Raw genomic sequence first — 47,220 nt, forward strand, 5'->3', positions numbered from 1 at the left:
CGCTGCTCGCGGAGAAGTGACCCCGTGGTCGACTACGTCCTCGCCGCCGAGGTCACCGGCGTGAACGAGACCGTCCTGAACGGGGCCCTGCTGCTGGCCCTGCCGATCTCGCTGCTCGCGGGGCTGGTCTCCTTCTTCTCGCCCTGCGTGCTCCCGCTGGTCCCCGGCTACCTCTCCTACGTGACCGGCGTCAGCGGAGCCGACCTCGCCGAGGCGCGGCGCGGACGGATGCTGGCGGGCGCGAGCCTGTTCATCGCCGGCTTCACCGCCGTCTTCGTGTCCACGGGCGCGCTCTTCGGCTACTTCGGCGCCACCCTCCAGGAGAACAAGGAGATCATCTCCCGGGTCCTGGGCGGTCTGGTGATCGTCCTGGGCCTCTTCTTCATGGGGGCGATCCCGGGGCTGACGATGCGGGAGTTCCGCTTCCACAAGAAGCCGACGGCGGGCCTCGTCGGTGCCCCCCTGCTCGGCGTGCTCTTCGGTGTGGGCTGGACCCCCTGCATGGGCCCGACCCTCGCCGCCGTCAACACGCTCTCCATCGACCAGGCGAGCGCCGGCCGCGGGGCGCTGCTGACCGTCGTCTACTGCCTGGGCCTCGGCCTGCCCTTCATCCTGGCCGCGATCGCCTTCCGCAAGGCGCTCGGCGCGTTCGGCTGGGTGAAGAAGCACTACGCATGGGTGATGCGGATCGGTGGAGGCATGCTGATCCTCACCGGTCTGCTGCTCGTCACAGGAATGTGGGACAGCATCATCAGCGACATGCAGAGCTGGACCCAAGGCTTCACGGTGGGGATCTGAGGACGTAACGCACATGAGTACGACAGACAACGCGTCGACCGAGGCGCCGCAGGAGTCCGCCGAGCCCGTGCTCGGCGCCGCCGGAGCCCAGCTGTCCACCGCGCCCGTCGAGGACGCCGGTCCCGTCGGCATCGGCCTGATCGGCTGGGCCCGCTGGTTCTGGCGGCAGCTCACCTCCATGCGGGTGGCGCTGATCCTGCTCTTCCTGCTGTCCCTGGGCGCCATCCCCGGCTCCCTCATCCCGCAGACCTCGGTCGACGCGATGAAGGTCGCCGTCTGGAAGCGGGACAACCCCTCCTGGGTGGGCATCGCCGAGAAGCTCCAGCTCTTCGACGTCTACTCGTCGTTCTGGTTCTCCGCGATCTACCTGCTGCTCTTCATCTCCCTGATCGGCTGCATCCTGCCGCGCTCCTGGCAGTTCGTCGGCCAGCTGCGCGGCCGCCCGCCGGCCGCCCCCAAGCGGCTCGACCGGCTGCCCGCGCACACCACGTGGCGCACGGACAGGACCCCGGACGAGGTCCTCTCGTACGCCAGGACCCTGCTCGGCGGGCGCCGCTTCCGCGCCGACACGGGCGAGGACCACGTGGCCGCGGAGAAGGGCTACCTCCGCGAGGCCGGGAACCTGATGTTCCACGTCGCGCTGATCGTGATGCTGGTCGCCTTCGCCTGGGGCCAGTACTACAAGTCGGAGGGCGGCAAGCTCGTCCTGCGCGGCAAGGGCTTCTCCAACACGCTCACCCAGTACGACGACTTCAAGTACGGCACCCTCTTCGACCCGCAGGACCTGCCGCCCTTCTCGTTCACCCTGGACAGGTTCGACGCCACGTACGAGATGACCGGCCCGCAGCGGGGCACCCCGCGCGACTTCAAGGCGCACGTCACCTTCAGCGAGGGCGCGGACGGCACGCCGCAGAAGCGCGAGATCCAGGTCAACAAGCCCCTGGAGGTCGACGGCTCCAAGGTCTACCTGCTCGGCCACGGCTACGCGCCCGTCATCTCGGTGACCGACCCCACCGGCAAGGTGATCTTCAAGGACGCCGTGCCGATGCTCCCGCAGGACGCCAACCTCACGTCCACCGGAGCCGTGAAGGTCACCGACGGCTACAAGGGCAAGGACGGCAAGAAGGAGCAGCTCGGCTTCAACGCCGTCTTCGTGCCGACCTTCGCCGGTGCGGGCCAGCAGATGATGTTCTCGCAGTTCCCCGACGTGCTGAATCCGGCGCTCATGCTGAGCGCCTGGCACGGCAGCCTCGGCGTCGACTCGGGCCTGCCGCAGAACGTGTACCAGCTGGACACGTCCAAGATGGAGCAGTTCAAGGACGAGTCGGGCCAGCTCTTCAAGCAGCGGCTGGCGCCCGGCGATTCGATGACGCTGCCGGGCGGCGCGGGCACCGTGAAGTTCGAGGGCATCGAGCGCTGGGCCACCTTCTCCGTCACCCACCAGCCCGGCAGCGGCCTCGCCCTGGCCGGCGCGATCGCCGCCATCGCCGGCCTGGCCGGCTCCCTGTTCATCCAGCGCCGCCGGATCTGGGTCCGCGCGGTGCCCGGCGAGGACGGCGTCACCGTCGTCGAGATGGCGGGCCTGGGCCGCAGCGAGTCCGCCAAGCTCCCGGAGGAGCTGGCGGAGCTCGCCGCCGCCCTGCACGAGAAGGCGCCGAGCGCGCCCGCCGCGACCCCCGCAGACCCTGTCGAAGAAACCCCTGAAGGAGAGCGCGGATGACGCCGCTCGCAGCCGCGACCAACGAGAACCTGGCGCAGATCAGCAACTACCTGGTCTATTCGTCGATGGCGGTCTACATGCTCGCCTTCTTCGCGCACATCGCCGAGTGGACCTTCGGCAGCCGCAGCAAGGTGGCCCGTACGGCCGCCGCGCTGACCCGCGGCGCCAAGGGCGCCGCCGCCGCGCCCGCCGTGCAGGTGCGCGGCAAGGGCGGGGCCACCGCGGTCCTCGACAAGCCGAAGGTCACCACCCGCTCCGCCGCCGGCACCCGCGACGTGCCGGACGGCCCGGGCGCCGCGGGCGGCACCGAGCAGGGCGACCTGTACGGGCGCATCGCGGTCTCGCTGACCGCGCTCGCCTTCGTCCTGGAGGCGGCCGGCGTCGTCGCCCGCGCGATGTCGGTGCAGCGGGCCCCCTGGGGCAACATGTACGAGTTCTCGATCACCTTCTCCACGGTGGCCGTCGGCGCGTACCTGGTGCTGCTGGCGCTGAAGAAGAACATCCGCTGGCTCGGCCTGATCCTGGTCACCACCGTCCTGCTGGACCTCGGCATCGCCGTGACCTGGCTCTACACCGACAGCGACCAGCTGGTCCCGGCGCTGCACTCGTACTGGCTGTGGATCCACGTCTCCACCGCGATCTTCTGCGGCGCCGTCTTCTACATCGGCGCGGCCGGCGCGGTCCTCTACCTCTTCCGCGACTCCTACGAGGCCAAGCTCGCGGGCGGCGGCAAGCCGGGCCGGTTCGCCACCTCCGTCCTGGAGCGGCTGCCCTCGGCGGCCTCCCTGGACAAGTTCTCGTACCGCATCAACGCGGCCGTCTTCCCGCTGTGGACCTTCACGATCATCGCGGGCGCGATCTGGGCGGGCGACGCCTGGGGCCGCTACTGGGGCTGGGACCCCAAGGAGGTCTGGTCCTTCGTGACCTGGGTGGCGTACGCCTGCTACCTGCACGCCCGCGCCACCGCCGGCTGGAAGGGCCGCAAGGCCGCGTACCTCGCGCTCTTCGCCTTCGCCTGCTGGATCTGGAACTACTACGGCGTGAACATCCTGCTCAGCGGCAAGCACTCGTACGCGGGCGTCTGACCGGCGGGAGTGGGACGCTGGTGTCATGCCTCCTGTGATCCATGGCACCAGCGAGAGCCGCGGCGAGGACCGCTGGCGGCTGCGGTTCGAGCTGCACCTGCCGTACGCGTACGAGGAGCTGTGGCCCGTCCTGACCACGCCGGGCGGGTTGCGCGGCTGGCTGGCGGAGGCCGAGGTGCTGGAGCGCCGGCTGGGCGGGGCGGTGGCGCTGCGCTGGCCCAACACCGGGACGACCGTCACCGGCCGGGTCACGGCCTGGGACGTCGAGCGGGTCGCGGAGTACACGGTGAGCGTGCACGGGCGGATCCGCTTCCACCTGGAGCCGGTGGGGACCGACTCGACGGTCATCCGGTTCGTGAACGAGCGGAGCGGGCCGGAGTCCGAGCGCCTGGACTGCCTCGCGGGCTGGCACGAGCACTTCGAGCTGCTGGAATCCGCGCTGGCCGGGCACCCGGCGGGTCCGGCGGACTGGGCCGCCTGGACGGACGCCCACTGGGCCGAACTGCGGGCGGACTACGCGTCCCTCTCCATGACGTAGTCGCCGCCCTCACCACACGGGGCGCAGCGGCGGAAGCCCTTCCTCCCCGTGGAGGGTGCGTACGAGGTGCCCGAGCTCGCGGCGCAGGGCGCCGATATCCGTGCTGTCGCCGAGCTCGGCCTCCAGCTCGTGCAGGATCCGGCCCGCGACGGCCAGGTGGCCGGTGGCCGCCGGGGTCAGGACCACCAGCTTGCGACGGCCGCCCTCGGGGTGCGGCTCGCGGCGGACGTAGCCGCGCTTCTCCAGGTCGTCCACGATCTGCCCGGCGGCCTGCTTGGTCACGCCGAGCCGCTCGGCGAGTTCGGACGCGGTGGCCCCCGGGCCCTTGAGGGCCTGGAAGGCCATGCCGTGGAGGGGGCGCAGGTCCGTGTATCCGGCCTCGGCCACCCGGCGGGTGAACTCGCCCAGCAGGAGCTGGAAGCCCAGGCCGAGCAGGAAGGTCAGCTCGACGCCCTCGTAGGCGTCTTCGTCTCTGGTCACGGAAAGATGGTGACACAGCTGAGTCAAGCTGCTTTACTCGATGCGAGTAAAGCAGCTTGACTTACTGGTCGAGAGAAGATGTGAGGAACCGCCTTGCACGTCATCACCACGTCCCCCGAGCACGTCACCACCACCCCGAACGGGGCCATGACCGGGCTCGCCGCCCCCAGCCGGGGCAGCGCCGAATTCAGCACGTGGCGCGCGGCCATGCCCGCCGGCGCCACCGGCCCGGAGCACTCGATCAGCCGCGAGCAGGTCTGGACGGTCACCGCCGGGTCCCTGGAGATCACCTGGGACGGCGGCCGCACCGAAAAGGTCACCGCGGGCCAGACCATGGTCCTGCCCCCGGACGTCCTGCGCCGGATCCACGCCCCCGAGGCCTTCGAGGCCCACGTCGCCATGCGCGCGGACGGGGTCGCCACGGTCCCGGGTACCGAGGGCACCCGCGACCTGCCCTGGGCGCAGTAGCCGACGGCCAGGGCTACTGGTCGCCCTTGTCCTTGTCCTTCCCCTTGTCTTTCCCCTTGTCCTTGTCCTGCTCGTCGCGCAGGGACTTCAGGAACTCCGGGTTGTCGTCGGGCGCGACCCACTGGGCGCGCCCGCGGGGGCCGCGTCCGCCGCCGGAGGCCACCCGCTTCTTGCCCGCGAACAGCCACACCACCGGCCCGACGATGGAGAACAGCAGGATGATGATCACCCACACCACCTTCGGCAGGTGCTTGACCTCTTCCTCGGGCGTGTTCAGGCAGTCGATGAAGGCGTAGATGGTCAGCGCGATGATCAGCAGGAACGGCAGATAGCGCAGCACGGTGTGGGACCGACTCCCGGGCAGTGGCGGCGGGGCCGCACAGGGCCCCGGTGACCCTTCCAGGGTAGTAGGTGACGGATACTGGCCCCTATGGCTTACGACGATCTCCGCTCGCTGCTCCGGGCTCTGGAGCGAGAGGGCGACCTCAAGCGCATCAAGGCCGAAGTCGACCCGTACCTGGAGGTCGGGGAGATCGTCGACAGAGTGAACAAGGCGGGGGGCCCGGCCCTCCTCTTCGAGAACGTCAAGGGCTCGGCGATGCCGCTGGCCATGAACGTCTTCGGGACCGACCGGCGCCTGCTCAAGGCGCTGGGCCTGAAGTCCTACGGCGAGATCAGCGAGAAGATCGGCGGCCTGCTCAAGCCGGAGCTGCCGCAGGGCTTCATCGGGGTCCGCGAGGCCTTCGGGAAGCTCGGCTCGATGGTGCACGTGCCGCCGAAGAAGGTGAAGGGCGACGCCGCGCCCGTCCAGGAGGTCGTCCTCACCGGCGACGACGTGGACCTGGACCAGCTGCCGGCCCTCTTCACCTGGCCCAAGGACGGCGGCTCCTTCTTCAACCTCGGCCTCACCCACACCAAGCACCCCGAGACCGGGGTCCGCAACCTCGGCCTCTACCGCCTCCAGCGCCACGACAAGCGCACCATCGGCATGCACTGGCAGATCCACAAGGACAGCCGCAACCACTACGCCGTCGCCGCCAAGCGCGGCGAGCGGCTGCCGGTCGCGATCGCCTTCGGCTGCCCGCCCGCGGTGACGTACGCGTCGACGGCCCCGCTCCCCGGCGACATCGACGAGTACCTCTTCGCCGGCTTCGTCGCGGGCAAGCGGATCGAGATGGTCGACTGCAAGACGGTCCCGCTCCAGGTACCGGCCAACGCGGAGGTCGTGATCGAGGGCTGGCTGGAGCCGGGGGAGATGCTCCCGGAGGGCCCGTTCGGCGACCACACCGGCTTCTACACGCCGCAGGAGCCCTTCCCCGCCCTGAAGATCGACTGCGTGACGATGCGGAAGCGTCCGCTGCTCCAGTCGATCGTGGTCGGCCGGCCGCCGACCGAGGACGGCCCGCTGGGCCGCGCGACGGAGCGTTTCTTCCTCCCGCTGCTGAAGATCATCGTCCCGGACATCGTGGACTACCACCTCCCCGAGTCGGGCGGCTTCCACAACTGCGCGATCGTCTCGATCGACAAGAAGTACCCGAAGCACGCACAGAAGGTCATGCACGCCATCTGGGGCGCGCACATGATGTCGCTGACCAAGCTGATCATCGTGGTGGACGCGGACTGCGACGTGCACGACCTGCACGAGGTGTCGTGGCGGGCGCTCGGCAATACCGACTACTCCCGTGACCTGACGGTGGTGGAGGGCCCGGTGGACCACTTGGACCACGCCTCGTACCAGCAGTTCTGGGGCGGCAAGGCGGGCATCGACGCCACGAAGAAGCTCCCCGAGGAGGGCTACACCCGCGACGGCGGCTGGCCCGACATGGTGGAGTCCGACCCGGCGACGGCGGCCCTGGTGGACCGCCGCTGGAAGGAATACGGCCTGTGAGCCCGATCGCGGTGGGCGGCCCGGCCCTGTTCATCGGCAGCCACACCACGTACGTGTCCGTCGAACGCCCCTTGATCGACCCGGCCGACCCCGGGGTCCGGCTGGCCGCCGAGCAGGCGGGCGTCTCGCCCGAGGAGTTCGCGGGCGCCGGGGACGTCTGGGCGCTGGTGTGGGACCAGGAGGACGGCGAGGGCAACGGCTTCGAGCTGCCCGGCCTGCGCGACTCCGAGGCGGAGGACTTCGCCGAGCGGCTGCGCCTCGCGCTGGGCAGTGGCGAGGCGTTCACGATCGAGGCCGGCCCCGTGCTCCGCCTCGACGCCCGCCTGGCCGACGCCGACGGGTACGCGTTCACGGCCCACGTCACCCCGCCCGAGGGTGAGGACATGGAACCCGTGACCCTGGAGCTGGGCGTTCTTCCCAACGCCACCCTGCTCGCCGACCTCGAAGAGTTCCTCCGGAGCCTGGCGTGACGGCCCTCCCGGCCGCGGACGGATTCCCGCAGATCGGCGCCGTCCCGCCGGACGACCAGCCGGCCCACATCGAAACCTCCCGGAGGGAACTCGCATGATGACGACCGCCGACGGTGTGGTCGGACCCGGGCCTTCGCCCGAGGCCACCAACAAGGTCAAGGCGTTCCTGCGGCTCGTGATGATCGAGCACTCGGTCTTCGCGCTGCCCTTCGCCTACATCGCCGCGCTCACGGCCATGTTCCAGCTCGACCGGAACGTGCACTGGGGCAAGCTGCTGCTCGTCACCGTCTGCATGGTGGGGCTGCGGACCTTCGCGATGGCCGCCAACCGGATCATCGACCGCGAGATCGACGCCCGCAACCCGCGCACCGCCGGCCGCGAGCTGGTCACCGGTGCGGTGTCGGTACGGTCCGCCTGGACCGGGGCCGGGATCGCGCTCGTCGTCTTCCTCGGGGCGGCGGCGCTGCTGAACCCGCTGTGCCTGGCGCTGGCGCCCGTCGCGGTGATCCCGATGGTGGTGTACCCGTACGGCAAGCGGTTCACGAACTTCCCGCACGCCATCCTGGGCCTGGCCCAGGCGATGGGCCCGGTCGGTGCCTGGCTGGCCGTCACCGGCGAGTGGTCCTGGGACGCGGTGATCCTGGGCCTGGCGGTGGGCGTGTGGATCGGCGGCTTCGACCTGATCTTCGGCAGCCAGGACGTGGCCGCCGACCGCGCGGAGGGCGTCAAGTCGGTCCCGGCCCGCTTCGGCGTCGCCGCCGCCCTCTGGGGCGCCCGCGGCGCGCACGTGGTGACCACGGCCCTGCTGGTCTGGTACGCCCTCGCCACGGACGCCGGGATGCTCTTCTGGGCGGGCCTGCTGATCGTCGTCTGCGCGTTCTTCTACGAGCACACGATCGTGACCCCGCACGACCTGTCCCGCCTGAACCGCGCCTTCTTCACGGTCAACGGGTTCATCGGGATTGCCCTGTTCGTGTGCGCTCTGCTCGATCTGGCGGTTCGGGGTCTGACCTTGTAGCTACCGTGCGGGCTGTGACCAGCTCGGAGAGCGACCGCCTGCGCTCGGCGCGGCATCCCGAGATCCCGTACGGCGAGACGGTCGTCGTGGACACCGGGATCGGCAAGCTCACCGTGGACACCAGCGCCCTGCCGGTAGACCCGGGCACCAAGGCCTGAGTCACGGGCGGCGGAAGAACAAGGCCGTCGCCACGCCCGCCACCAGGCCGATGAGGTGGGCGTACCAGCCGACTCCGGAGTCCGTGGGGAGGATGCCGAGGAAGGCCGTGCTGCCCCAGAGCGCGCCGATGACCAGGCCCACCGCCGCGTTCAGCGGCTTGCGTTCGACGAAGCCGCGGACCACTACGTAGCCGAAGAGCCCGAAGACCAGCCCCGAGGCGCCGGCTCCGACGGTGTGCGGCGGGGCGATCAGCCAGGAACCGATCCCGACCGCGGCGATGTTCAGCGCGCTGACGGCCAGGAGGCGGCGTATGCCGCCGAGGGCGGCGATGAAGCCGAGGACCAGCAGCGGGAGGCTGTTGGACGCCACATGGCCGAAGCCGAAGTGAAGGAACGGGTGAGCGGCGATGCCGATCAGGTGGTCCGTGTCGCGCGGGTGGATTCCGTACGGGTCCAGCGCGTGCCCGGTGGCGAGATCGATCGCCTCGATCACCCACAGCAGGGCCACCCAGCCCAGCATCAGCTTGGCCGCGGCCTTCGCGCGGTCCGTCTGACTCCAGGTGTCCTGAGCCGTACCCACGGTCGTCCCCCTCCTCGTGCGTCCCACCCCCTGGAACGTCCGGCCACCTTAGCGAGTGCCCGGCCGGGGTGGCCGGATAGTCTCGGAGGTATGACTGAGCGCAAGCGCACCCCGTGGGTCGTCGGGGTTTCCGGGGCGTCCGGGACCCCGTACGCGGCGGCGGTGCTCCGAGGGCTGCTCGCGGCGGGGGAGAGCGTCGACCTGGTGGTCAGCCGGGCCTCGCGGCTCACCCTGCTGGACGAGACCGGCATCGCCTTCCGTGACGCGCACTGGCGGGAGGACCTGGGGGAGTGGCTGGAGCGCGGGGCCGACGGGAAGCCCGCGACCTTCGCCCGGCCGGAGCTGGACGACGTCCGGTACTGGGGCGCCGGGGACCTGGCCGCCGGCCCGAGCTCGGGCTCGTACCCCGTGAAGGGGATGCTCATCGTCCCCGCGTCCACGGCCTGCGTGGCGGGGGTGGCGCTCGGACTGTCGAAGGACCTGCTCCAGCGGGTGGCGAGCGTGACGCTCAAGGAGCGGCGGCGGCTGGTGGTCGCGGTGCGGGAGACCCCGCTGAACGGGCAGACGCTGAGGCATCTGGTGGCGCTGGACGAGGCGGGCGCGATCGTGCTGCCCGCCTCTCCGGCGTTCTACGCGGGCGCGACGCACATCCAGGATCTGGTGGACTTCGTCGCGGGGCGGGTGCTGGACGCGGCAGGGGTGCCGCACCGGCTGTACCGCCGTTGGGAGGGGGAGATCGGTGGAGCCCGACCTCCGGGGTAGCGCTACTTCGTGGTGCGCGGCTTGCGGGTCTTGTCGACGCGCTTGGCGGCGGCGGGCTGGTGGGCACGGGATCGGTTGGCCAGCTCCTGGAGCTGTCGCATGTGTGCGTAGGCCATCTCGATCGTGTACACGGTGAACCACTCCTGAAGATCGTCATTGATCTGTTGAAAGATTCACAGGGCGTTGACCCTGTGTGCCTTAGATTCTATACCTAGACTTGCAGGATCGCCGAATAATGGAAGGCTCCACGTAATGGACACGGTGGACAGGCAGCTCATCCAGGCACTTCGCGAGAACGGTCGTGCCTCGTACGCGGAGCTGGGCCGTCTCGTGGGCCTCTCCGGCCCCAGCGTCACCGACCGCATCAACCGGCTGGAGACGGCCGGCGTCATCACCGGCTACCGCGCGACCGTGGACGCGGCCTCGCTCGGCATGGGCGTCACCGCGCTGATCGGCATCTCCCTCTCCGACGCCGCGGACCACGAGGACGTGGCCCGGCGGCTGCGCGACCTCGCGGAGATCGAGGACTGCTGGTTCATCGCGGGCGACGACTCGTACATGCTCAAGGTGCGGGCCGGCGACGTGGACGGCCTGGAGAAGATCATCCGCAAGCTCTCCAGCACCAAGGGCGTCTCGCGCACCCGCACCACCATCGTGCTGTCGACGAAGTGGGAGAACCGGGTCGGGGATCTGCCCGAGGAGGGCTGAGAGTACGGTGGGTGGCGGTTACAGGACAGGTAGCAGGCATCTAGAGGAGGCGACCGGCTGATGGACGCTGGGCTCAAGCGCGAGCTGGAGGAGAAGGTTCGCTCCGGCGAGCGGCTGACCCGGGAGGACGGCATCGCCCTCTACGAGTCCGACGACCTGGCCTGGCTGGGCGGCCTCGCCCACGAGGTGCGCACGCGCAAGAACGGCGACGTCGTGCACTTCAACGTCAACCGCCACCTCAACATGACGAACGTGTGCACCGCGTCGTGCGCGTACTGCTCGTTCCAGCGCAAGCCGGGCGAGAAGGACGCGTACACGATGCGCATCGAGGAGGCCGTGCGCCTGGCCAAGGCCATGGAGAACGAGAACCTCACCGAGCTGCACATCGTCAACGGCCTGCACCCGAACCTGCCGTGGCGCTACTACCCGCGCTCGCTCTCCGAGCTGAAGAAGGCGCTGCCGAACGTCTCGCTGAAGGCGTTCACGGCGACGGAGATCCACCACTTCGAGACGATCTCGGGGATGTCGGCCTCCGACATCCTCGACGAGCTGATCGAGGCCGGTCTGGAGTCCCTCACGGGCGGCGGCGCGGAGATCTTCGACTGGGAGGTCCGGCAGCACATCGTCGACCACCGCACCCACTGGGAAGACTGGTCGCGCATCCACCGCCTGGCGCACGAGAAGGGCCTCAAGACCCCGAGCACGATGCTCTACGGGCACATCGAGGAGCCGCGCCACCGCGTGGACCACGTGCTGCGGCTGCGCGAGCTGCAGGACGAGACCGGCGGCTTCCAGGTCTTCATCCCGCTGCGCTACCAGCACGACTTCGTGGACATGAAGGACGGCAAGGTCCGCAACAAGCTGCAGGCGCGGACGACGATGGCGACGGGCGCGGAGGCCCTGAAGACCTTCGCAGTCTCGCGCCTCCTCTTCGACAACGTGCCGCACGTCAAGGTCTTCTGGGTGATGCACGGCGTGCAGACCGCCCAGCTGGCGCTCCAGCACGGCGCGGACGACATGGACGGCTCGGTCGTCGAGTACAAGATCACGCACGACGCGGACAACTACGGCACCCCGAACAAGCTGGGCCGCGAGGACCTCCTGGACCTGATCCGCGAGGCGGGCTTCCGCCCGGTCGAGCGCAACACGCGCTACGAGATCATCCGCGAGTACCCGGGCCCGGACGCGGGGCTGCGCGAGACGCCGCAGGCGATGCGGGTCTGACCCGGCCCGGCGGTCTGCCGCTGACACGCTGAACGAACTGAGCCCCGATCCGGCCGGATCGGGGCTCAGTCGTGCTGGACGCCGCCTCGCCGTAATAGGTAATATCGCTCTGTGCCTGTTACCTTCACCCTGGATCCGGTCGTCGACCCCGCCCTGCACGCGGGAATCCTCAGCCTGTGGACGGACGTCACCAACGCGGGCGGCGCGGTCGGCTTCGTGCCCCCGGTCGCCGCCGACGACATCCGCCCGGCCCTCATCAAGCAGCTGGCGGCGGTCGCGGACGGCGGCATGCGGCTCCTCGTCGGCCACGACGAGCGGGGCGAGGTGGCCGCTACGGCCTTCCTCTCCCACAACACGCACCGGCTCCAGCTCCACTGGGTGTGGGCGTACACGGTGATGGTCCACCCGCGCCACCAGGGCAAGGGCTACGGCCGCGACCTGATGGCGGCGACGGAGGCGGCGGCCCGCTCCATCGAGGGCATCGACGCGATCCGCCTCGGCTGCCGCGGCGGCCACGGCCTGGAGCACTTCTACGCGGCCTGCGGCTACAAGGAGGTCGGCCGCGTCCCCGACGCCATCCGCGCGGCCCCGGGCGACGACCGCGACGACATCACGATGCTGCTGCCGCTGCGCTGACCCCGGGGCGGCGGCCGGGGCCGGGGCCCGGCGTGCTTCACTGGATGGGCACCACGAGCCCACGTAGAACGACGAGAGAGAAGGGGTCACCGTGTCCCTCAAGCCGAGCGCGACGATCCGCTACACCGCGATGCGTCTGGGGATCTTCGTCGGGTGCCTCGTCCTCGTCGCGGCACTGGTCCGTATCGGGTGGGTCCCCGCCGGACTCGGCGACGCGAACTTCGCCTGGGTCGTGCTGCTCGCCCTCGTCATCTCCGCGCCGCTCTCCTTCGTGCTGCTGCGCAAGCAGCGTGACGAGATGTCCGAGCAGATCGCCGGCCGCGTCGCGGGTGCGAAGCAGAAGCTCGCCGCGAACCGCAGCCAGGAGGACCTGGCGGACGACGCGGCCCGCGTGAACCCGTAGGGGTCCCGTTAGCTTCATCACACACCGAACCGCCTCAGCGCCGGGGATACCGCCCGTAACGCTGGGGTGTTCGCGTTTTCCGGGGAGGCGCAAGAGGGCCTCGTGCGCCCCTGTCTCAAAGAACGCCTTTGAGATTCTCAAAGCGTAAGTGTTAGCGTGTTCAACATGTTGACCACAGTTGCGCACCCGATGACCACGAGCGTCCCGCTCGTGGCGCGCCTGCACGTCGACCTCTGCCGCCGCGTGTCCGCGGCCTGTTGCCGTTGTCGTTGAGCTTGTGAGCTTGTCCAGCTGAATCGATACGGCAGTGGTCCCGGCCGCCGGCACTTCCCGGCTGTCGCACCGCCAGACCAGCGCCCAGCGTCCAGCGCCATCCCCCGCAGAACCATCCGCCAGTAGTTCTCTGTGCGTCACCCCCGGAGAGTGTCCGTGTCCGCGTCCGCGAACCAGCAGGCCCCCGCCAAGGCCTCGTTCAAATTCCCCTTCTGGGCCCAGATCATCGTCGGTCTGGTGCTCGGTGTCCTGTTCGGCTGGCTCGCCCGCAGCCAGGACATCAGCTGGCTCGGCACCACCCTGGAGAAGGTCGGCGACATCTTCATCCAGCTGCTGAAGCTGGCCATCGCCCCACTCGTCTTCTTCGCGATCCTGGTGTCGATCACCAACCTGCGGAAGGTGAACAACGCGGCGCGCCTCGCCTCCCGGACCCTCCTCTGGTTCATGATCACCTCGCTGATCGCGGTCGGCATCGGCATCGCCATCGGCCTGCTGACCGACCCGGGCTCCGGCACCGGCCTCACCGCCGCCGACGGCAAGGACCCGAAGAAGACCGGCTCCTGGATCGACTTCCTCACCGGCATCGTCCCGACGGACATCGTCACGCCGTTCACGGAGCTGAAGGTCCTTCAGATCGTCTTCCTCGCCGTCGTCGCCGGCATCGCCGCCCTCCAGCTGGGCGCGAAGGCCAAGCCGGTCCTGGACCTCGCCGAGTCCGCCCTGGAGCTCCTCCAGAAGGCCCTGTGGTGGGTCATCCGCCTCGCCCCGATCGGCACCATCGGCCTGATCGGCACCGCGATCGCCACCTACGGCTGGGACCTCATCGGCAAGTACGCCACCTTCACCGCCGACATCTACATCGGCTGCGCGCTGGTCCTGTTCGGCGTCTACCCCCTCCTCCTCGCCACGGTCGCCAAGGTCAGCCCGCTGCAGTTCTTCAAGGGCGCCTGGCCGGCCATCCAGCTGGCCTTCGTCTCCCGCTCCTCGGTCGGCACGATGCCGGTCACCCAGAAGGTCACCGAGCGCCTCGGCGTCCCGAAGGAGTACGCCTCCTTCGCCGTCCCGTTCGGCGCCACCACCAAGATGGACGGCTGCGCCGCGATCTACCCGGCCCTCGCCGCCATCTTCATCGCGCAGATCTTCGACGTGCAGCTGGGCATCAAGGAGTACCTGCTCATCGTCTTCGTCTCGGTCATCGGCTCCGCGGCGACGGCCGGCCTGACGGGCGCCACGGTCATGCTGACGCTGACCCTCTCCACGCTGGGCCTGCCGCTGGCGGGCGTCGGCCTGCTGATGGCGATCGACCCGATCCTGGACATGATGCGCACCGCCACGAACGTGGCCGGGCAGGCTCTGATCCCGGTCATCGTGTCGGCCCGGGAGGGCATCCTCGACAAGGAGGCCTACGCCAACGCCTCCTCCTCCCCGCTGGACGACCCGGCCACCACCCCGGCCCCGGTCGCCGTCGCGGCCTGACCCCACCCGCGCGTCCCGCACTCGCCGCAGCCCCCGCCCCCGTCCGGGCGGGGGCTGTGGCGTGTTGCGGCTGCTAGCTGTCGGTTGAGGTGTCGTCCGGGACCAACGACACGATCGCCACGGTCTGTGGCGGCGGCTGAGGGGTGTAGACGTACGCCACGGCCAAGCCGGGCATGTCACCTCGTCCCTCGATGCGGGTCTTGTAGATCTCCGTGTGCTGCTGCGCTCTGACCAGCACACCCAGGCGGGGGGACCGCTCCAGTTCGAGCCGGAGATTCTCGACAGCGGTCTCGGCGGTAGGACCGAGTGATTTCGCGGTCAGCCGAGCCCGTTCGGTGACAGCGGCGATCACACCCGCATCGCTCAACGGGACCCCTCCGCCTTCATCTGCTGAGTCAGGTCGATGCCCTCGGCCAGAGCGGCCTCGAAGGCCGGGTCGGAGTGCAGCAGGATGCGTCCCCGATAGTCCCGGATGACGTCCGCGACGGCACCGAGATCGAGATCCGAGGATGCCTCAAGGGCACGCGTCAGATCCGCCTCGAAGTCCGCTCTGTCGTTGGGAAACCCCTGGCCCTGCCGCAGCGCTGCTCGGATGTCCCCGATGGTGCGCAGCGGGTACGTGGTGTTCGGGCGGGCGGGCTGGTCGGCGTGCTGAGCGGTCATTGCTGCCTCCTGATGGCCCGGTCGCCTGTGGGGCCAATATAGCGAGGGCAGGTGGGGCTGCGGCATGTCTACTCCAGCGTTGCCATGCGGATCCACGCGACCGCCCCGAGGACGAGGGGCGGGGCGAACCACCACGGGCCCATGGTCCGGCGGACGCTCGGTATGAGGGTGATCAGCAGGCCGAGCACGCTCAGGCAGAGCGCCATGAAACACCCCGCGGCGATCCTGGTGTAGCCGCGGTCGTCCCATTCGCCCTGTGGTCCGTAGGCCGTCACGCCATAAACGACGAATGCGTTCAGCAGGTGGATGAGCCCGAGCGGAACGCCCAGGACCCACTGGAGGCAGCCCCGGTCCTCGGGCAGGTCGATGTTCTCGCGAGGGAGCCTCATCCGAGCGTTGCGATACGCACCCACGCGATCACCCCCAGGACGACCGGCGGGACGAACCACCACAGGCCCAGGGTCCGGCGGAACGTCGGGATGAGGGTGATCAGCAGACTGATCAGGCTCAGGCCGAGGGCAACGAGACAGACCGCGGTGGTCCCGGCGTACCCCTGGTCGTCCCATTCGGCCTGTGGACCGTAGCGAAGGGCGCTGTACACGAAGAAGGCATTGACCGCGTGGACGATCCCGAGCGGGAGCCCAAGCACCCATCGGAGGCAGCCCTGGTCCTCGGGCAGGTCGATGCTCTCCCGGCGGAACGTCATCGCATCGCGTCCTTCACCTTGCCGAGACCGTCCCTGAAATCATCGCCGTAGTTCTGGGCCTTCTCCGACTGCCAGTACGGGCCGCCGTTGTAGCGGGCGGCGATCTCCCGCATCTGGGCGTCGGTCAGCTGGTGGGCCGGGACGTCCGCGAACCCGGTCTCCGCCTTGATCTGGGCCAGGAAGCCGGCGGCGATGAAGGCGTTCTGCTTCGGGTCCTGGAGCGACTCCTCCACGAGAGCCCGCTGGGCCTCGGTGAGGTGGGCCGGGTCGTAGCCGAGTACTTCCGCACCGCGCCGCAGCTGGATGGCGATCGGGCCGAAGGACGTCTGGTCCGGCACTCCGCCCAGCCGCGAGGGAAGGCTCTCGGGAGCGATGGGACTCAGCGGGAACTCGGCCGTCCAGCGCAGGTCATCGGTGATGTCGTCGATATACCCGGCCTGTCCGGAGACCTCGTTCCAGGCGATGCCCGCGACCAGTTCCTCGGGCAGCCCAGCGTGCCGCGCGGCCGCCCTGAGGATCTCCTTGTTGTGGGAGATCCACTCGGCCTTCTCCTTGTCGCCGTCCGGCGGGTTCCAGTACATGTCCTCCGCTTCCGGCAGTCCGGCGACCTTCATCCGGATGTCCTTCAGCTCCGGTGACATGTAGGTGTCCCCGACGGCCCCGTGTATCTCCCGCTTCGGGCCGCTGCCCGGCAGGTGGGTCAGCGGGTTGCCGCGCGCCTCCTCCCCCTCCCGGCGGAGGTCGGCCATGGCGGCGTACAGGTCGGGCCGCTTGTCGACGCCCATGACCCTGAGAGCGGGCATCAGCTCGTAGGCCTGCTTCAGCGCGTGCACGCAGGTGTCCCGCGCCTCCTGCTCGACTGTCTTCGCCAGGTGGAAGCTGCCGCCCGCGTCGTTGTGGAGGCGGTTGGCCTCGTCCCGGATGTCGTCAACGTCCATCGTCAGCTCGGCGAAGAAGTCCATGACCCCGGTCGTTGCCCGCATGTCCTCCCACTGGCGCATGGGTTCCGCCTGCTGCGCCGTCTTGGTGATCGCCGTGCCCTTGGTGCCGATGAGTGCGGCGAGTGCCCGTTCCGAGCGCTTGCCGTTGGAGAGGTGGGACTTGGCGGTGGTCAGGGCCGCGGCGTAGGCGTGCAGTGCGCTTGCGGCCTTGTCGTAGCCCTCGGCCATGTGGGTGACCAACTGCCGTGCGTCGGCGAGGCGTGACACGTACGTCTTGCTGCCGTCGCTCTCCCATTTGGTACGGGTTTCCGCGCGTCGGGCGGGTTCCTCGACCTGGACGAGGAGGTCGCGCAGCCTGCGGAACTCGGCGGCATTGCGCTCGACGAGAGCAGGGTTGCACTCCTCCAGGAACCGGACGTCGCTGTGGTGGCTGAGGCCGCCGCTCATCTGTCCTTGTCCTCCGGCTTCAGGTACACACCCGTCTCCACGATGGTTCTGAGGAAGGACGCGGCGGTGCCGTCGTCCACGTGGGCGAAGTCGGTTCCGGTCGTCTTCAGACGGGTGGCCAGGCCGGCGAACAGGGCGATCGTGTCCTTGAACTGGTCGTCGGCGAACCGTGCGAAGTGGAGGGCCTGGGCCGCGACGTCCGCGTGCGCCCGGGGTGCGCGGGCCATCGTGCTCGCGTCGCCGTCCGGGCGGCCCTCGTGCAGGAGCGCGGCGATCTCGATGAGGAGGTTCGCGTTGCCGTTGATGGACCCGACCCCGGCCAGCAGGCTGCCCGCCGCGCCGCTGCCGCTTGCTTCGGGAGCCACGTGGTTGAGTCGCATGCCGGTTTGGGCGTCGGCCTTGTGCTGCGCCCACTCCGCGTCGAACGACATCTGCTCCCCCCGGAGTTGAACGATCCGCTTGTGCGTGATGATGTTAATACGGATCAGACGGTGGCCAACCGGATGAAGGCCACCGCCGTCAGGAGCAGCGGTACGGCGTACCACCACCGGCCGAGCGTGCGGCGGAGCGCTGGGGCGAGCGTGATCAGCAGCGCGATGGCGCTGAGGAGCGTGACGGCGTGGGTGCTCGTCGCGATGTCCTCGCGGGGCCCGTCCAGGGTGAGCGTGTTGAGGAAGAAGAGCGCCGCGAGGACGTAGACGAGGGCGAGCGGCACCCCCAACACCCATTGGGGCCAGCCGCGGTTGTGGCGGGAGGTCATCCGCCGGCGTGCGCGATGAATCCGGCCCAGGTGTGGGGGGTGAAGGCGAGGTGGGGCTGTGTGGTGTCCTTGGAGTCGCGGACGTGGATCGTGGCCGAGGTGTTCGCCACCTCGACGCAGGAGTCCCCCTCGCTGCCGCTGCTATAGCTGCTCTTGAACCAGTCCAGCTCGGGGATGGCGGTCATGAGGCACACCTCACAAACTCCGACCAGGCGGTCGGCGTGAACGTCAGGTGAGGCAGTCCGGTGTTCTTGGAGTCGCGGACATGGGTCGTGGTGGGAGTGTTGGCCACCTCGACGCAGTCGTTGACGTCACCGGTGTCGCTGTAGCTGCTCTTGCGCCACTCCAGCTCCGCTTTGTGGATCATGTCTCTCCCAGTACTTGCTCGATAAATGCAACGGACTCCCGAAGCGGAAGAGCCTGGGACCGGATCATGGCATGGCACTGCTCAAGAATCCGGAGTCGCCTCGGATCGGAGACGGGGCGGCCATTGAACGCACCCTCTGAGCGCCCTACTGCCGATCCGTCCGCGAACTTCAGGATCTGGATCAAACCACCCATCCCGGCGTGCTCTTCGAGATCGGTGGGCATTACCTGGATCGTGACGTGACGCAACTCGGCGATCTCCAGAAGGTGTTCGAGTTGCGCCCGCAGCACCATTGTCCCTCCGATCCGGCGTCGTAGGGTCACCTCTTCTTGGACGAAGCAGAGCGCGGGCGCCGGAGCGCGTTCGAAGATCGACCGGCGGGCTGTCCGGGCGGCCATTCCACGTTCCACCACTTCCTTGGTCTGCGGCGGCTGCCACATCTCGAACATGGCCCGCGCGTGGTCGTCCGTCTGCAACAGGCCATGGATGGTGTGGCTTCGGTAAGCGGAAAGCTCGACCGCCTGGCGTTCCATCTTGACCAGGTCCCTGACCTTCGCCGGGTAGCGGATCTGTTCCGTGTCTGCCTTCATCGCGGCGACCTTGCCGCCCGCGTTCAGTACTTCGTCCGCCTTGTCCAGGTACTCGGGCCGGGGGATCCGCTTCCCGCCCTCGACCTTGCGGACCAGGTCCTCCCCGTACCCAATGGCTGTGCCGAAGTCGGCGGCGCGCATGCCCGCTTCTTCCCGCCATGCCTTGAGCTGGCGGCCGAGTGCGGTCAGGACCGCGATCCCCTGCTCGTCCTGGGGGTCCACGTCCCAGCTCGCGTCTTCCGTACCGTCGCTGTCCACCGTCATGCCTGCCCACCTCCGACGCATCGATTTCCTCAACGCCCTCTGCCCAGAGGCCCCGTGGGACAGCCGGGACAGGACCGGACAGCGTCCGGACAAAGGCGGGACGCAAGAGCGGTATCGCTTCCCACGGTACGCAGGAATCGCCACGCTCAGTCACGTGAACGCTCAAATCTGTGACTTCGAGGGCTGGTTCGCCGCCCAGCTCGCCGCCACGCCCCGCGGGGCCCGTCAGGCCCGGCGGCTCGCCGTCGAGAAGTCGGTCGAGTGGGGGGTGCCCTCGGAGGGGCCCGCGCTCATCGTGGCCGAGCTCGCCGCCAATGCCGTGACCCATGGGCGCGCGCCCGGGCGGGACTTCCGGATGCTGCTCACGGTGGGGGGTGGCGTGCTGCTGATCGAGGTCGTCGACACCCGTGGTGACCGGGTCCCGGTTCCTCGCGACTCGGGCGGGGGTGTGGAGGGCGGCGGCCGGGGGCTGGTGCTGGTGGAGGCGGTCGCCGATCGGTGGGGGGTGGATCGGGGGCTGCCGCCGTGCAAGTCGGTGTGGGCGGAGGTGGATGTGGCGGCCGGGTGGCAAGACCGTGACGCGGGGAACCGGGACCCGGTGCGCTCGGATGCAACCCCTAAATCACCGAGGTAAATCCACCCAACCCACCCCTCCGGCTCCCCGTAACTCACACGGGTGAACTGTGCCAACTGGGCTGGATTTCGGCGTGGTTGCCGGGCATATGCTCGGCCCACAACATCAGACATGAGACGGCCCCCGGCGGGACTGGCATCCCGGTCGAGGGCCTGACCAAGTAGGAAGTAAGCGGCTTCCCTTATGGCTCTGCAGAAGCTTAGCGGTGCTTTGCGCGCCTCGTCCCGTGTTCGTGCCGGGACCGCCCAATCCGGTGTCGTCCACGTCAACGTGCGGCACGCCGATCACTACGTTGTGATCGGTAACCACCTCGCCCAGCACCGCTCGCTGTCGCTCGTCGCGATCGGCCTCGCCACCCACATCCAGTCACTGCCGACCGGCGCCCGCGTCAGCATCAAGCGGCTGACCGAGCGCTTCCGGGAGGGGGAGGTACGGATCGCCGCCGCGCTGCGGGAGTTGGAGGCGTACGGGTACCTGGAGCGGACGCGGGTGCGGCTGGCCGGCGGGCAGGTGGTGACGCGGACCGTGTCCTACAACCGGCCGACCGCGCGTAGGGTTCCCGAGGTGCCCCATGGGTCGGAGCCCGTGGCCGCCCCCGAGCCGGTTGGGGAGCCGGAGCGGTTGCCGTGCCCTGTGCCGCGCCGGAGGTGGAGGCCTCGCCGGAGCCGGGCCCCGATCCGGGGTGGACCGTACCGCCACCGCCGCCCCCGGTGAACCGGCCGGAGGCCGAAGCGCTGCTCGCGCGGTTGCGGAGCGAGGATCCCCGGCTGCTGCTGCCGGAGCGGGACGTGAAGCGGCTCGCGCCCGGCGTGGCCGACTGGCTGGACCGCGGGGCGGATCCCGAGGCCGTGCGGCACGTCCTGGCCTCACGGATTCCCGACGACCTCCGCCACCCGGCGGCCCTCATCGGCTACCGCCTGAAGGCCTGGGTGCCGCCGCCCGCCCCGGCGGCCCCGGCCGTACGGGCAGTGAGGCGGCCCGACCCCTTGCAGACTTGCGACGGCTGCGAGCGCGCTTTCCGGGCTCCGGAACCGGGCTCCCGGTGTGGGGACTGCCGTCGGGCTGATCCGGCGCGCATCGCGTAGGGCAGCCTCTGGCTGTCAAACCCCAAAATGCAGCGGCATGACGGGGTTCGCGCGGACGGGGCCCAATGGGATCACGGCTCCGCAGGCCAGCTGGGCCGCCGATCCGCACCCCTTCGCCAGGCGTTCCCATGGCCCGCACCTGGACGCGACGTCGCGTGCTCCTCCGCCGCCCCCGCTATGCCGCACCCCGGGGACCTTTGCCGACCGGCATCGCGCCTTGGGGGGAATGGTGCTAGCGTAATTGGCACCATGTTGCTGAGGTTGAACACCGCGGACACCCGGCCCCTGCACGAGCAGGTCGCGGGGGCCATCCGGCGGGCCATCGCCGACGGGGAGTGTGCGCCGGGGGACCGACTGCCGCCCGCGCGGGACCTCGCGCAGGCGCTCGGGGTCAACGCCAACACCGTCCTGCGGGGGCTTCGCGCCCTGCGGGACGAGGGGGTGCTGGAGTTCCGGCGCGGGCGCGGGGTGACCGTGGCCGGTGGGGCGGACGGGCGGTCGGTGCTGCTGGAGCGGGTACGGGAGCTGGTGGCCGACGCGGCCCGCCTCGGCTACGGCAAGGACGATCTTGTTGAGCTGATCAGGGAGGCGTCGGCATGAGGGGCGGGAAAGCGTGGGCGGTCGGCGGCTGGGCGGGCGGGGTGCCGGCGCTCATCGTCGCGCTGCCGCTCGCGGCGGGCGGGCGGTTGCCGGACCCGGTGGCCACCCACTGGGGCGGCTCCGGGCAGCCGGACGGGTCCATGCCGCTCTGGGGGGCGATCGTGTTCCCGGCGGCGGTGTGGGCCGTGCTCGTGCTGGGGGTCGTCCTCGCCCGGCGGTGGGCCGCGAGCGTGCTGCTTCCCGGCGGGGTGCTGCTGGCGGGCGCGCAGGCGGTGATCGTACGGGCCAACCTGGACCTGGATCGCGGGGACTGGCGGCAGGCCGGGGCGCTGAACGGCTGGTTGGTGGCGGCTGTGGTCGGGGCGGCGGCCCTGGCGGGCACGGCCGGGGTGCTGGTGGACCACCGGCGGCGCGCGGACGCGCCTGGGGCGCCGACGGGCGCGGGTGCCGCGGGCGTGGGTGCCGCGGGGACGAGTGCCGGAGCGATGGGTGCCGCGGGGGCGGGTGCCGCGGGCATGGGGGCCGCTGGCACAGAGACCCCCGGCGCGAAGCCCCCGGGCCGGGAGGCCCCGGGCGGGGAGGCCTCCGGCGTGGAGATCCCGGGCGGGGCGGCCCCGGGCGTGGAGGCCCCCGGCGTGGAGGCCCCGGGCCGGGAGGCCCCCGGCGCCGGGACCCCCGGCCGGGAGGCCGCCGGCATGGACATCCCCGCCGGCGAGCGGTTCGTGTGGCTCGCGCGGACCTCGAACCCGTGGCTCCGGCTGATCGCGGCCGTCACCGGGCTCGCGGCGGCCGGTGCCGCGCTGGCCGGGGTGGGCGGGCTGGTCGGGTCGGCGGCCTGGGGGCTGGTCGCGCCGCTCGGCCTCGCGTCCCTGCTCGTCCTCGCGTGCTCCTCCGTGCAGGCGCGGGTCACGGGGAAGGGCCTGGAGGTGGCCTTCGGGCCGCTCGGGTGGCCCGTGCGGCGCTGGGCCGCGCCGGACGTGGAGTCGGCTCGGGTGGAGGACCGCAGACCGGTCCAGGTGGGCGGCTGGGGGTACCGGCTGAGCGGGCTCGGTACGACCGTGATGTTGCGGGGCGGCCCCTGCCTGGTCGTCCGCTCCAAGGGCAAGGACTTCGCGGTGAGTGTGGACGACGCCGATCGCGGGGCCGCGCTGCTGAACTCCGTTTCGGCGGAGGTTCGTTCAGTCTGAGGTGTTCTGAGTACGCGTACTCAGGCCCAGGGCCCGCCGGTCTGCGAGCCTCGGGCGCATGAACAAGATCTACGGGGTGGTGGGGAGCGCGGTCGCCGGTGCGGGTACGGGCTGGCTGGCGATGGTGCTCTGGCAGTGGGGCTTCGACGAGGACGCGCGGAGCTGCGCGGACAGCGTGTCGTTCTGCGTCACCCCCTACCCGCTCGTCGCCATCGGGCTGTGGGTGGTGCTGGCCGTACCGGTCCTGTGGCTGGCCCTGCGCGTGCTGAACGTACGGCCGTTGAAGGCGACGGTCCCGGCCGCCTTCGTCCTCCAGGCCTGGACCCTCCAGGTCCTTCCGCTCCTCGGCGGGCGCGACGTCCCCCAGCCCTCGGTCCTGACCATCGGGTGCACGGCGCTGAGCCCGGCCCTGGTCGCGTTCTGTGCCCATCCGGCGCGGCGGCGGGCCGGGCTGATCGGCGGTGGTGTGCTGCTGGCCGCGAGTGTGGCGTTCGTCTACCAGTCGGGGGCGTTCTAGGGCCGCGGCGGGGGCGGCAGGTTCGCCGATGCCGCCTGGGCCGCGGCCGCCACGCGCTTCGCGTCGTCGACGTCGCGGCCGAAAGCGGTTCACGCGCTTCCGCCCCGCCGGGGTGGGGGGCCGCGTGGAGCGTCCGTGAAGAAGGGTTCCAGGGGGTGTTCAGGAGCGGTCGCCGGTCCGTAGATTACCGGCGGTAACACTGCGTCCAAGCGAGGAGAGCGCGCCGTGGCAGCCGAATCGAGCCTGGTCAAGGCCACACAGCCCCCGAAGCCCGTCGCTGTCGAGCCCGTGAAGACCGTGATCGACGGGCGCGTGCGCGAGGTACGGGTGCCCGCGCTGGCGGCGGTGCCCGGGCGGGGCTCCCTCGGGGACATCCCCTTCGACAACGCCCGCGAGGCCCCCGGCGAGCCCGTACTCGCCCGCAAGGAGCGCGACGGGGCCTGGCGGGACGTCACGGCCGCCGAGTTCGCGGCCGAGGTGCTCGCCGTCGCCAAGGGGCTCATCGCCGAGGGGCTGCGCGAGGGGGACCGGCTGGCGATCATGGCGCGGACCACCTACGAGTGGACCCTGCTGGACTTCGCCGGATGGGCCGCGGGCCTGGTCACCGTGCCCATCTACCCGACCTCCTCGGCGCTCCAGGCGCGCTGGATCATCCACGACTCCGGCGCCGTCGCCTGCGCCGTCGAGGACACCGCGCAGGCCCGCCTCGTCAGCGCCGAGCGGATCAACCTGCCCTGGCTGGCGCACCTGTGGGAATTCGACACGGGCGCGGTGGCCCGGCTGGTCAAGGCCGGGGAGCACCTGCCCGACGCGGTGGTCCACCAGCGGCTGGCCGCCCGTACGCCGGAATCCGTCGCGACCCTGATCTACACGTCCGGCACCACCGGGCAGCCCAAGGGGTGCGTCATCACCCACGGCAACTTCTTCGCCGAGGTCGACAACGCGGTGGAGCTGCTGCACCCGGTCTTCAAATCGGTGAGCAAGGACCCGGCCTCCACGCTGCTGTTCCTGCCGCTGTCGCACGTCTTCGGGCGGATGGTGGCCGTCGGCTGCCTGCGGGCCCGCGTCAAGCTCGGGCACGCGCCCAGCATCCGTACCGAGGAGCTCCTCGCCGACCTCGCCGGCTTCCGGCCGACCTTCCTCCTCGCCATCCCGTACGTCCTGGAGAAGGTCTACAACACCGGGCGCGCCACCGCCGAGACGATGGGCCGGGCCTCCTCCTTCGACCGGGCCGCCCGCATCGCCCGGCGCATCGGGGAGCGCGTCGAGGGCAAGCGGCCGGGGCTCGGGCTGCGTGCCGCGCGGGCGCTGTACGAACCGCTCGTCTACCGCCGCATCCGGGCCGCGCTCGGCGGCCGCGTCCGGTACATCCTGAGCGGCGGATCCCCGCTGGGGCGCAGGCTCGCCGCGTTCTACACCGGCGCCGGAATCGAGGTCTTCGAGGGCTACGGGCTCACGGAGACGACCGGCGCGAGCACCGTGACCCCGCCGCAGCGGCCCCGCCTCGGGACGGTGGGCTGGCCGCTCCCGGGCACGGCGGTGCGGATCGCCGACGACGGGGAGGTGCTGCTGGGCGGGCGGCACGTCTTCGCGGGCTACTGGAACACGGCCCAGGCCGTCCCGCCGGGCGGCTGGCTGGCCACCGGCGACATCGGGGAACTCGACGCCGACGGGTACCTCACGATCACCGGCCGCAAGAAGGACCTGATCATCACCTCCGGCGGCAAGAACGTGGCCCCGGCCCCGCTGGAGGACTGGCTGCGGGCCCACCCGCTGGTCGGACAGTGCATGGTGATCGGCGACAACCGGCCGTACATCGCGGCGCTGATCACCCTGGAGCCGGACGGGCTGGCGCACTGGCGGGCCATGCACAAGAAGACCGGGGTGCCGATGAGGGAGCTGGTGCGGGACGAGGCCCTGCGGGCCGAGCTGCAGCGGGCGGTGGACGAGGCGAACCGGCTGGTGTCCCGGGCGGAGTCGATCCGCCGCTTCGAGGTCCTGCCGGCCGACTTCACGGAGGCGCGGGGCCACCTCACCCCGTCCCTGAAGCTGAAGCGGGGCGCGATCCTGCGCGACTACGCCGAACAGATCGACGCGCTCTACCGGGGGCCGCGCGAGCCGTGACCCTCCGGGTCGGGGCTGGACGTGCCGGTGCGGCGCCTTTGCCGGGGGCCAGCCCCCGGACCCTCCCCCAGACTTCGTCCGGGGGGACCCCCAGCTCCTCAAACGCCGGAGGGGCTGGATTTGGCCCCCGCCGTCCTGTAGCTGCGGAGCCCCAGGTGGTCGGCGGGCGCTGGTGGTGGGGCGCGTCTATCGTGGGGGGACGGTTCGGGGGGTCGCCCGAGGAGGGTGTCGTGCACCGTTCCCGTCGTCGGATTCGCGTTGTCGGGGTCGCCTGTGCGCTGGTACTCGCGGGGCTCGGGGCCGCACCGGACCCCGCCGCCGCGCCCCGCCCCGCCGGGATCCGGTGGGGGCCCTGTCCCGAGGCGCCCGTGCCCGCCGGGATGCGGTGCGGGACCGTGCAGGTGCCGCTCGACCACGCCGCCCCCGCCAAGGGCAGCGTCACCCTCTCCCTCGCCCGGATACCGGCCACCGACGGCAAGCGCCGCCTCGGCTCGCTCGTCCTGAACTTCGGCGGCCCCGGCGCCCCCGGCATGGCGGGCCTCGCCGCCGACCCCGCCCTCTTCGCCGACCTCGGCGAGCGCTACGACCTCGTCGCCTTCGACCCCCGCGGCGTCGGCCACAGCGAGCCGATCTCCTGCGGCGGCTCCCAGGAGACCGGTGACGACGTGGGCGACGACGCCGCCTCGCAGCTCGCCGCCCTGCGCGCGGTGGCCCGGCGCTGCGAGCTGGCCTCCGGGCCCGTGCTCCCGTACGTCGGGACCGTGAACGTCTCGCGCGACATGGACCTGATCCGCCAGGCCCTGGGCGATCGCAAGCTCAACTTCCTCGGCTTCTCCTACGGCACCCGGCTCGGCGCCGTGTACGCCGCCCAGTTCCCCGGGAAGACCGGCCGCATGGTCCTCGACGGCGTCGACACCCTCACCGAACCGCTGGCCGAGCAGGCACTCGTATCGGCGCGCGGGCAGCAGCGGGCGCTGGACCGTTTCCTGGCCTGGTGCGCCCACCGGCCGGGCTGCGTGTACGGGACCAACACCCGCACCGCCAAGGAGAAGGTCGACGCCCTCGTGGCGCGGCTCGACAGGAACCCGCTGATCGGCGACGACGGCTCTTACGTGACCGGGCAGGACGCCGTCGGGGCCATCGGCAGCGCCCTGTACGCGAAGAGCATGTGGCCCGACCTCGCGGAGGCGCTGGCGCTGGCCGAGCGGAACCACGACCCGGTGGGGCTGCTCCAGCTCGGCGGCCCGACGGGCCCCGACAGCGACCAGGGCTTCGACGGTCCCAGCAGCGTGCCCGCCGACAACGGGGACGCCGCCCTCGCCGCCGTGAACTGCGCGGACGACCCGGACCGGTCCAACGAGAAGGCCTCCCCGGCCGCCATCGCGAAGGAACTGAGCGGTCTGGAAGGCGAGTTCCTCGCGGCATCGAAGATCTTCGGGCCGCGTCAGCTGATGACGGTGCTCGCCTGCTACGGGCGCCCCGCCGGCAGCGACTTCATCCGGAAGATCGACCGCCCGGGCGCCCCGCGCATGATGCTGGTCGGCACCCGGGGCGATCCGGCGACCCCGTACGAGTGGACGGAGGAGACGGCGAAGCGGCTCGGCTCGGCGGTCGTCGTGGACTACAAGGGCGACGGGCACACCGGCTACACCGTCTCGCCCTGCGTGCGCGAGTACGTGGACCGCTTCCTCGTCGACGGGCGGCTGCCCGGCGGGACGCGGTCCTGTCCCGCCGGGGAGTGAGCGGCCCGCTAGCAGTTGGCGTGGGTGGGGCGGCCGGCGAAGCGGTCCGCGAGCCAGTTCCCGACCGCCAGGGAGTGGGTGATCACACCGCTGACGTGCTCGCCGACCCAGATGGTGTCGAATTCGAGGTTCGCGCCCTTCGCGCACCAGTCGGAGCGCAGCTGGCGGCCCACCCCGTACGGGATCAACTCGTCGCCGAGCGCGTGGTACTGGTACACCGGCGCGGCCGGGGCGGTCCGCCCGAGGCGGCTCTGGTTCAGCCGGGCCTGCCAGTCGGGCTGGGCGAGCGGGTCGCGGGTGGTGAGGTCGGAGATCCGCTTGAAGGAGCCGGCGATGGCGTCGATGGCGACGCAGTTCTCCTTCATGCCGGCGACCAGGGCCTTGCCGGCCGGATTGAGGTAGGAGTCCAGCTTGAGCTCGGGGAAGGCCGCGTCCTGGCCGGCGGCCGCCATGAAGATGAGGCCGGAACCGTAGGAGCCGTTGTTGAACTCGGCCACCTTCATCAGGTCGGCGGGGACCCCGCCGGTCGCCGTGCCCTTGACCTTCAGCTCGGGGGCGTACGAGCCCTGCAGCTCGGCGGCCCAGCTGGAGGCCTGGCCGCCCTGGGAGTAGCCCATGATCCCGACGGGCGTGTCCGCCGTGAGCCCGGCCTCGGGCAGGCGGGTGGCGGCGCGAGCGGCGTCGAGCATGGCGTGCCCGGCGGAGGGGCCCACGGTGTAGGTGTGGACGCCGGGGGTGCCGAGGCCCTCGTAGTCGGTGACGACCACGGCCCAGCCGCGCAGGGTGAGCTGCTGGATGAGGTTGGCCTCCATGGCGGTGCCGTACGGGAGGTTGTTGCTCGGGGCGCAGGAGTCGCCCATGCCGACGGTGCCGACGGCGTACGTGATGAGTGGGCGCGGGCCGGTGCGGCCGTCCTGCGGGACGATCACGGTGCCGGAGACGACGTTGGGGGCGCCGTCGGCGGTGGTGGAGCGGTAGTGGATCTTCCAGGCCTTGGTGTTGGTGGGCTGGCCGGGGAGGGGGTGGAAGGCGGAGGGGGCGCTGCTGACGATGTCGCCGGGGGCCACGTCCGCTTGCGCGGCGGAGGCGGGGATCGAGGCGGCGAGGGCCAGCGCCGTGGCGGCGGTGGCGAGGGCGGTGCTGCGGATTCGCATGGGCGGCTCTCCCAAGGACGGTCCGTGTGGGGGTAGGTGAGGCGAAGGTAGTGACCGACCGGTCAGAAGGTCGCTGACCGCACAGCTCACCTTTCCTGGCCGGGGGCGGCAGCCGTGCCCGGTGCCCGGGGCCGCCGGCGGGGCTGGATGTGGTGCGGCCGAGCGGGCCCGCGAGGGTCAGCCGCGGGCCGGCAGCCGCACCTGCGTGTTCGGGGGGTGCTACCCGCCGGAGGCGACCCGGTAGGCGCCCGGGGTCGTGCCCGTCCAGCGGCGGAAGGCGCGGTGGAAGGCCGTGTCCTCCGAGAAGCCCAGGCGGGCCGCGAGTTCCGCGATCGGTTCGCCGCTTTCGGCGAGGCCCGCGATGGCCGCGTCCCGGCGGACGTGGTCCTTCAGCTGCTGGAAGGAGGTGCCCTCCTGCTGGAGCCGGCGCCGCAGCGTCGCCGGGGACACCGCGAGCAGCGCCGCCACCTCCCCGAGTGCGGGCAGCCGCGGCGAGGTGCGCAGCCGCTGGGTCAGGGTGCGGCGGACCTGTTCCGCGACCGTGGTCCCGTACTCCGGCCGGGAGAGGAGGTCGAAGGGGGCCCGGCGCAGCATCGCGTCGAGCGCGGCCTCGTCCCGTACGAGGGGAGCCGTCAGCCAGCGCGCGTCGAACGCGGCGCCGGTCAGCGCCTCCCCGAAGCGGACCGGGCAGTCGAAGAGGAGGGCGTACTCGTCCTTGTGCGGCGGCGGGGGATAGGCGAACCCGGCGTGGGTCAGGGGGATCCGCCGGCCCACCAGCCAGCTGCTCAGGCGGTGCCAGATGGCCAGGACGCATTCGGTGAGGAAGCGTTCCTCGTCACGGGCGAAGTCGTTGCGCACCGTGAAGCGGGCTTCGTCGCCCGCCACCTCCAGCGCCAGCTCAGGGCCGCCGGGGAACAGCCCGTAGAAGGCGGCCGCCCGCCGCGTCGCCGCGCCCAGGTCGCTGCAGCCGAGCGAGGCGTAGCACATCATCGCGAAGGTGCCGGGGCGGCTCGGGACCGCGCCGAGGCCCAGGAACTCGTCCTGCGTGACCCGGTACAGCGCCCGGAAGAGGCGGGCGAACTGCGCCGGCGTGACCCGGGCCCGGTCGTCGCCCAGCAGCAGCGGCGGGATCTGCGCCTCCTGGAGCAGCGGCACGGTGTCGATCCCGCTGCCGCGGGCCCCCGCCAGCACGGCACGCACGTGGTGCACGGTGACCGTCCGCCTCCCCATGGGTCAGACGGTAGCCCTCCGCGCCGCCGCGCGATACCGGTATGAGCGCTGCGGCCAGCGCGGGTGACGCTTCCGGTCATGCCGCCGGGCTGCGCGGGCTGCCTAGCGTCGGGGGTCACCAACTCCCGGGAGGGCATGCGATGGACGTCGACGCTCGGCCGAGCACGCTGGCGCGCTTCACCCAGTGGACCGAGGAGCGGTACGGGACGGAGACGGCCCTCCGGTTCCGGTGCCCGGACGGAGCGTGGGAGACGCGCACGTACGCCGAACTCGGCGCGGAGGTGCGGGCCGTCGGGCGGGCGCTGCTCGGACTGGGCGTCACCGCCGGGGAACGGGTGGCCGTACTCGCGGAGACCCGGCCGCGGTGGACGTACACGCACTTCGGGGTGCTGGCGGCCGGCGCGGTCCTCGTGCCCGTGTACCCGACGGCGGGGGACGAGGAGGTCGCCTGGGTGCTGTCCGACTCGGAGGCGGTGGCCGTGGTGTGCGACGACGCGGCGCAGGCGGCCCGGATCGACGGGCTGCGGGCGAAGCTGCCGGCGCTGCGGGCGGTGGTCCTGATGGACGAGCTGGGGGCCCTGCCGGACCCGGCACCGGAGGCCGAACTCCGCGCCCGGGCGGCGGCCGTCACCCCCGCCGACGACGCGTCGATCGTCTACACCTCGGGCACCACGGGCCTGCCCAAGGGCTGCCGCCTCACCCACGGCAACCTGGGCGCCATCCAGGACGCGACCCTCCCGCTGATCAGCGGCGGCCCGGGCGACTCCACGTACCTCTACCTGCCGCTCGCGCACCTGCTGGCCCAGCTGATCCAGTTCACCACGCTGCTGGAGGGCGGGGAGCTCTGCTATTACGGGGGCCGGATCGAGGACGTGCTGGCGGAGCTGGGCACCGTACGGCCCACCCATCTGCCGTCCGTGCCCCGCCTGTTCGAGAAGCTCCACTCGGTGGTGCTCACGCTGGCCGAGGCGGGGGAGGGCGGCCGCGATCGCTTCGAGGAGGCGGTACGGCTGGGCGTGCTGGCGGCGGAGGGCCGGCTGCCGGAATCCCTGCGGGAGGAGTACGAGGCCGCGGACAAGGCCCTCTACTCCCTGGTCCGGGGCGCGTTCGGGGGCCGGTTGAAGTGGGCGCTGACCGGCGGCGCCCCGATCGCCCCGGCGACCCTGGACTTCCTGCGGGCCTGCGGGATCTCGGTGTTCGAGGGGTACGGGATGACCGAGTCGGGCGGGGTCATCTCCCTCAACCACCCCGGAGCGGTGCGCCACGGCACGGTCGGCCGGCCCATCGACGGCTGCGAGGTGCGCATCGCGCAGGACGGCGAGGTACTGGCCCGCGGCCCGATGGTCTTCCCGGGCTACCACGCCAACACGGCGGCCACGGCGGACGCCCTCGACCCCGAAGGCTGGCTCCACACCGGCGACCTGGGCGCACTGGACGCCGACGGGTACCTCACGATCACCGGCCGCAAGAAGGAGCTGATCATCACCTCGGCGGGCAAGAACATCACCCCCACGGAGGTCGAGTTCGCCGTCCAGCGCTCCCGCTACGTCTCCCGCGCGGTCCTCATCGGCGACCGCCGCCCGCACCCGGTGGCCCTGATCACCCTGGACACGGAGGAGATCACCGCCTGGGCGGCCCGCGAGGGCCTCGACCCGGGGCCGCTCCCCGCCGCCCATCCGGCGGTCCGCGCCCTGGTCGAGGCGGCGGTGACGGAGGCCAACGCCACGGTCTCCCGCCCGGCCCGGATCCGCGCCTTCCACATCCTGGACGAGGACTTCACGATCGACGCGGGCACCCTGACCCCGACGCTGAAACTGCGCCGCAAGGCGGTGGCGGAGCGGTACGCGCGGGAGATCGAGGACCTCTACAGGGGGTGAAGAGGGGGTGAAAGGAGCCGACTTGACATTGACGCAGATCGGACCTGTGAAGCGGCGGTAGGGGCTGCCTACGCTCGGGACATGTTGAGCCGAGTGGCCGTGGGGCTGCTGAAACAGTTGGCGGCCGAGGGCGTGTCGCCCTGGCTGGCCGACGTGAGCGGGGTGGAGCTGCTCGCCGGGGCGCAGGCCGATCCGGCGGGCGTGGGCGCGGCGTTCCTCCAGGGTGTCGTGGCCCCCGTAGCCTCGTCGGCCGCCGTCCGCCGGTGCTGCGACGCGCTGCGGGACGTCTTCCACGCCAGCGAGGGCGTCCACGGGCGGGTGTCGGTGCCGGTGGACCCCCGGTACGCGCACGACGCGAACGCCCTGATCGAGGCGGCCCGTTCGGTGCGGAACGAGGTGGGCCGGGCGAACGTGCTGATGCGCATTCCCGCGACGGCGGCCGGCCTCGTCGCCCTGGAGGAGTGCCTGGCGATCGGCATCGGCGTGGACGCGGACCTGGTCTTCTCGGTCGAGCGGTACGAGGAGGTGCTGGACGCCGTTCTCCTGGGCCTGGAGCGGGCGTTCATGGCCGGACTGCCCCTCGTGGAGATCGTCGCCACGGCCTCGGTACCGGTGGGACTGCTCGATGCGGAGGTGAACGCGCGCCTCGCGGCACTGCCCGTACGGGGGATGCCGGCGGCTGCGGCGCGCGGTACGGCGGCCCTCGCGGTGGCCCGGCAGATCTACCGGGTACGGGAGCAGCGGCTCGGCAGCGACTGGTGGCGGGTCCTGCGCGCCGCGGGCGCCATGCCGCCCGGGCTGCTGTGGACGGCGACGGGACCCCGGCACGTGGGCGCGCTCGTGGGGTGGAACACGGCGCAGGCCGCCACGCCCGAGGTGTTCGAAACCGCCGCGCGGTACGTGAAGTTGCGGGGGGACACGCTGCTGAACGCGCACGCGGAGGGGCGGGGCGCGCTGGACGCCCTCGAAGCGCTCGGGATCCGCATGGCGGACGTGGCCACGGCGCTGGAGACGGGCGCACTCGCCCGCCTCCAGCGGGACTGGGTGCTCGGGACCTGAGGCGGGGGGCTCAGGAACCGGGCTTCGGCTCGGGATTGGGCTTGGGCTTCGGTTTGTGCTCGGCGTGCCCGCGCTCGATCGAGAAGGCCTGATGGTTGCGGAGTGTGATGGCCGAACGGCCCCTGTCCCACCCGGTCGGCCGATCCGGGTCGGCGCCGCGCGGCGCCGACCCGAGCGGGTATCACGCGCGCCTCACGGGGCGGGGTTGGTCTGTGGCTCCTGCGACCACTCAGGCTCCTGCGGGGCGTCGGCCGGCGGGTCGATCGGGAACTCCTCGCCGGGGTTGACCGCTGGGTCGGAAGGGAGGTCGGCGGCGGAGTCGTTCGGAGGCGTGGGCTGGCTGCCGGGTTCCTTGCCGGGTTCCTTGCCGGGTTCCTTCCCGGGTTCCTTCCCGGACCAGCTGCCGTGCTCCTTGCCGTGCTCCTTGCCGGGCTGAGTGCAGCGCTGGTCGCCCGACCAGTTGCCGGGTTCCTTGCCGGGCTCCTTCCCGGGCTCCTTGCCGTGCTCCTTGCCGTGCTCCTTGCCGGGTTCCTTCCCGGACCAGCTGCCGTGCTCCTTGCCGGGCTGCTTGCCGTGCTCCTTGCCGGGCTGCTTGCCGTGCTCCTTGCCGTGCTCCTTGCCGTGCTCCTTGCCGTGCTCCTTGCCGGGCTCCTTGCCGGGTTCCTTCCCGGACCAGCTGCCGTGCTCCTTGCCGGGCTCCTTGCCGGGTTCCTTCCCGGACCAGCTGCCGTGCTCCTTGCCGGGCTCCTTGCCGTGCTCCTTCCCCGGCTGGTTGCCGGGTTCCTTGCCGTGCTCCTTGCCGGGTTCCTTCCCGGGTGCCTTGCCGGGCCAGCTGCCGTGCTCCTTGCCGTGCTCCTTCCCGGGGTGGGAATGGGCCGGGTTGCCGGGCTTGGCCTCCTGCTTCGGCCTGGGCTTGTGCTGGGCGTGCGCCCGTTCGATCGCGAAGGCCTCGGTGACCGCCGTGGGCGCGCCGCAGTCCTCGGTGGTGGGGGCGGTGCCGCCGACGACGTACACGCATTTGCTGTGCCTGTTCTTGGGGCAGTGCGCCGCTGCCGCGCCCAGCGCCAGGCGAGGTGTGGGGAGCTTGGGCAGTGTCACCCATGCGTTCATGGCCGGGGAGTACGCCTCGAACGTGTCGTGGTAGGAGCCGGCGCCGGTGGTGCCGCCCGCGGTGTAGACACATCCGTTGCGGATGCCCTGGGGGCAGGGGGCTGCCGCCGTGCCGAAGGTGATGCGAGGGGTCGGGATCTCGGCCGCGTACTGCCACCCGTTGAGGACGGGGCTGTACACCTCCACCGTGGAGAGCAAGTCGTTGCCGACGCCGCTGATGGCGTACACGCACGTACCTCGGAGGTCCAGCTCGCCGGGACAGGGCGCGGCCGCGCCGCCGTGGCCGCTGCGGGCCTCCTGAAGTGGGGGCAGGGTGGCCCAGGTGTTGGTGGCGGGGCTGTACGCCTCCACCTTGTCGAGGCTGTCACCGTCGGCGCCGCCGAAGACGTACACGCAGGTGTCCCGCCGCCCCAGTCCGTGGGGGCACGGCGCCGTGGCCGCCGCCGCGTTCAGGCGCCTGGTCGGCAGGTGTTTCAGGGTCAGCCAGGTGTTGGTCTCCGTGCTGTACGCCTCCGCGGTGTCCGTGGGCGTGGCTGAGACGTCGGCGCCGCCGAGGGCGTAGACGCAGCTGCCCTTCACCCCGCCGGGGCAGGGAGCCGTCGTGGCGGCGACGCCGGCGCGGGGCTTCCTCAGAGGCGGCAGGGTGGCCCAGGTGCCGGCGGCCGGGCTGTACGCCTCGAAGTTGGTGAGGGCGGCGGTGTGGGCGTTCGCGCCGCCGATGGCGTACACGCAGGTGCCGCGCAGCCCCTCCGGACACTTCGCGGCCGCACTCGCCACCAGGTTCCGCGCCGTCGGCATGTTCGGGGCCGTCACCCACACCCCCTGGGCGGTCGCCGCTGTGGCCGACAGGGCGAGCATCGGGGCCAGGGCCAGTACGGCGAGCCGTCGCCAGCCCGTACGCCTGGTCCGGCCCGGCGGGGACTCCCCTTGGTCGCTTCGCGGAATGCGCCTCATCGCGCGCACCTCTCTTCTGGCGTGCCGGGGCGCGAGCCGCCGCGGCTGGAATGGGGCATTCCGAAGTTACATATGGTTATGTGACGATCGCTCACTGTTGCGGCTGAATGCACGAACGCCCGACCGCCCCCACCCCCTGACGGTTGGTCCGGTCAGATGAACTACTCACCTGACCAGGTCACGGCATCGGCCCTGCCAGCGTGATCGCCGAGCCGCGGGCAGGTCGGATGGGCGTCGCGTGGAGGCCCACGCACCGTCCCATCGCACTCCGCTCGTACTCCGCGGCAGCCCTCGGCGTCGGCGGGAAGGAAGTCATGAACCTGAACCATCAGAAGGTGACGGCCGGACGGCCCCGGGTTCGGTCCCGGGTCCTGCTCGCCTCCGTGGCCGCCGCGGCGGCCCTGACCGGCCAGTTGATGGCGGTCGCCCCGGCCGCCTCCGCGGAAGGGCCCAAGCCGCCGCCGGGCAACCACGGCGCGAAGAAGCCGTCCGGCACAGTGAAGCAGCGGCCGTCCGACAACGGGCGGCCGTCCGGCACGGGGCGGCCGTCCGGCACGTCGAACGGCAATGGGAACGGCAACAGCGGCAACGGCAACTGGAACGGCAACGGCAGCGGCAGCGGCAACGGCAACGGCAGCGGCAACTGGAGCGGCAACGGCAACGGGAACGGCAGCGGGAGCGGCAACGGCAGCGGCAAGGACACGGCGCCGTCACCGGCTCCGACCCCGGCCCCCGTTCCGCACGGCCTGCTGCAGTTCACCGCCGACAACACCTTCACCCCGCCGGCCGGCGTCACCCAGGTCTTCGTCCAGGCGTGGGGCGCCGGCGGTGGCGGTGGTGGCGGTGGCGGAGGTGGCAGTCTTCCGCGGCCCACCAACGGCGGTGGCGGCACCACCAACGGCACCGGCACCGGCAACGGCACCGACGGCGCGCGACCTTCCGGCGGTGGCAGCGGCGGTCACGGCGCCGTCCAGCGCGCCGGATCCGGGGGCACGGGCGGTGGCGGTGGCGGCGGTGGCTTCACCTGGTGCCTCATCAAGGTGACCCCGCTGTCCACCTACGGGGTGGACGTCGGCGAAGGCGGGGGCAACGGCAACGGCGGCGCCGGGGGAGCCGGCGGGGCGCCCGGCAGCGACGGCACGGCCGGCACCTCCGGGAGCACCACGACCCTGACCAAGTCGTCGACCAACCGCGTGCTGCTCTCCGCCACCGGCGGCACCGGTGGCGGCGGCGGAGGCGGCGGGAGTGCCGTGAACGGCACGCCGGGCACCCCGGGCGTCGGCGGCAACGGCTCCTGCTCCACGGGCGGAGTGAACCGCTCCGGCGGCAACGGCAACCCGGACGGCAGCGGCGGGGCCAACCCCGACGGCATCGTCGGCCTCGCGGCCGGCGCCGCGGCCGGCGGCGACGGCGGAGCGGGCGGCCTCGGCTCCCGCTACCCCGGAGCCCCCGGCCAGGCCGGTGCCCCCGGCCACCGCGGCGGCGACGGGTACGTCGTCATCTACTGGTAGCCGCAGTCCCCGCTCGCCCGCCCCGCCGGCACCACGCGACCGCCGGCGGGGCGTCGACCACTTCGTCCGCTACAGGGGCAATGCGGACAAGGGCTTGCGTCCTCTGTCCGTTCTGCCGTGAGACCGGGGTGAAGCCGAGACGAATGGTGCGTCACATCTGCCGGGGGGACGGCAAGTCGCGTCCGAATACCTGATAGACAGTGGATATTCACGGCCCGACCGGCCGCACGCCTTTGAACGGCTCCTGGGGGGATCGCCGCACTGTGAAGCCGCTTCACCGTCACCTCGTCAACACCTCGCGCAAGGTCCTGTGCACGGCCGCCCTCGCGGCCAGCCTGACCACTGCCGCGGTCGTGACCCATCCGTCGACCGCCGACGCGGGGGAGTCCGAACCGACCCCGGACAGCCCGCAGGCCACCGACCGCGGTGACGCCCGGCTGGACCTGCCCGGCGCGGTCGCCGATCCGCCCGCCGCCGGGGCCACAGCCCCGGAGGGGGCCAGCGGCATACCCGGGACCGCCCTCGACGCCTACAAGCGTGCCGAGCTGTCGGTGGCCGCCGCGCTCCCCAACTGCAAGCTGCCCTGGCAGCTGCTCGCGGGCATAGGCCGGGTGGAGTCCGTCCACGCCTCGGGCTACGGGCTCAAGGCCGACGGCTCCACCGAGAAGCCGATCCGCGGCCCCCGCCTCGACGGCAACGGCTTCGCGGAGATCCGCGACACCGACAAGGGCGAGTGGGACGCGGACACCGAATACGACCGGGCCATCGGCCCGCTCCAGTTCATCCCCTCCACCTGGCGGACCTGGGGCGCCGACGGCAACGGCGACGGCAAGCGGGACCCGAACAACATCTACGACGCGGCGCTGGGCGCGGGCCTCTACCTGTGCGCGGGCGACCGGGACCTGTCGGTCGCGGCCAAGCTCGACTCGGCGATCCTCAGCTACAACAACTCGCGCGAGTACGTGAACACCGTGCTCGGCTACATGCGGCAGTACCAGGCCGGGGCCACCGAGGTGCCGAACCCGCCCGCGGGCAACTACCCGACCCAGCCGCCGAGCAGCGGCCTGCCGACCCCGCGCCCCCAGCCGCAGAACCCGAGGCCGACGCCCACCCCGACGCCGACGCCCACCCCGACCCCGACGCCGACCCCGACGCCGGCCCCGCGGCTGTCCGATCTGACGCTGCTCGCCGGCTCCGGGCTCACGGCCGAGGTTGGCGCGGACTTCGCCGAGACCCCGAAGGTCAAGGCGGTCCTGAGCGACGGCAAGCCCGCTGTCGGGCAGGAGGTCGTCTTCACGGTCGAGGAGGACAGCACCGGCGGGACCGGCTTCGGGAAGCCCTCGACGCAGTCCGTGGAGAAGTCCGTGGCGATCAAGACGGGCGCCGACGGCACCGCGGTCGCGCCCGGGCTCAGGGCGGGCGCCCAGGGCGGCACCTTCACCCTGCGGATCTCGGCGTACGACAAGACCGGCGGCTTCACGCTGAAGGTCACCGGCAGGGTCACCCCCAAGCCGGTCGCGGACAGGCTGGCCCGCCCGGACGGCGCGAAGCCGCTGGAGGCGGTCGCCGGAACGGGCATCACGGGCGTCGAGGTCCTCGCCACGGCCGGCGGCAAGGCCGTCGAGGGCACGGAGACCGTCGCCGAGCTGGTGGTGCAGGACAAGGACGGGAAGTGGGTCCCGGTGGACCCGGCGACCGCGAAGGGCCCGTACTTCAAGGACGAGAACGGCAAGAAGATCTTCAGCCTCCCGCTGCCCGGGACGGGCGCCGACGGCAAGATCGTCCTGCCGGAGCTCTTCACCGACGCGGACCTCCCCGCGGGGACGTACTCCCTGCGCCTGACCACGCCGCAGAAGGTCACCCTGATCCTGGACATCAAGATCACGACCCCCACCGCCACCCCGGCCCCGGACCTCACGACCCGACCCCAGCCGTAAGGCTCCCGCCGGGCCTGTCCGAGCCGTAAGGCACCCCCCCGGGGCGGCGGGCCCCGGCGCAGGGCTCCGCCCCGGACCCGGGTCCGCCCCGACCCGGGTCCGCCCGCACAACGCGGCCGCCCCGGCACCGTTCGCACGGTGTCGGGGCGGCCGCGTCGTACCCGCCACCCCACCCGGGAGGGAAAAGGCAGGAGCCCTGCCGCTCTGCTCGCGCAGAGGTGACAGGGCTCCTTGGGTACTGCTATCCAACCGCGATTAAGGTTGGCCCAGGCGATTAGGCCGGGGTGACGTTCTCCGCCTGCGGGCCCTTCGGACCCTGCGTGACGTCGAAGTTCACCGTCTGGTTCTCCTCGAGGGAGCGGAAGCCAGAGGCGTTGATCGCGGAGTAGTGGACGAAGACATCCGGGCCGCCGCCGTCCTGGGCGATGAAGCCGAAGCCCTTTTCAGCGTTGAACCACTTCACGGTTCCGGTAGCCATGAGCCCTCCTATGGGCCAAAGGGTCGCCCTGCTCCAGAACCTGCTAAGAAGTCTGAAAACTACAAAAGCCTGCGGGTCACATTCTCCGCAGGCCTCGTACTGCAAGGGAAACCAAACTGCAACTTGCGTCGAGCCTAGCACGCACCCTGCGGCCGAGACCAGAGGGAAAGATCACGTCACTCGGACGTTTGAGACCCGCCGGAAGGCTGACGGCGACCCGGGGACTAGTCTCGCGATGTGGACGTCTATCGCAGCCGGCCCCGCGTCGGCCACATCCAGTTCCTGAACTGCCTGCCCCTCTACTGGGGGCTCGCCCGTACCGGCACGCTGCTGGACCTGGAGCTGACCAAGGACAGCCCCGAGAAGCTGAGCGAGAGCCTCGTCCGGGGGGACCTCGACATCGCCCCGATCACCCTCGTCGAATTCCTCCGCAATGCCGATCAGCTCGTCGCCTTCCCCGACCTCGCGGTCGGCTGCGACGGCCCCGTCATGTCCTGCGTGATCGTCTCGCAGGTCCCGCTGGAGCGGCTCGACGGCGCCCGGGTCGCCCTCGGCTCGACCTCCCGTACGTCCGTACGCCTCGCCCAGCTGCTGCTTTCCGAGCGGTACGGGGTCCGGCCCGACTACTACACCTGCCCGCCCGACCTGGGCCTGATGATGCAGGAGGCGGACGCGGCCGTGCTGATCGGCGACGCCGCCCTGCGCGCCTCGCTCCACGACGCCCCCCGGCTCGGCCTGGCCGTGCACGACCTGGGGCAGATGTGGAAGGAGTGGACCGGGCTGCCGTTCGTCTTCGCCGTCTGGGCCGCCCGCAAGGACTACCTCGCCCGCGAGCCCCAGGTCGTGCGCGAGGTCCACGAGGCCTTCCTCTCCTCCCGGGACCTGTCCCTCGAAGAGGTGTCCAAGGTCGCCGAGCAGGCGGCCCGCTGGGAGGCCTTCGACGCGGACCTGCTGGAGCGGTACTTCACGACGCTCGACTTCCGCTTCGGCCACGAACAACTGGCCGGCGTAAGGGAATTCGCGCGCCGTACGGGGGCCACGACCGGCTATCCCGAGGACGTCTCCGTCGAGCTCCTGGGCGTGGCCGCCGCGGAGCACTGATCGGAATGCCCGGCGGCAGAGCGGGGAGGCCCTGGAAGATCCGGGAATGACGGGATGCGCCGTCCCCCCTGAATTCCCCTCCTTTTCGCATTCCCGTCACCCGCCCGGAATGCGAAACGGGAATACGGGGCCCGCCCGGGCGCCCGCCGAGGAGCGGGGCGCCGCCGGACCCGGCCAGTCGATCCACCCGGCTTCCGGCCCGGCCCGCCCGCGGAGCCCCTACTGTGCTGCTTGGCCAGGTGGGACGAGGGGCCCGGGAAACCGGGCGATGGGGGGACGGGATGCAGCCGCTGGAAGCCGGCGAACCGCGGACCATCGGCGCGTACCGGCTGCTCGGCCGGCTCGGCGCCGGCGGGATGGGCCGGGTCTACCTGGGGCGCAGTGCGGGCGGCCGGACCGTCGCCGTCAAGATCGTGCACCCGCACTTCGCGGCCGACGAGGAGTTCCGGGCCCGGTTCCGCCGCGAGGTCGAGGCCGCCCGGCGGGTGGGCGGCGAGTGGACCGCGCCCGTCCTCGACGCGGACCCCGAGGCTCCGGTGCCGTGGGTGGCCACCGGGTACGTGGCGGGGCCCTCCCTGGACCGCGCGCTGGCCGCGCACGGGCCGCTCCCCGAGGCCTCGGTACGGGCCATCGGCGCGGGTCTGGCCCGCGCCCTGGTGGCCGTGCACGGGCTGGGACTCGTACACCGGGACGTGAAGCCGTCCAACGTGATGCTGACCCTCGACGGGCCCCGGCTGATCGACTTCGGGATCGCCCGGGCCACGGACGGCACGGCCTCGCTCACCTCCACCGGGGTCTCCGTCGGCTCGCCGGGCTACATGTCCCCCGAGCAGATCCTCGGCAAGGGCGTCACCGCGGCGGCCGACGTGTTCTCGCTCGGGGCCGTCCTGGCCTTCGCGGCGACGGGGCGGCCGCCCTTCACCGGGGACAACTCGGCGACCCTCCTCTACAAGGTCGTCCACGAGCCGCCCGAGCTGGGCGCGGTCCCGGCCGGGGAGCTGCGCGGGCTGATCGAGGCCTGCCTGGCCAAGACGGCCGCCGACCGCCCGACCCCCGAGGCCTTGGCCGCGGCCCTCGGCGGCGCCCTGGGCGCACCCGGCTGGCTGCCCGCACCCCTGGTCGAGGAGGCCAGCCGCGCCGCGGTGGCCCTGCTCGACCTGGACGCCGATCCCTCCGGGGGAGGCTCCGCTGTGGGCGGCTCCGCCGGTGCCCCGTGGGCGGCCGCCGGGGCCGGCGCGGGGGTTCCGGACGCCGCGTCCGGGCCGGTGCCCTTCACCTCCGGGTCGCACGGGGGCCCGGCGGGCGTCGGCTTCGGGAGGCCCGACCCCTCCTACGGCGGCCAGGGCCCGTCCCCGGCTGGCCCGTACGGCTCTCCCGGCACCGCCGGCGCCGGGGCGTACGGGGCCCCGACCGGGCCGGTGGGCGGAGGTGCGGGCGCCCACGGCGGAGCCGTCCCGCCGGGCGCAGCTTCCGCCACGGGCGGCCCGTACGGTGCTTACGGGCCCTACGGGCCGCCGCCGGTGGACGGCGCCGGAGCACCGGACGGGACGGCGGGCCCGTACGGAAGCCCGGCAGGGACGGTGGGCGGCGGAGTCCCGCAGCCCCGCACCGCCCCCGACGGGCGGCAGCTCACGGTCCGCGCCGCGGGCCGCCGCTTCAGCTGCACGCTCGTGCTCGCCGCGGCGGCGGTCCTCGCGCTGCTGTCCGGCGGGCTGTACGGGATGGACCTGCTGCCCGGCCAGGGCGGCGGGCGCCGGGACACGGCCGAAAGCGGCCCGCAGACCTCGGCGCCCCCGAAGGGAGCCACCCCGTCGGCTGCGGCCACCCCCTCCTCGGCGGCCCCGAGCGCGAGCGGAACCCGTACCGACGTGCCCAAGGAGCTCATCGGCACCTGGAAGGGCACCGTCACCACCGGCCGCCTCGGCGTCTCCTCGGAGTTCGAGATCACCATCAAGGGCGGCAAGGTCGGCGAGGTCGTCGCCCGGGACAAGTCGATCCTGGCCGTCCTCGGCACCGACTGCAGCGGCGACTGGAAGCTCGCCTCCGCCACCGACCGCTCGCTGGTCCTGGACACCGCGGGCGGCCCCAACCCGGCCCCCGGCATCTGCTCCAACGGCTCCGCCGACGAGCGGTTCACCCTCAACCCCAACGGCACCCTGCACTACAAGTCGGGCGACAGCCCGGCCGGAAACCCCGAGGGAGACCTCACCCGTAGCCCCTGAAATCGACCGCCAGGCCCTGGCGTAGGCTGGATCGGTCCGGACCTTGACACAGACACACCGCCGAAGGGTGACTCACCGGTGACCGACCAGGCCGTTCTCCAGTCTGTCCTCGACCGCGCCGCCGCGGGGGGCCGGATCACCAAGGAAGAGGCGCTCGACCTCTACCGCCACGCGCCCCTGCACGCGCTCGGCCAGGCCGCCGACGCGGTGCGCCGCCGCCGCTACGCCGGCACCGAGCACATCGCCACGTACATCATCGAGCGGAACATCAACTACACGAACGTGTGCGTCACGGCGTGCAAGTTCTGTGCCTTCTACGCGGCCCCCAAGGACACGAAGAAGGGCTGGTCCCGGGACCTCGACGACATCCTGCGCCGCTGCGCGGAGACCGTGGAGCTCGGCGGCACGCAGGTCATGTTCCAGGGCGGGCACCACCCGGACTACGGCGTCGAGTACTACGAGCACCACTTCTCCGCCATCAAGAAGGCCTTCCCGCAGCTGGTCATCCACTCCCTCGGCGCGTCCGAGGTCGAGCACATGGCCCGCATCTCGGGCGTCTCCGCGGAGGAGGCCATCCAGCGCATCCACGCCGCCGGTCTCGACTCCTTCGCCGGCGCCGGCGCCGAACTGCTGCCGGAGCGCCCGCGCAAGGCGATCGCCCCGCTCAAGGAGTCCGGCGAGCGCTGGCTGGAGATCATGGAGATCGCCCACAGGCTGGGCGTGGAGTCCACCTCCACCATGCTGATGGGCACCGGCGAGACCAACGCCGAGCGCATCGAGCACATCGCGATGATCCGGGACACCCAGGACCGTACCGGCGGCTTCCGCGCCTTCATCCCGTACACCTACCAGCCCGAGAACAACCACCTCAAGGGCCGCACCCAGGCGACGATCTTCGAGTACCTGCGCATGATCGCGATCGCGCGCCTCTTCCTCGACAACATCGCCCACATCCAGGGCTCCTGGCTCACCGTCGGCAAGGAGGCGGGCCAGCTCTCGCTGCACTACGGCGCGGACGACCTCGGCTCGATCATGCTGGAGGAGAACGTCGTCTCCTCGGCCGGTGCCAAGCACCGCTCCAACCGCCAGGAGATCATCGACCTGATCCGCAAGGCGGGCCGCACCCCGGCGCAGCGCGCGACCACGTACGAGCACCTGCTGGTCCACGACGACCCGGCGAACGACCCGGTCGACGACCGCGTCGTCTCGCACATCTCCTCCACCGCCATCGAAGGCGGCACCGCGCACCCCGAGCTGAAGCTCATCTCCACGAACTGACCCGGCCGACGATGCTGACGCTGCACACCGCCGAACTCCTCGTCGCCGGGCCCGGTTCCGCGCCCCTGCCCGGGGGCGCGGTCCTCGTCGAGGGCGACCGGATCGCCGGAGTGGGGCCGTTCGCGGACCTCGCCGCGGCGTACCCGCACGCGCGGGCCCGCCGCTGGCCGGGGGTGCTCACCCCGGGGCTGCTGGTGCGCGGCGGGGACGTGCTGCTGGAGCGGACGTACTACCCCGACGACCCGTACGAGGTCACCGAGCTCGGCACCGACCCGATCAGCGGGGCGGCGGAGCTGGAGGAGCTGAAGATGACCGAGGCGCGGTGGGGCAACAGCGCCCGGCGGGGCACCCAGAAGCTCCTCGCCCGCGGGGTGGTGGCGGTCACCGGCCGCTTCACGATCCCGGCGGTGCGGACGGCTGTGGTCCGCTCGGGGCTCACCGTGCTGCCCCCGGCGGCCTCGACGCCGACGACGCCCTCCCTGGACCCGTTCGCCGGGCGGGGCGCGGCCGAGGAGGCCTTCTACGGGGTGCTGGAAGCGGGCGCTCCGGCCCGCTTCGCGGTCTTCGCCGTGGCGGACGCGGGGGAGCTGGCGGCGCGGGGCGCGACCAGCTGCGTGGCCACCGTCATCGGGGGCCGGCTGCTGCACCGCCGCCGCTGAGGGAGTCGTCCGGAGGGGTGGAGCCGCTCTGGCGGGCGAGGGCAGCGAGGAGGCAGGCCTGGAGGCGGCTGATCCCGCCCAGCTTCGCCCGTATGTTGACGACGTGGAACTTGACCGTGCTGACGGACAGTTGCAGCTCGGCGGCGAGCTCCGCGTTGGACGCGCCGGTGGCCAGGCACAGGAACACCGCGGACTCCTGCTCGGTGAGCTGGGCCTCCGGAGGCACCTGGGCGTCGTACGAGGGGAACCACGCGGGGACGCTGAAGCTGACGACGCGCACGGTTTCCACTCCCAGACCCCCGGCCGGCTCCTTCCGTGGGCCGGCTCTCCCGCCTAAGGGACGCTCGGGCCGGACAGATAAGTTCCGTTCGCGTCGAACGGCCAGGCGTTCGACTTGCAGCCGAGCAGCCCCTTGATCTGCTGCATCATCGCGGGCGCGGGCTTGCCCGGGCCGGGGCAGGTCTCGTGGTCGCGGCCGATCTCGTGCCCGACCTCGTGGTTGACGATCAGCGCCCGGTACTCCTCCACCGGCCCGCTGAACTGCGGCGATCCCTCCTGCCAGCGCTTGAGGTTGACCACGACGGTGTGCCCGGCACGGCAGTTGGTCTCGCCGATCAGCTCGGGGGTGACCACCTCGCACAGGCGGTCGGTGGTCGTGGGCGTCGCGATCTTCACGGTGAAGTCCACCGGCTGGCCCGGTCCCGCGAGCTGGAAGGCGTACGCCGGGTCCCTGGTCCAGCCGCGCGGGTCCGCGAGGATCGCCTCGACGGAACGGGCGGCAGAGTCCGGGTCCACGCCGCTGCCCTCCTCGACCTCGATCCGCCAGCGGCGCACCGTCCCCTTGCCCTGGGGGCTGCCGGACGTGGCGGAGGCCTTGAAGGTGCCGGATCCGGAGACGGGCGTGGCCGGAGTGGTCGAGCCGCCGGGGGAGGGGGTGGGCGGGGCGGTGGCCGGCTTGGAGGGCGCGGGGGAGGAGGCGGCCGGGGAGGGGGACTTCTTGCCGCCCTGCGGGGCCGCGTCCGAACCCCCGGAGTGGTGCCCGTCCTGCGACTGCTCCGGCCGGACCGCCGTCCGGCCGTCCGCGACGTTCGCGGGCTCGTCCCCGGGCACCATCGCGTAGGCGGTCGCCGAGGCGGCGACGAGCGCCACCGAGCCGAGGATGATCGTGCGCCGCAGCCGCCTGCGCCGCTCGGCCCGGCGCCGGGCGCGCGGGCTCGTACGGGAGTGGCCGGTGTTATGGCCTGCCGGCATCGTGAACCCTTTGTTCGGGGCGGCCGCCACGGATCCGGCTGGTCAGGTCCGCGATCCGGCGGGTGACCGTCACCGGGCGCCGCACCCGCCCCAGTCAACGCGCCCGGGGGCCCCGGCGGCAACTGTCCTTCGGGCCAGTACGGGGGGACGGGTGCGGGCCTGAGAGGATGGGCCCGTACCGGTCGATCCGCATTTACACACCGAGGGGCGAACGCCAGTGACCCGCGCTTCCCTGGACAAGCAGCCGCACGAAGTCGCCTCCATGTTCGACGGGGTCGCGGCCAACTACGACCTCACCAACGACGTCCTCTCCCTCGGCCAGGCCCGGCTGTGGCGCAAGGAGGTCGCCAAGGCGGTCGGCGCGCGCCCCGGACAGCACGTCCTCGACCTGGCCGCGGGGACCGCGACCTCCTCGCTGCCCTTCGCCGCCACCGGCGCGTACGTCGTCCCCTGCGACTTCTCGCTCGGCATGCTGCGGGAGGGCAAGAAACGCAACCCGTGGCTGCCGCTGACCGCCGGCGACGCGACGAAGCTCCCCTTCAAGGACGGCGTCTTCGACACGGTCACCATCTCCTTCGGGCTGCGCAACGTCCAGGACACCGATGCCGCGCTGCGCGAGCTGTACCGGGTGACCAAGCCCGGCGGGCAGGTCGTCATCTGCGAGTTCTCGCAGCCGACGTGGGCCCCCTTCCGGACCGTGTACACGGAGTACCTGATGCGGGCCCTGCCGCCCGTGGCCCGGGCCGTCTCCTCCAACCCCGACGCGTACGTGTACCTCGCCGAGTCCATCCGCGAGTGGCCCGACCAGCCCGCGCTGGCCGCGCTGCTCCAGAAGGCCGGCTGGGGCAAGGTCGCCTGGCGCAACCTGAGCGGCGGCATCGTGGCGCTGCACCGCGGCACGAAGCAGTAGCCCCCGGTGGACTACCAGACGCTGCTGGAGCAGGTCGCCGAGGACATCGCCCCGCTGATCGGCAGCGGCACGCCCGCCGAGTACATCCCGGCGCTGGCGTCCGTGGAGCGGCGGCGGTTCGGGATGGCGATCGTCGACCTCGACGGCAACGTCTTCGGGGTCGGGGACTGGCAGGTCCCCTTCTCCACCCAGTCCATCACCAAGGTCTTCGCGCTGGCGCTCGCGCTGGCGGAGGGCGGGGACAGCCTGTGGGAGCGGGTGGGGCGGGAGCCGTCGGGCAACCCGTTCAACTCGCTGGTGCAGCTGGAGTACGAGAACGGCATCCCGCGCAACCCGTTCATCAACGCGGGCGCGCTCGTCGTCACCGACCGGCTGCAGACGCTGACGGGTGACGCGAGCAGCGAGGTGCTGAGGTTCCTGCGGGAGGAGAGCGGGAACCCGGACATCGCCTTCGACGCGGAGGTCGCGGCCTCGGAGCACGAGCACGGCGACCGGAACGCCGCCGTCGCCCACTTCATGGCCTCGTACGGGAACATCGACAACCCGGTACCGGCGCTGCTGGACCACTACTTCTGGCAGTGCTCCATCGAGATGACCTGCGCGGATCTGGCGCGGGCGGGGTTGTTCCTGGCGCGGCACGGGGTGCGGGCGGACGGGACGCGGCTGCTGACGCGGAGCGAGGCGAAGCAGATCAACGCGGTGATGCTGACGTGCGGGACGTACGACGCGGCGGGGGAGTTCGCTTACCGCGTCGGGCTGCCGGGCAAGAGCGGGGTCGGCGGCGGCATCGTCGCGGTCGTCCCCGGCCAGTGCGCGGTGGCGGTCTGGAGCCCGGGCCTCGACGCCCAGGGCAACTCGGTCGCGGGCGTGGCGGCCCTGGACCGCTTCACGACGTTGACGGGGTTGTCGGTGTTCTAGGGGGGCGTACGGGCTCACGCGGGTGCGGGGCTTTCACCCCCCTAGCTCCCGTCTCCGGGGCGGTGGTTGCCCACCCGCCCCCTCGGTGCTGGGGCGGACCCGGCCGTCCTGTGGGGCGGGGCCGGGTGTGGTCGGGACCTCAGCTGGGCGGAATCAGGGAAGGTTTGGGGGTTTCCCGGCTGTCCCATCGTCCTTCCGTGTCGGGCCGGTCCCTCAAGGGCGCTCCTGCGTCGCGTCGCTTCGCGATTTCGCTTCGCTC

General features: G+C 71.9%; 54 protein-coding genes (1 of these 54 running past the window's edge). 34 read left to right on the forward strand and 20 right to left on the reverse strand.

Features of this window, described 5'->3' with window-relative positions:
- The 5 genes in view from ACGFYU_RS30710 to ACGFYU_RS30730 are tightly spaced (at most 25 nt apart) and all read left to right on the forward strand, a layout consistent with a single transcriptional unit that may run on beyond the window.
- On the forward strand, positions 1 to 20 hold the end of the coding sequence (locus ACGFYU_RS30710) for a TlpA family protein disulfide reductase (protein WP_393830574.1). Its footprint begins 616 nt before the window's first position; the window shows 20 of its 636 coding nt (coding positions 617-636); the start codon falls outside the window, past its left edge; it ends in the stop codon at positions 18 to 20.
- A 4-nt stretch (positions 21 to 24) separates the two neighbouring features.
- Positions 25 to 798: a cytochrome c biogenesis CcdA family protein gene (locus tag ACGFYU_RS30715; RefSeq protein ID WP_393830575.1), complete on the forward strand. Its 774-nt coding sequence runs from the start codon at positions 25 to 27 to the stop codon at positions 796 to 798.
- Between the two features lie 13 nt (positions 799 to 811).
- Entirely contained in the window at positions 812 to 2,518 is a 1,707-nt protein-coding gene (locus ACGFYU_RS30720; RefSeq protein WP_393830576.1) for a cytochrome c biogenesis protein ResB, read from the forward strand.
- The gene (gene ccsB, locus ACGFYU_RS30725) at positions 2,515 to 3,603 is read left to right on the forward strand and encodes a c-type cytochrome biogenesis protein CcsB (RefSeq protein ID WP_393830577.1); all 1,089 of its coding nucleotides are present in this window, start codon (positions 2,515 to 2,517) and stop codon (positions 3,601 to 3,603) included. The genes ACGFYU_RS30720 and ccsB overlap by 4 nt, the downstream gene beginning before the upstream one ends.
- Before the next feature lie 25 nt (positions 3,604 to 3,628).
- Positions 3,629 to 4,141, forward strand: coding sequence for an SRPBCC domain-containing protein (locus ACGFYU_RS30730; protein ID WP_393830578.1), 513 nt, complete (start codon positions 3,629 to 3,631; stop codon positions 4,139 to 4,141).
- 9 nt (positions 4,142 to 4,150) lie between these two features.
- Here the strand turns inward: ACGFYU_RS30730 and ACGFYU_RS30735 are convergent, their stop codons facing one another.
- Positions 4,151 to 4,621: a MarR family winged helix-turn-helix transcriptional regulator gene (locus ACGFYU_RS30735; protein WP_393830579.1), complete on the reverse strand. Its 471-nt coding sequence runs from the start codon at positions 4,619 to 4,621 to the stop codon at positions 4,151 to 4,153.
- 93 nt (positions 4,622 to 4,714) lie between these two features.
- Here ACGFYU_RS30735 and ACGFYU_RS30740 point away from each other — a divergent pair, with 93 nt between their 5' ends.
- The gene (locus tag ACGFYU_RS30740) at positions 4,715 to 5,089 is read left to right on the forward strand and encodes a cupin domain-containing protein (RefSeq protein ID WP_393830580.1); all 375 of its coding nucleotides are present in this window, start codon (positions 4,715 to 4,717) and stop codon (positions 5,087 to 5,089) included.
- A 13-nt stretch (positions 5,090 to 5,102) separates the two neighbouring features.
- On the opposite strand, the gene ACGFYU_RS30745 is transcribed toward ACGFYU_RS30740, so the two are convergent.
- Positions 5,103 to 5,429 (reverse strand): PLD nuclease N-terminal domain-containing protein, encoded by a 327-nt coding sequence (locus tag ACGFYU_RS30745; protein ID WP_393830581.1) that lies wholly within the window; start codon positions 5,427 to 5,429, stop codon positions 5,103 to 5,105.
- A 90-nt stretch (positions 5,430 to 5,519) separates the two neighbouring features.
- Here ACGFYU_RS30745 and ACGFYU_RS30750 point away from each other — a divergent pair, with 90 nt between their 5' ends.
- The 4 genes from ACGFYU_RS30750 (at position 5,520) to ACGFYU_RS30765 (ending at position 8,623) form a co-directional block, all read left to right on the forward strand.
- Positions 5,520 to 6,977, forward strand: coding sequence for a menaquinone biosynthesis decarboxylase (locus ACGFYU_RS30750; protein WP_352216598.1), 1,458 nt, complete (start codon positions 5,520 to 5,522; stop codon positions 6,975 to 6,977).
- Positions 6,974 to 7,447, forward strand: a complete 474-nt coding sequence (locus ACGFYU_RS30755; RefSeq protein ID WP_393830582.1) for a hypothetical protein — start codon at positions 6,974 to 6,976, stop codon at positions 7,445 to 7,447. The genes ACGFYU_RS30750 and ACGFYU_RS30755 overlap by 4 nt, the downstream gene beginning before the upstream one ends.
- A 94-nt stretch (positions 7,448 to 7,541) precedes the next feature.
- Positions 7,542 to 8,465 carry a menaquinone biosynthesis prenyltransferase MqnP gene (gene mqnP, locus ACGFYU_RS30760; protein WP_393830583.1) on the forward strand — a complete coding sequence of 308 codons (924 nt, stop codon included), beginning with the start codon at positions 7,542 to 7,544 and terminating at the stop codon, positions 8,463 to 8,465.
- A 14-nt stretch (positions 8,466 to 8,479) separates the two neighbouring features.
- A complete protein-coding gene (locus ACGFYU_RS30765) occupies positions 8,480 to 8,623 on the forward strand; it encodes a hypothetical protein (RefSeq protein WP_393830584.1) in 144 nt (47 codons plus the stop codon).
- A 1-nt stretch (position 8,624) separates the two neighbouring features.
- Here ACGFYU_RS30765 and ACGFYU_RS30770 read toward each other — a convergent pair whose 3' ends face one another.
- Positions 8,625 to 9,203, reverse strand: coding sequence for a rhomboid family intramembrane serine protease (locus ACGFYU_RS30770; protein ID WP_393830585.1), 579 nt, complete (start codon positions 9,201 to 9,203; stop codon positions 8,625 to 8,627).
- Between the two features lie 90 nt (positions 9,204 to 9,293).
- On the opposite strand from ACGFYU_RS30770, the gene ACGFYU_RS30775 reads away from it, so the two are divergent.
- Entirely contained in the window at positions 9,294 to 9,965 is a 672-nt protein-coding gene (locus tag ACGFYU_RS30775; protein WP_393830586.1) for a UbiX family flavin prenyltransferase, read from the forward strand.
- A 2-nt stretch (positions 9,966 to 9,967) separates the two neighbouring features.
- On the opposite strand, the gene ACGFYU_RS30780 is transcribed toward ACGFYU_RS30775, so the two are convergent.
- A complete protein-coding gene (locus ACGFYU_RS30780) occupies positions 9,968 to 10,096 on the reverse strand; it encodes a hypothetical protein (RefSeq protein WP_393830626.1) in 129 nt (42 codons plus the stop codon).
- Positions 10,097 to 10,217: 121 nt separating this feature from the next.
- On the opposite strand from ACGFYU_RS30780, the gene ACGFYU_RS30785 reads away from it, so the two are divergent.
- From ACGFYU_RS30785 to ACGFYU_RS30805, 5 genes are all read left to right on the forward strand, one after another.
- The gene (locus ACGFYU_RS30785) at positions 10,218 to 10,673 is read left to right on the forward strand and encodes an Lrp/AsnC family transcriptional regulator (protein ID WP_393830587.1); all 456 of its coding nucleotides are present in this window, start codon (positions 10,218 to 10,220) and stop codon (positions 10,671 to 10,673) included.
- Between the two features lie 60 nt (positions 10,674 to 10,733).
- Entirely contained in the window at positions 10,734 to 11,897 is a 1,164-nt protein-coding gene (mqnE, locus tag ACGFYU_RS30790) for an aminofutalosine synthase MqnE (RefSeq protein WP_382642574.1), read from the forward strand.
- Positions 11,898 to 12,008: 111 nt separating this feature from the next.
- Positions 12,009 to 12,533 carry a GNAT family N-acetyltransferase gene (locus ACGFYU_RS30795; RefSeq protein ID WP_393830588.1) on the forward strand — a complete coding sequence of 175 codons (525 nt, stop codon included), beginning with the start codon at positions 12,009 to 12,011 and terminating at the stop codon, positions 12,531 to 12,533.
- A gap of 130 nt (positions 12,534 to 12,663) precedes the next feature.
- Entirely contained in the window at positions 12,664 to 12,936 is a 273-nt protein-coding gene (locus tag ACGFYU_RS30800; protein ID WP_393830625.1) for a DUF4229 domain-containing protein, read from the forward strand.
- Between the two features lie 423 nt (positions 12,937 to 13,359).
- Positions 13,360 to 14,685, forward strand: a complete 1,326-nt coding sequence (locus ACGFYU_RS30805) for a dicarboxylate/amino acid:cation symporter (protein ID WP_393830589.1) — start codon at positions 13,360 to 13,362, stop codon at positions 14,683 to 14,685.
- A 73-nt stretch (positions 14,686 to 14,758) separates the two neighbouring features.
- Here ACGFYU_RS30805 and ACGFYU_RS30810 read toward each other — a convergent pair whose 3' ends face one another.
- The 10 genes from ACGFYU_RS30810 to ACGFYU_RS30855 all read right to left on the reverse strand — a co-directional run bounded on the left by ACGFYU_RS30810 (position 14,759) and on the right by ACGFYU_RS30855 (position 19,423).
- Positions 14,759 to 15,052: a hypothetical protein gene (locus tag ACGFYU_RS30810; protein WP_393830590.1), complete on the reverse strand. Its 294-nt coding sequence runs from the start codon at positions 15,050 to 15,052 to the stop codon at positions 14,759 to 14,761.
- Positions 15,049 to 15,348, reverse strand: a complete 300-nt coding sequence (locus ACGFYU_RS30815; protein ID WP_393830591.1) for a DUF6247 family protein — start codon at positions 15,346 to 15,348, stop codon at positions 15,049 to 15,051. Before ACGFYU_RS30815 ends, ACGFYU_RS30810 begins: the two co-directional genes overlap by 4 nt.
- A gap of 68 nt (positions 15,349 to 15,416) precedes the next feature.
- On the reverse strand, positions 15,417 to 15,737 hold the full coding sequence (locus tag ACGFYU_RS30820) for a hypothetical protein (RefSeq protein WP_393830592.1): 321 nt from the start codon (positions 15,735 to 15,737) through the stop codon (positions 15,417 to 15,419).
- A complete protein-coding gene (locus ACGFYU_RS30825; RefSeq protein ID WP_393830593.1) occupies positions 15,734 to 16,054 on the reverse strand; it encodes a hypothetical protein in 321 nt (106 codons plus the stop codon). Before ACGFYU_RS30825 ends, ACGFYU_RS30820 begins: the two co-directional genes overlap by 4 nt.
- Entirely contained in the window at positions 16,051 to 17,442 is a 1,392-nt protein-coding gene (locus tag ACGFYU_RS30830) for a hypothetical protein (protein ID WP_393830594.1), read from the reverse strand. The genes ACGFYU_RS30825 and ACGFYU_RS30830 overlap by 4 nt, the downstream gene beginning before the upstream one ends.
- Complete coding sequence (locus tag ACGFYU_RS30835) at positions 17,439 to 17,873, reverse strand: hypothetical protein (RefSeq protein ID WP_393830595.1); 435 nt, start codon at positions 17,871 to 17,873, stop codon at positions 17,439 to 17,441. The genes ACGFYU_RS30830 and ACGFYU_RS30835 overlap by 4 nt, the downstream gene beginning before the upstream one ends.
- A 53-nt stretch (positions 17,874 to 17,926) precedes the next feature.
- On the reverse strand, positions 17,927 to 18,202 hold the full coding sequence (locus ACGFYU_RS30840) for a hypothetical protein (RefSeq protein ID WP_393830596.1): 276 nt from the start codon (positions 18,200 to 18,202) through the stop codon (positions 17,927 to 17,929).
- A complete protein-coding gene (locus tag ACGFYU_RS30845) occupies positions 18,199 to 18,387 on the reverse strand; it encodes a DUF397 domain-containing protein (RefSeq protein WP_393830597.1) in 189 nt (62 codons plus the stop codon). The genes ACGFYU_RS30840 and ACGFYU_RS30845 overlap by 4 nt, the downstream gene beginning before the upstream one ends.
- A complete protein-coding gene (locus tag ACGFYU_RS30850) occupies positions 18,384 to 18,569 on the reverse strand; it encodes a DUF397 domain-containing protein (RefSeq protein WP_393830598.1) in 186 nt (61 codons plus the stop codon). Before ACGFYU_RS30850 ends, ACGFYU_RS30845 begins: the two co-directional genes overlap by 4 nt.
- A complete protein-coding gene (locus ACGFYU_RS30855) occupies positions 18,566 to 19,423 on the reverse strand; it encodes a helix-turn-helix transcriptional regulator (RefSeq protein WP_393830599.1) in 858 nt (285 codons plus the stop codon). Before ACGFYU_RS30855 ends, ACGFYU_RS30850 begins: the two co-directional genes overlap by 4 nt.
- A gap of 154 nt (positions 19,424 to 19,577) precedes the next feature.
- Here ACGFYU_RS30855 and ACGFYU_RS30860 point away from each other — a divergent pair, with 154 nt between their 5' ends.
- From ACGFYU_RS30860 to ACGFYU_RS30895, 8 genes are all read left to right on the forward strand, one after another.
- Positions 19,578 to 20,057, forward strand: coding sequence for an ATP-binding protein (locus tag ACGFYU_RS30860; RefSeq protein ID WP_393830600.1), 480 nt, complete (start codon positions 19,578 to 19,580; stop codon positions 20,055 to 20,057).
- A gap of 294 nt (positions 20,058 to 20,351) precedes the next feature.
- Positions 20,352 to 20,771, forward strand: coding sequence for a hypothetical protein (locus ACGFYU_RS30865; RefSeq protein ID WP_393830601.1), 420 nt, complete (start codon positions 20,352 to 20,354; stop codon positions 20,769 to 20,771).
- Entirely contained in the window at positions 20,768 to 21,142 is a 375-nt protein-coding gene (locus ACGFYU_RS30870) for a hypothetical protein (protein WP_393830602.1), read from the forward strand. The genes ACGFYU_RS30865 and ACGFYU_RS30870 overlap by 4 nt, the downstream gene beginning before the upstream one ends.
- Positions 21,143 to 21,391: 249 nt before the next feature.
- A complete protein-coding gene (locus ACGFYU_RS30875; protein ID WP_393830603.1) occupies positions 21,392 to 21,742 on the forward strand; it encodes a GntR family transcriptional regulator in 351 nt (116 codons plus the stop codon).
- Positions 21,739 to 22,929: a DUF1648 domain-containing protein gene (locus ACGFYU_RS30880; protein WP_393830604.1), complete on the forward strand. Its 1,191-nt coding sequence runs from the start codon at positions 21,739 to 21,741 to the stop codon at positions 22,927 to 22,929. The genes ACGFYU_RS30875 and ACGFYU_RS30880 overlap by 4 nt, the downstream gene beginning before the upstream one ends.
- A 58-nt stretch (positions 22,930 to 22,987) precedes the next feature.
- Positions 22,988 to 23,446 carry a hypothetical protein gene (locus ACGFYU_RS30885; protein WP_393830605.1) on the forward strand — a complete coding sequence of 153 codons (459 nt, stop codon included), beginning with the start codon at positions 22,988 to 22,990 and terminating at the stop codon, positions 23,444 to 23,446.
- 225 nt (positions 23,447 to 23,671) lie between these two features.
- Positions 23,672 to 25,570: an AMP-dependent synthetase/ligase gene (locus ACGFYU_RS30890; protein ID WP_393830606.1), complete on the forward strand. Its 1,899-nt coding sequence runs from the start codon at positions 23,672 to 23,674 to the stop codon at positions 25,568 to 25,570.
- A 395-nt stretch (positions 25,571 to 25,965) separates the two neighbouring features.
- Positions 25,966 to 27,312, forward strand: a complete 1,347-nt coding sequence (locus tag ACGFYU_RS30895) for an alpha/beta hydrolase (RefSeq protein ID WP_393830607.1) — start codon at positions 25,966 to 25,968, stop codon at positions 27,310 to 27,312.
- 8 nt (positions 27,313 to 27,320) lie between these two features.
- On the opposite strand, the gene ACGFYU_RS30900 is transcribed toward ACGFYU_RS30895, so the two are convergent.
- Positions 27,321 to 28,466: a lipase family protein gene (locus ACGFYU_RS30900; RefSeq protein WP_393830608.1), complete on the reverse strand. Its 1,146-nt coding sequence runs from the start codon at positions 28,464 to 28,466 to the stop codon at positions 27,321 to 27,323.
- A gap of 219 nt (positions 28,467 to 28,685) precedes the next feature.
- A complete protein-coding gene (locus ACGFYU_RS30905; RefSeq protein WP_393830609.1) occupies positions 28,686 to 29,696 on the reverse strand; it encodes an AraC family transcriptional regulator in 1,011 nt (336 codons plus the stop codon).
- Positions 29,697 to 29,836: 140 nt separating this feature from the next.
- On the opposite strand from ACGFYU_RS30905, the gene ACGFYU_RS30910 reads away from it, so the two are divergent.
- Both ACGFYU_RS30910 and ACGFYU_RS30915 read left to right on the forward strand, forming a co-directional pair.
- A complete protein-coding gene (locus tag ACGFYU_RS30910; RefSeq protein ID WP_393830610.1) occupies positions 29,837 to 31,573 on the forward strand; it encodes an AMP-dependent synthetase/ligase in 1,737 nt (578 codons plus the stop codon).
- A gap of 81 nt (positions 31,574 to 31,654) precedes the next feature.
- Positions 31,655 to 32,632, forward strand: coding sequence for a transaldolase family protein (locus ACGFYU_RS30915; protein WP_393830611.1), 978 nt, complete (start codon positions 31,655 to 31,657; stop codon positions 32,630 to 32,632).
- Positions 32,633 to 32,824: 192 nt separating this feature from the next.
- Here ACGFYU_RS30915 and ACGFYU_RS30920 read toward each other — a convergent pair whose 3' ends face one another.
- Positions 32,825 to 34,696 (reverse strand): kelch repeat-containing protein, encoded by a 1,872-nt coding sequence (locus tag ACGFYU_RS30920; protein WP_393830612.1) that lies wholly within the window; start codon positions 34,694 to 34,696, stop codon positions 32,825 to 32,827.
- Between the two features lie 314 nt (positions 34,697 to 35,010).
- On the opposite strand from ACGFYU_RS30920, the gene ACGFYU_RS30925 reads away from it, so the two are divergent.
- Positions 35,011 to 36,207 carry a hypothetical protein gene (locus ACGFYU_RS30925; protein ID WP_393830613.1) on the forward strand — a complete coding sequence of 399 codons (1,197 nt, stop codon included), beginning with the start codon at positions 35,011 to 35,013 and terminating at the stop codon, positions 36,205 to 36,207.
- A gap of 263 nt (positions 36,208 to 36,470) precedes the next feature.
- Positions 36,471 to 38,144: a lytic transglycosylase domain-containing protein gene (locus ACGFYU_RS30930; RefSeq protein WP_393830614.1), complete on the forward strand. Its 1,674-nt coding sequence runs from the start codon at positions 36,471 to 36,473 to the stop codon at positions 38,142 to 38,144.
- Between the two features lie 274 nt (positions 38,145 to 38,418).
- On the opposite strand, the gene ACGFYU_RS30935 is transcribed toward ACGFYU_RS30930, so the two are convergent.
- A complete protein-coding gene (locus tag ACGFYU_RS30935) occupies positions 38,419 to 38,622 on the reverse strand; it encodes a cold-shock protein (RefSeq protein WP_030012116.1) in 204 nt (67 codons plus the stop codon).
- Between the two features lie 237 nt (positions 38,623 to 38,859).
- Between ACGFYU_RS30935 and ACGFYU_RS30940 the strand changes: the two genes are divergently transcribed.
- The 4 genes from ACGFYU_RS30940 to ACGFYU_RS30955 all read left to right on the forward strand — a co-directional run bounded on the left by ACGFYU_RS30940 (position 38,860) and on the right by ACGFYU_RS30955 (position 43,882).
- Entirely contained in the window at positions 38,860 to 39,723 is an 864-nt protein-coding gene (locus ACGFYU_RS30940) for a menaquinone biosynthetic enzyme MqnA/MqnD family protein (protein WP_393830615.1), read from the forward strand.
- A 281-nt stretch (positions 39,724 to 40,004) separates the two neighbouring features.
- The gene (locus tag ACGFYU_RS30945) at positions 40,005 to 41,945 is read left to right on the forward strand and encodes a serine/threonine-protein kinase (protein WP_393830616.1); all 1,941 of its coding nucleotides are present in this window, start codon (positions 40,005 to 40,007) and stop codon (positions 41,943 to 41,945) included.
- A gap of 78 nt (positions 41,946 to 42,023) precedes the next feature.
- Positions 42,024 to 43,223: a cyclic dehypoxanthinyl futalosine synthase gene (gene mqnC / locus ACGFYU_RS30950; RefSeq protein ID WP_393830617.1), complete on the forward strand. Its 1,200-nt coding sequence runs from the start codon at positions 42,024 to 42,026 to the stop codon at positions 43,221 to 43,223.
- An 11-nt stretch (positions 43,224 to 43,234) separates the two neighbouring features.
- Positions 43,235 to 43,882 (forward strand): hypothetical protein, encoded by a 648-nt coding sequence (locus ACGFYU_RS30955; protein WP_393830618.1) that lies wholly within the window; start codon positions 43,235 to 43,237, stop codon positions 43,880 to 43,882.
- Here the strand turns inward: ACGFYU_RS30955 and ACGFYU_RS30960 are convergent.
- Both ACGFYU_RS30960 and ACGFYU_RS30965 read right to left on the reverse strand, forming a co-directional pair.
- Positions 43,848 to 44,162: a response regulator transcription factor gene (locus tag ACGFYU_RS30960; RefSeq protein WP_393830619.1), complete on the reverse strand. Its 315-nt coding sequence runs from the start codon at positions 44,160 to 44,162 to the stop codon at positions 43,848 to 43,850. The two genes, ACGFYU_RS30955 and ACGFYU_RS30960, sit on opposite strands and share 35 nt — an antisense overlap.
- A 53-nt stretch (positions 44,163 to 44,215) precedes the next feature.
- Positions 44,216 to 45,133, reverse strand: coding sequence for a DUF3152 domain-containing protein (locus ACGFYU_RS30965; protein WP_393830620.1), 918 nt, complete (start codon positions 45,131 to 45,133; stop codon positions 44,216 to 44,218).
- Positions 45,134 to 45,350: 217 nt separating this feature from the next.
- On the opposite strand from ACGFYU_RS30965, the gene ACGFYU_RS30970 reads away from it, so the two are divergent.
- Positions 45,351 to 46,043, forward strand: coding sequence for a demethylmenaquinone methyltransferase (locus ACGFYU_RS30970; protein WP_385181201.1), 693 nt, complete (start codon positions 45,351 to 45,353; stop codon positions 46,041 to 46,043).
- Positions 46,044 to 46,049: 6 nt separating this feature from the next.
- Entirely contained in the window at positions 46,050 to 46,961 is a 912-nt protein-coding gene (locus ACGFYU_RS30975; protein WP_393830621.1) for a glutaminase, read from the forward strand.
- The last annotated feature ends 259 nt before the right edge of the window (positions 46,962 to 47,220 follow it).

This window comes from Streptomyces sp. NPDC048337 (genome assembly GCF_043201175.1).
Taxonomy (GTDB): Bacteria; Actinomycetota; Actinomycetes; order Streptomycetales; family Streptomycetaceae; genus Streptomyces.

Coding starts and splice junctions, on each gene's coding strand:
- ACGFYU_RS30905 (WP_393830609.1), bottom strand. CDS start 29,696: ATGGGGAGGCGGACGGTCACCGTGCACCACGTGCGTGCCGTGCTGGCG.
- ACGFYU_RS30900 (WP_393830608.1), bottom strand. CDS start 28,466: ATGCGAATCCGCAGCACCGCCCTCGCCACCGCCGCCACGGCGCTGGCC.
- ACGFYU_RS30875 (WP_393830603.1), top strand. CDS start 21,392: ATGTTGCTGAGGTTGAACACCGCGGACACCCGGCCCCTGCACGAGCAG.
- ACGFYU_RS30850 (WP_393830598.1), bottom strand. CDS start 18,569: ATGATCCACAAAGCGGAGCTGGAGTGGCGCAAGAGCAGCTACAGCGAC.
- ACGFYU_RS30910 (WP_393830610.1), top strand. CDS start 29,837: ATGGACGTCGACGCTCGGCCGAGCACGCTGGCGCGCTTCACCCAGTGG.
- ACGFYU_RS30785 (WP_393830587.1), top strand. CDS start 10,218: ATGGACACGGTGGACAGGCAGCTCATCCAGGCACTTCGCGAGAACGGT.
- ACGFYU_RS30820 (WP_393830592.1), bottom strand. CDS start 15,737: ATGAGGCTCCCTCGCGAGAACATCGACCTGCCCGAGGACCGGGGCTGC.
- ACGFYU_RS30880 (WP_393830604.1), top strand. CDS start 21,739: ATGAGGGGCGGGAAAGCGTGGGCGGTCGGCGGCTGGGCGGGCGGGGTG.
- ACGFYU_RS30965 (WP_393830620.1), bottom strand. CDS start 45,133: ATGCCGGCAGGCCATAACACCGGCCACTCCCGTACGAGCCCGCGCGCC.
- mqnP (WP_393830583.1), top strand. CDS start 7,542: ATGATGACGACCGCCGACGGTGTGGTCGGACCCGGGCCTTCGCCCGAG.
- ACGFYU_RS30825 (WP_393830593.1), bottom strand. CDS start 16,054: ATGACGTTCCGCCGGGAGAGCATCGACCTGCCCGAGGACCAGGGCTGC.
- ACGFYU_RS30925 (WP_393830613.1), top strand. CDS start 35,011: ATGAACCTGAACCATCAGAAGGTGACGGCCGGACGGCCCCGGGTTCGG.
- mqnE (WP_382642574.1), top strand. CDS start 10,734: ATGGACGCTGGGCTCAAGCGCGAGCTGGAGGAGAAGGTTCGCTCCGGC.
- ACGFYU_RS30775 (WP_393830586.1), top strand. CDS start 9,294: ATGACTGAGCGCAAGCGCACCCCGTGGGTCGTCGGGGTTTCCGGGGCG.
- ACGFYU_RS30885 (WP_393830605.1), top strand. CDS start 22,988: ATGAACAAGATCTACGGGGTGGTGGGGAGCGCGGTCGCCGGTGCGGGT.
- ACGFYU_RS30955 (WP_393830618.1), top strand. CDS start 43,235: ATGCTGACGCTGCACACCGCCGAACTCCTCGTCGCCGGGCCCGGTTCC.
- ACGFYU_RS30845 (WP_393830597.1), bottom strand. CDS start 18,387: ATGACCGCCATCCCCGAGCTGGACTGGTTCAAGAGCAGCTATAGCAGC.
- ACGFYU_RS30855 (WP_393830599.1), bottom strand. CDS start 19,423: ATGACGGTGGACAGCGACGGTACGGAAGACGCGAGCTGGGACGTGGAC.
- ACGFYU_RS30915 (WP_393830611.1), top strand. CDS start 31,655: ATGTTGAGCCGAGTGGCCGTGGGGCTGCTGAAACAGTTGGCGGCCGAG.
- ACGFYU_RS30815 (WP_393830591.1), bottom strand. CDS start 15,348: ATGACCGCTCAGCACGCCGACCAGCCCGCCCGCCCGAACACCACGTAC.
- ACGFYU_RS30945 (WP_393830616.1), top strand. CDS start 40,005: ATGCAGCCGCTGGAAGCCGGCGAACCGCGGACCATCGGCGCGTACCGG.
- ACGFYU_RS30920 (WP_393830612.1), bottom strand. CDS start 34,696: ATGAGGCGCATTCCGCGAAGCGACCAAGGGGAGTCCCCGCCGGGCCGG.
- ACGFYU_RS30750 (WP_352216598.1), top strand. CDS start 5,520: ATGGCTTACGACGATCTCCGCTCGCTGCTCCGGGCTCTGGAGCGAGAG.
- ACGFYU_RS30730 (WP_393830578.1), top strand. CDS start 3,629: ATGCCTCCTGTGATCCATGGCACCAGCGAGAGCCGCGGCGAGGACCGC.
- ACGFYU_RS30840 (WP_393830596.1), bottom strand. CDS start 18,202: ATGACCTCCCGCCACAACCGCGGCTGGCCCCAATGGGTGTTGGGGGTG.
- ACGFYU_RS30720 (WP_393830576.1), top strand. CDS start 812: ATGAGTACGACAGACAACGCGTCGACCGAGGCGCCGCAGGAGTCCGCC.
- ACGFYU_RS30835 (WP_393830595.1), bottom strand. CDS start 17,873: ATGTCGTTCGACGCGGAGTGGGCGCAGCACAAGGCCGACGCCCAAACC.
- ACGFYU_RS30935 (WP_030012116.1), bottom strand. CDS start 38,622: ATGGCTACCGGAACCGTGAAGTGGTTCAACGCTGAAAAGGGCTTCGGC.
- ccsB (WP_393830577.1), top strand. CDS start 2,515: ATGACGCCGCTCGCAGCCGCGACCAACGAGAACCTGGCGCAGATCAGC.
- ACGFYU_RS30830 (WP_393830594.1), bottom strand. CDS start 17,442: ATGAGCGGCGGCCTCAGCCACCACAGCGACGTCCGGTTCCTGGAGGAG.
- ACGFYU_RS30800 (WP_393830625.1), top strand. CDS start 12,664: ATGCGTCTGGGGATCTTCGTCGGGTGCCTCGTCCTCGTCGCGGCACTG.